At 58.3% G+C, this 57,671-nt stretch carries 49 protein-coding genes, 1 tRNA gene, 1 rRNA gene and 1 pseudogene (2 of these 52 only partly in view); 31 read left to right on the top strand and 21 right to left on the bottom strand.

Annotated elements, in window-relative coordinates:
• Both AB9N64_RS14825 and tyrS read right to left on the bottom strand, forming a co-directional pair.
• Nucleotides 1-749: ribosomal RNA gene (locus AB9N64_RS14825) — 16S ribosomal RNA — on the bottom strand (it extends 788 nt beyond the left edge of the window).
• A gap of 496 nt (nt 750-1,245) precedes the next feature.
• The gene (tyrS, locus tag AB9N64_RS14830) at nt 1,246-2,445 is read right to left on the bottom strand and encodes a tyrosine--tRNA ligase (protein WP_038451711.1); all 1,200 of its coding nucleotides are present in this window, start codon (nt 2,443-2,445) and stop codon (nt 1,246-1,248) included.
• A gap of 209 nt (nt 2,446-2,654) precedes the next feature.
• On the opposite strand from tyrS, the gene AB9N64_RS14835 reads away from it, so the two are divergent.
• Together AB9N64_RS14835 and AB9N64_RS14840 are read left to right on the top strand one after the other, a co-directional pair.
• Entirely contained in the window at nt 2,655-4,067 is a 1,413-nt protein-coding gene (locus AB9N64_RS14835; RefSeq protein ID WP_014720159.1) for a peptidoglycan DD-metalloendopeptidase family protein, read from the top strand.
• A gap of 3 nt (nt 4,068-4,070) precedes the next feature.
• Complete coding sequence (locus tag AB9N64_RS14840; protein ID WP_038451714.1) at nt 4,071-5,162, top strand: anhydro-N-acetylmuramic acid kinase; 1,092 nt, start codon at nt 4,071-4,073, stop codon at nt 5,160-5,162.
• Between the two features lie 65 nt (nt 5,163-5,227).
• Here the strand turns inward: AB9N64_RS14840 and erpA are convergent, their stop codons facing one another.
• Nucleotides 5,228-5,578, bottom strand: a complete 351-nt coding sequence (gene erpA, locus AB9N64_RS14845; protein ID WP_003176443.1) for an iron-sulfur cluster insertion protein ErpA — start codon at nt 5,576-5,578, stop codon at nt 5,228-5,230.
• Nucleotides 5,579-5,743: 165 nt separating this feature from the next.
• Nucleotides 5,744-6,778, bottom strand: a complete 1,035-nt coding sequence (gene argC / locus AB9N64_RS14850) for an N-acetyl-gamma-glutamyl-phosphate reductase (protein WP_014720162.1) — start codon at nt 6,776-6,778, stop codon at nt 5,744-5,746.
• Nucleotides 6,779-6,912: 134 nt separating this feature from the next.
• Between argC and hemJ the strand changes: the two genes are divergently transcribed.
• The 6 genes from hemJ (at nt 6,913) to coq7 (ending at nt 11,319) form a co-directional block, all read left to right on the top strand.
• A complete protein-coding gene (gene hemJ / locus AB9N64_RS14855; RefSeq protein WP_003194674.1) occupies nt 6,913-7,341 on the top strand; it encodes a protoporphyrinogen oxidase HemJ in 429 nt (142 codons plus the stop codon).
• A 24-nt stretch (nt 7,342-7,365) separates the two neighbouring features.
• The gene (locus tag AB9N64_RS14860; RefSeq protein WP_014720163.1) at nt 7,366-8,328 is read left to right on the top strand and encodes a nitronate monooxygenase family protein; all 963 of its coding nucleotides are present in this window, start codon (nt 7,366-7,368) and stop codon (nt 8,326-8,328) included.
• 67 nt (nt 8,329-8,395) lie between these two features.
• On the top strand, nt 8,396-9,352 hold the full coding sequence (locus AB9N64_RS14865) for a DUF805 domain-containing protein (RefSeq protein WP_032903899.1): 957 nt from the start codon (nt 8,396-8,398) through the stop codon (nt 9,350-9,352).
• A 61-nt stretch (nt 9,353-9,413) separates the two neighbouring features.
• Nucleotides 9,414-10,202 carry an SDR family oxidoreductase gene (locus AB9N64_RS14870; RefSeq protein ID WP_003194680.1) on the top strand — a complete coding sequence of 263 codons (789 nt, stop codon included), beginning with the start codon at nt 9,414-9,416 and terminating at the stop codon, nt 10,200-10,202.
• A gap of 45 nt (nt 10,203-10,247) precedes the next feature.
• Nucleotides 10,248-10,586 carry a histidine triad nucleotide-binding protein gene (locus AB9N64_RS14875; protein WP_003194682.1) on the top strand — a complete coding sequence of 113 codons (339 nt, stop codon included), beginning with the start codon at nt 10,248-10,250 and terminating at the stop codon, nt 10,584-10,586.
• Between the two features lie 85 nt (nt 10,587-10,671).
• Nucleotides 10,672-11,319 (top strand): 2-polyprenyl-3-methyl-6-methoxy-1,4-benzoquinone monooxygenase, encoded by a 648-nt coding sequence (coq7, locus tag AB9N64_RS14880; protein ID WP_014720165.1) that lies wholly within the window; start codon nt 10,672-10,674, stop codon nt 11,317-11,319.
• Between the two features lie 47 nt (nt 11,320-11,366).
• Here coq7 and AB9N64_RS14885 read toward each other — a convergent pair whose 3' ends face one another.
• Nucleotides 11,367-11,789, bottom strand: a complete 423-nt coding sequence (locus AB9N64_RS14885) for an OsmC family protein (protein WP_003194686.1) — start codon at nt 11,787-11,789, stop codon at nt 11,367-11,369.
• A 246-nt stretch (nt 11,790-12,035) separates the two neighbouring features.
• On the opposite strand from AB9N64_RS14885, the gene crp reads away from it, so the two are divergent.
• Nucleotides 12,036-12,680, top strand: a complete 645-nt coding sequence (crp, locus tag AB9N64_RS14890; protein ID WP_073525802.1) for a cAMP-activated global transcriptional regulator CRP — start codon at nt 12,036-12,038, stop codon at nt 12,678-12,680.
• Here crp and AB9N64_RS14895 read toward each other — a convergent pair.
• From AB9N64_RS14895 to AB9N64_RS14910, 4 genes are all read right to left on the bottom strand, one after another.
• Nucleotides 12,677-13,372, bottom strand: coding sequence for a biotin/lipoate A/B protein ligase family protein (locus tag AB9N64_RS14895; RefSeq protein ID WP_371359494.1), 696 nt, complete (start codon nt 13,370-13,372; stop codon nt 12,677-12,679). The genes crp and AB9N64_RS14895 overlap by 4 nt on opposite strands.
• 143 nt (nt 13,373-13,515) lie before the next feature.
• A complete protein-coding gene (trpC, locus tag AB9N64_RS14900; protein WP_371359495.1) occupies nt 13,516-14,352 on the bottom strand; it encodes an indole-3-glycerol phosphate synthase TrpC in 837 nt (278 codons plus the stop codon).
• On the bottom strand, nt 14,349-15,398 hold the full coding sequence (gene trpD / locus AB9N64_RS14905) for an anthranilate phosphoribosyltransferase (protein WP_003194694.1): 1,050 nt from the start codon (nt 15,396-15,398) through the stop codon (nt 14,349-14,351). Before trpD ends, trpC begins: the two co-directional genes overlap by 4 nt.
• A 9-nt stretch (nt 15,399-15,407) precedes the next feature.
• A complete protein-coding gene (locus tag AB9N64_RS14910; protein WP_014720169.1) occupies nt 15,408-16,001 on the bottom strand; it encodes an aminodeoxychorismate/anthranilate synthase component II in 594 nt (197 codons plus the stop codon).
• Between the two features lie 412 nt (nt 16,002-16,413).
• Here AB9N64_RS14910 and estP point away from each other — a divergent pair, with 412 nt between their 5' ends.
• Nucleotides 16,414-18,336 (top strand): esterase EstP, encoded by a 1,923-nt coding sequence (gene estP, locus AB9N64_RS14915; RefSeq protein WP_060766709.1) that lies wholly within the window; start codon nt 16,414-16,416, stop codon nt 18,334-18,336.
• A 132-nt stretch (nt 18,337-18,468) separates the two neighbouring features.
• Here the strand turns inward: estP and trpE are convergent, their stop codons facing one another.
• The 4 genes from trpE to AB9N64_RS14935 all read right to left on the bottom strand — a co-directional run bounded on the left by trpE (nt 18,469) and on the right by AB9N64_RS14935 (nt 22,739).
• Nucleotides 18,469-19,950: an anthranilate synthase component I gene (gene trpE, locus AB9N64_RS14920; protein WP_020302182.1), complete on the bottom strand. Its 1,482-nt coding sequence runs from the start codon at nt 19,948-19,950 to the stop codon at nt 18,469-18,471.
• 66 nt (nt 19,951-20,016) lie between these two features.
• Nucleotides 20,017-20,835 carry a phosphoglycolate phosphatase gene (locus AB9N64_RS14925; protein ID WP_014720172.1) on the bottom strand — a complete coding sequence of 273 codons (819 nt, stop codon included), beginning with the start codon at nt 20,833-20,835 and terminating at the stop codon, nt 20,017-20,019.
• Nucleotides 20,832-21,506, bottom strand: coding sequence for a ribulose-phosphate 3-epimerase (gene rpe, locus AB9N64_RS14930; protein WP_003194703.1), 675 nt, complete (start codon nt 21,504-21,506; stop codon nt 20,832-20,834). The genes AB9N64_RS14925 and rpe overlap by 4 nt, the downstream gene beginning before the upstream one ends.
• Nucleotides 21,507-21,590: 84 nt before the next feature.
• Nucleotides 21,591-22,739: an iron-containing alcohol dehydrogenase gene (locus AB9N64_RS14935; protein WP_014720173.1), complete on the bottom strand. Its 1,149-nt coding sequence runs from the start codon at nt 22,737-22,739 to the stop codon at nt 21,591-21,593.
• Nucleotides 22,740-22,952: 213 nt separating this feature from the next.
• Here AB9N64_RS14935 and AB9N64_RS14940 point away from each other — a divergent pair, with 213 nt between their 5' ends.
• On the top strand, nt 22,953-23,927 hold the full coding sequence (locus tag AB9N64_RS14940; protein ID WP_371359496.1) for an alpha/beta hydrolase family protein: 975 nt from the start codon (nt 22,953-22,955) through the stop codon (nt 23,925-23,927).
• A gap of 76 nt (nt 23,928-24,003) precedes the next feature.
• Here AB9N64_RS14940 and AB9N64_RS14945 read toward each other — a convergent pair whose 3' ends face one another.
• From AB9N64_RS14945 to AB9N64_RS14955, 3 genes are read right to left on the bottom strand one after another with little or no spacing between them, the layout of a single operon-like run.
• Complete coding sequence (locus tag AB9N64_RS14945) at nt 24,004-24,771, bottom strand: TerB family tellurite resistance protein (protein WP_014720175.1); 768 nt, start codon at nt 24,769-24,771, stop codon at nt 24,004-24,006.
• Nucleotide 24,772: 1 nt separating this feature from the next.
• Nucleotides 24,773-25,447: an N-acetylmuramate alpha-1-phosphate uridylyltransferase MurU gene (murU, locus tag AB9N64_RS14950; protein WP_371359497.1), complete on the bottom strand. Its 675-nt coding sequence runs from the start codon at nt 25,445-25,447 to the stop codon at nt 24,773-24,775.
• Complete coding sequence (locus AB9N64_RS14955; RefSeq protein WP_014720177.1) at nt 25,444-26,469, bottom strand: aminoglycoside phosphotransferase family protein; 1,026 nt, start codon at nt 26,467-26,469, stop codon at nt 25,444-25,446. The genes murU and AB9N64_RS14955 overlap by 4 nt, the downstream gene beginning before the upstream one ends.
• Nucleotides 26,470-26,599: 130 nt before the next feature.
• Here AB9N64_RS14955 and AB9N64_RS14960 point away from each other — a divergent pair, with 130 nt between their 5' ends.
• The 11 genes from AB9N64_RS14960 to AB9N64_RS15010 all read left to right on the top strand — a co-directional run bounded on the left by AB9N64_RS14960 (nt 26,600) and on the right by AB9N64_RS15010 (nt 40,773).
• Nucleotides 26,600-29,404 carry an LPS-assembly protein LptD gene (locus AB9N64_RS14960; protein WP_371359498.1) on the top strand — a complete coding sequence of 935 codons (2,805 nt, stop codon included), beginning with the start codon at nt 26,600-26,602 and terminating at the stop codon, nt 29,402-29,404.
• Nucleotides 29,385-30,719: a peptidylprolyl isomerase gene (locus AB9N64_RS14965; protein ID WP_137271085.1), complete on the top strand. Its 1,335-nt coding sequence runs from the start codon at nt 29,385-29,387 to the stop codon at nt 30,717-30,719. Before AB9N64_RS14960 ends, AB9N64_RS14965 begins: the two co-directional genes overlap by 20 nt.
• Complete coding sequence (gene pdxA, locus AB9N64_RS14970; RefSeq protein ID WP_003194722.1) at nt 30,716-31,705, top strand: 4-hydroxythreonine-4-phosphate dehydrogenase PdxA; 990 nt, start codon at nt 30,716-30,718, stop codon at nt 31,703-31,705. Before AB9N64_RS14965 ends, pdxA begins: the two co-directional genes overlap by 4 nt.
• Complete coding sequence (gene rsmA, locus AB9N64_RS14975) at nt 31,702-32,514, top strand: 16S rRNA (adenine(1518)-N(6)/adenine(1519)-N(6))-dimethyltransferase RsmA (protein WP_020302176.1); 813 nt, start codon at nt 31,702-31,704, stop codon at nt 32,512-32,514. Before pdxA ends, rsmA begins: the two co-directional genes overlap by 4 nt.
• Nucleotides 32,515-32,751: 237 nt before the next feature.
• The gene (gene apaG, locus AB9N64_RS14980; RefSeq protein ID WP_003194726.1) at nt 32,752-33,132 is read left to right on the top strand and encodes a Co2+/Mg2+ efflux protein ApaG; all 381 of its coding nucleotides are present in this window, start codon (nt 32,752-32,754) and stop codon (nt 33,130-33,132) included.
• On the top strand, nt 33,132-33,983 hold the full coding sequence (locus AB9N64_RS14985) for a symmetrical bis(5'-nucleosyl)-tetraphosphatase (protein ID WP_014720182.1): 852 nt from the start codon (nt 33,132-33,134) through the stop codon (nt 33,981-33,983). The genes apaG and AB9N64_RS14985 overlap by 1 nt, the downstream gene beginning before the upstream one ends.
• A gap of 9 nt (nt 33,984-33,992) precedes the next feature.
• Nucleotides 33,993-34,322 (top strand): thiosulfate sulfurtransferase GlpE, encoded by a 330-nt coding sequence (gene glpE, locus AB9N64_RS14990; protein ID WP_014720183.1) that lies wholly within the window; start codon nt 33,993-33,995, stop codon nt 34,320-34,322.
• Nucleotides 34,323-34,607: 285 nt separating this feature from the next.
• A complete protein-coding gene (locus AB9N64_RS14995; protein ID WP_003194732.1) occupies nt 34,608-36,530 on the top strand; it encodes a PrkA family serine protein kinase in 1,923 nt (640 codons plus the stop codon).
• 113 nt (nt 36,531-36,643) lie between these two features.
• On the top strand, nt 36,644-37,915 hold the full coding sequence (locus tag AB9N64_RS15000) for a YeaH/YhbH family protein (protein ID WP_003194735.1): 1,272 nt from the start codon (nt 36,644-36,646) through the stop codon (nt 37,913-37,915).
• A complete protein-coding gene (locus AB9N64_RS15005; protein WP_003194736.1) occupies nt 37,912-39,477 on the top strand; it encodes a SpoVR family protein in 1,566 nt (521 codons plus the stop codon). Before AB9N64_RS15000 ends, AB9N64_RS15005 begins: the two co-directional genes overlap by 4 nt.
• 63 nt (nt 39,478-39,540) lie before the next feature.
• Entirely contained in the window at nt 39,541-40,773 is a 1,233-nt protein-coding gene (locus tag AB9N64_RS15010) for a multifunctional CCA addition/repair protein (RefSeq protein ID WP_019817356.1), read from the top strand.
• A 72-nt stretch (nt 40,774-40,845) separates the two neighbouring features.
• Here AB9N64_RS15010 and folK read toward each other — a convergent pair whose 3' ends face one another.
• Together folK and folB are read right to left on the bottom strand one after the other, a co-directional pair.
• Nucleotides 40,846-41,364 carry a 2-amino-4-hydroxy-6-hydroxymethyldihydropteridine diphosphokinase gene (gene folK, locus AB9N64_RS15015; protein WP_014720185.1) on the bottom strand — a complete coding sequence of 173 codons (519 nt, stop codon included), beginning with the start codon at nt 41,362-41,364 and terminating at the stop codon, nt 40,846-40,848.
• Nucleotides 41,355-41,708 (bottom strand): dihydroneopterin aldolase, encoded by a 354-nt coding sequence (folB, locus tag AB9N64_RS15020; protein WP_014720186.1) that lies wholly within the window; start codon nt 41,706-41,708, stop codon nt 41,355-41,357. The genes folK and folB overlap by 10 nt, the downstream gene beginning before the upstream one ends.
• Before the next feature lie 74 nt (nt 41,709-41,782).
• Here folB and plsY point away from each other — a divergent pair, with 74 nt between their 5' ends.
• Nucleotides 41,783-42,352, top strand: coding sequence for a glycerol-3-phosphate 1-O-acyltransferase PlsY (gene plsY, locus AB9N64_RS15025; RefSeq protein ID WP_014720187.1), 570 nt, complete (start codon nt 41,783-41,785; stop codon nt 42,350-42,352).
• A 31-nt stretch (nt 42,353-42,383) separates the two neighbouring features.
• On the opposite strand, the gene tsaD is transcribed toward plsY, so the two are convergent.
• Nucleotides 42,384-43,409, bottom strand: coding sequence for a tRNA (adenosine(37)-N6)-threonylcarbamoyltransferase complex transferase subunit TsaD (gene tsaD, locus AB9N64_RS15030; protein ID WP_003194748.1), 1,026 nt, complete (start codon nt 43,407-43,409; stop codon nt 42,384-42,386).
• A 203-nt stretch (nt 43,410-43,612) separates the two neighbouring features.
• Between tsaD and rpsU the strand changes: the two genes are divergently transcribed.
• The 5 genes from rpsU (at nt 43,613) to AB9N64_RS15055 (ending at nt 52,126) form a co-directional block, all read left to right on the top strand.
• Nucleotides 43,613-43,828: a 30S ribosomal protein S21 gene (gene rpsU / locus AB9N64_RS15035; protein ID WP_002551877.1), complete on the top strand. Its 216-nt coding sequence runs from the start codon at nt 43,613-43,615 to the stop codon at nt 43,826-43,828.
• A gap of 442 nt (nt 43,829-44,270) precedes the next feature.
• On the top strand, nt 44,271-46,241 hold the full coding sequence (gene dnaG / locus AB9N64_RS15040; RefSeq protein ID WP_014720188.1) for a DNA primase: 1,971 nt from the start codon (nt 44,271-44,273) through the stop codon (nt 46,239-46,241).
• A 67-nt stretch (nt 46,242-46,308) separates the two neighbouring features.
• Nucleotides 46,309-48,156, top strand: a complete 1,848-nt coding sequence (gene rpoD / locus AB9N64_RS15045; RefSeq protein ID WP_020302171.1) for an RNA polymerase sigma factor RpoD — start codon at nt 46,309-46,311, stop codon at nt 48,154-48,156.
• A 134-nt stretch (nt 48,157-48,290) separates the two neighbouring features.
• Nucleotides 48,291-52,034 (top strand): EAL domain-containing protein, encoded by a 3,744-nt coding sequence (locus AB9N64_RS15050; RefSeq protein WP_371359499.1) that lies wholly within the window; start codon nt 48,291-48,293, stop codon nt 52,032-52,034.
• 15 nt (nt 52,035-52,049) lie between these two features.
• A tRNA-Ile gene (locus AB9N64_RS15055) sits at nt 52,050-52,126 on the top strand.
• A 161-nt stretch (nt 52,127-52,287) separates the two neighbouring features.
• Here the strand turns inward: AB9N64_RS15055 and AB9N64_RS15060 are convergent.
• Nucleotides 52,288-52,563 (bottom strand): annotated as a pseudogene (locus AB9N64_RS15060) (tyrosine-type recombinase/integrase); the annotation flags it as partial.
• Between the two features lie 90 nt (nt 52,564-52,653).
• On the opposite strand from AB9N64_RS15060, the gene AB9N64_RS15065 reads away from it, so the two are divergent.
• The 3 genes from AB9N64_RS15065 (at nt 52,654) to AB9N64_RS15075 (ending at nt 57,061) form a co-directional block, all read left to right on the top strand.
• A complete protein-coding gene (locus AB9N64_RS15065; RefSeq protein ID WP_060766703.1) occupies nt 52,654-53,508 on the top strand; it encodes a DNA cytosine methyltransferase in 855 nt (284 codons plus the stop codon).
• A gap of 307 nt (nt 53,509-53,815) precedes the next feature.
• Complete coding sequence (locus AB9N64_RS15070; RefSeq protein WP_060766702.1) at nt 53,816-54,556, top strand: HNH endonuclease; 741 nt, start codon at nt 53,816-53,818, stop codon at nt 54,554-54,556.
• Nucleotides 54,557-56,425: 1,869 nt separating this feature from the next.
• Nucleotides 56,426-57,061 (top strand): DnaB-like helicase C-terminal domain-containing protein, encoded by a 636-nt coding sequence (locus AB9N64_RS15075; RefSeq protein WP_060766700.1) that lies wholly within the window; start codon nt 56,426-56,428, stop codon nt 57,059-57,061.
• A gap of 32 nt (nt 57,062-57,093) precedes the next feature.
• Here AB9N64_RS15075 and AB9N64_RS15080 read toward each other — a convergent pair whose 3' ends face one another.
• A protein-coding gene (locus AB9N64_RS15080) for an RES family NAD+ phosphorylase (protein WP_060766699.1) crosses the window boundary here: on the bottom strand, nt 57,094-57,671 show its 3' portion. Its footprint extends 88 nt past the window's final position; 578 of the gene's 666 nt are visible here — the last part of the coding sequence; its start codon lies beyond the right edge, outside the window — the gene reads right to left on this strand; it ends in the stop codon at nt 57,094-57,096.

Genomic DNA, 57,671 nt, shown 5'->3' on the forward strand with positions numbered 1-57,671 from the left:
TGTCAGTATTAGTCCAGGTGGTCGCCTTCGCCACTGGTGTTCCTTCCTATATCTACGCATTTCACCGCTACACAGGAAATTCCACCACCCTCTACCATACTCTAGTCAGTCAGTTTTGAATGCAGTTCCCAGGTTGAGCCCGGGGATTTCACATCCAACTTAACAAACCACCTACGCGCGCTTTACGCCCAGTAATTCCGATTAACGCTTGCACCCTCTGTATTACCGCGGCTGCTGGCACAGAGTTAGCCGGTGCTTATTCTGTCGGTAACGTCAAAATTGCAGAGTATTAATCTACAACCCTTCCTCCCAACTTAAAGTGCTTTACAATCCGAAGACCTTCTTCACACACGCGGCATGGCTGGATCAGGCTTTCGCCCATTGTCCAATATTCCCCACTGCTGCCTCCCGTAGGAGTCTGGACCGTGTCTCAGTTCCAGTGTGACTGATCATCCTCTCAGACCAGTTACGGATCGTCGCCTTGGTGAGCCATTACCTCACCAACTAGCTAATCCGACCTAGGCTCATCTGATAGCGCAAGGCCCGAAGGTCCCCTGCTTTCTCCCGTAGGACGTATGCGGTATTAGCGTCCGTTTCCGAACGTTATCCCCCACTACCAGGCAGATTCCTAGGCATTACTCACCCGTCCGCCGCTCTCAAGAGAAGCAAGCTTCTCTCTACCGCTCGACTTGCATGTGTTAGGCCTGCCGCCAGCGTTCAATCTGAGCCATGATCAAACTCTTCAGTTCAAACATCTTTGGGTTTTTAAGAAACCCTAAACTTGGCTCAGCAATCGTTGGTTACATCTTTGATTTCTCGCGGAGTAACTTGTGATGCTGATAATCTTGTTGACTATCAGTCTGACTCCACAAGCACCCACACGAATTGCTTGATTCAGTTGTTAAAGAGCGGTTGGTTAAGATCTTTCGTCTCAACCGAGGCGCGCATTCTACAGCAGCCTCATTTGCTGTCAAGTGGTTATTTTCAGAAGTTTTCGAAGATTTCTTCAACAACTTCAACCACTTGCGCTTGCGATCTCTCGTAAGCGGGAGGCGAATTCTACAGCGTTACACGCTGCTGTCAACACCTCTTTTTTCAACTTCCTTTTGGCTTCGATGAACTGAAGCAACTTGCTGTCGAGAACTGCGTAACTCATTGTTTACCAAGGAGTTTTCCGTTTCGACTGCGCCGGAAGTGGGGCGAATTATAGACAGATATAATTCGCCGTCAACACCTATTTCAGACTTATTCGGATTTGAGCGTAATTCGCGCAAATGCCTTCTTGCCCGCCTGGCAAACGTGAGTGGCGCCCAGCTCGTATATAAAGGTGCGATCAACCACCTCACCATCTATACGCACACCGCCGGCCCCCAAAAGATCACGCGCGACCGCTGAATTCTTAACCAGGCCAGCTTTATTAAGCACAGCGGCAATCGGCATCGCCTCGGCAGCAGTCAGCTCAATCTCGGGCAGATCGTCAGGCAGCTCGCCATCTTTCATGCGATTACCTGCCGCACGGTGAGCGTTGGCCGCAGCCTCCTCACCATGGAAACGCGCAACGATTTCTTCAGCCAGCTTAATCTTCACATCGCGAGGATTAGCGCCCGCCTCGACATCCGCACGCAGCCCATTGATCTCGTCCATCGAGCGGAAGCTCAACAGCTCGAAGTAGCGCCACATCAGCGCATCCGGAATAGATACTAGCTTGCCGTACATCACACCCGGCGCTTCCTGGATACCGACATAGTTACCCAGGGACTTGGACATCTTCTTGACGCCATCCAAGCCCTCCAGCAATGGCATGGTCAGAATGCACTGAGCCTCCTGACCATAGGCGCGCTGCAATTCACGCCCCATCAGCAGGTTGAACTTCTGATCGGTGCCACCCAGCTCGACATCCGCACGCAGCGCCACCGAGTCGTACCCTTGAACCAGCGGGTAAAGGAACTCATGAATGGCGATTGGCTGATTGGTCGAGTAGCGCTTGTCGAAGTCATCGCGCTCGAGCATGCGCGCCACAGTGTACTGGGACGTCAGGCGAATGAAATCTGCCGGCCCCATTTTGTCCATCCAGGTGGAGTTGAACGCCACCTCGGTCTTGGCCGGGTCAAGAATCTTGAATACCTGGGTCTTATAGGTCTCGGCATTATCGAGCACCTGTTCGCGAGTCAGCGGCGGGCGCGTAGCGCTCTTGCCGCTTGGATCACCGATCATCCCGGTGAAGTCACCTATAAGGAAGATGACCTGATGGCCCAACTCCTGGAACTGACGCAGCTTATTAATAAGCACGGTATGACCCAGGTGCAGATCCGGCGCGGTCGGATCAAAGCCAGCCTTGATACGCAGGGGTTGGCCACGCTTGAGCTTTTCGATCAGCTCGGCCTCGACCAACAGTTCTTCCGCACCACGTTTTATCAGCGCTAGCTGCTCTTCAACCGACTTCATAACAGACCCGCAAGGCTCAGATTCAAAAGGGAACCAACCATACAAGATCAGGGACTAATTACAAGTTTTGCCCTGCGCACGGACACCGTTCAGCAAGCCCAGCGTTCGCGAGCTTGCGCCACAGATGATTTGGTTATATTTTATACAGTTATTTCATCTTCATCATGTCATTCATCTTTTCCATTTCATCTTCAAAGTCAAAATTACTTATGACCACTGAACCGTCTAAAGCGCCGCCGCTTTACCCGAAGACCCACCTGCTCGCCGCAAGTGGTATCGCCGCCCTTCTCAGCCTGGCACTGTTGGTATTCCCTTCCAGTGACGTTGAAGCCAAACGAACATCCCTGAGCCTCGATCTGGAAAGCCCAGTTGAACAACTGACACAAGATCAAGACGCTTCCGACGCTCAACAAGCCACAAACACTGCAACTGAGTCACCTTTCGCACAGATCGAAAGCACTCCCGAAGACACCCAGCAAGCCGCCCAGGAAGCACCTGCAGCAGCCGCAGCCAAGAATCCCCAGCATCGCGAAGTCATCGTGGGCAAAGGCGATACACTATCTACCCTGTTCGAAAAGGTTGGGTTGCCTGCCGCCGCTGTAAATGAAGTGCTCGCCAGCGATAAGCAAGCCAAGCAATTCACTCAGCTCAAACGTGGCCAGAAGCTTGAATTTGAGCTGACGCCAGACGGCCAGTTGAACAACCTGCATACCAGCATCAGTGACCTGGAAAGTATCAGCCTGAGCAAAGGCGCCAAAGGCTTCGCATTCAACCGAATCACCACCAAACCCGTCATGCGTTCCGCCTACGTACACGGCGTGATCAACAGCTCCCTGTCGCAATCGGCCGCGCGTGCGGGCCTCTCGCATAGCATGACCATGGACATGGCCAGCGTATTTGGCTACGACATCGACTTCGCTCAGGACATCCGTCAAGGCGACGAATTCGACGTGATCTACGAGCAGAAAGTAGCCAACGGAAAAGTGGTCGGCACTGGCAACATTCTGTCTGCACGCTTCACCAACCGTGGCAAAACCTACACCGCCGTGCGCTACACCAACAAACAGGGCAACAGCAGCTACTACACAGCTGATGGCAACAGCATGCGCAAGGCCTTCATCCGTACCCCCGTTGACTTTGCCCGTATTAGCTCGCGTTTCTCCATGGGCCGCAAGCATCCAATTCTGAACAAAATTCGCGCGCACAAGGGTGTCGACTATGCCGCGCCGCGTGGCACGCCAATCAAAGCGGCAGGCGACGGCAAGGTCTTGTTGGCGGGGCGTCGTGGTGGTTACGGCAATACGGTGATCATCCAGCACGGCAACACGTACCGCACGCTGTACGGCCACATGCAAGGTTTTGCCAAGGGCGTCAAGACTGGCGGCAACGTGAAACAGGGCCAAGTGATCGGTTACATCGGTACCACCGGCCTCTCCACCGGCCCGCACTTGCACTATGAGTTCCAGGTCAACGGCGTACACGTCGACCCACTGGGCCAGAAGCTCCCAATGGCTGACCCGATTGCCAAGGCCGAACGCGCGCGCTTCATGCAGCAGAGCCAGCCGCTGATGGCACGGATGGATCAAGAGCGCTCCACCTTGCTGGCTTCGGCGAAGCGTTAAGGTATGCCGCTCTATATCGGTGTGATGTCCGGGACCAGCCTCGACGGCCTGGATATCGCCCTTATCGAACAAAGCGCGGCGATCAATCTGATCGCCACTCGCTATATCCCAATGCCCGACGCCTTGCGCACAGAACTGCTGAGCCTATGCGCCAGCGGCCCGGATGAAATCGCCCGTTCGGCAATTGCCCAGCAGCAATGGGTGACGCTCGCTGCACAAGGGATCATCGCCTTGCTGGAGCAACATAACCTCAAGCCTCAGGACATTCGGGCGATTGGTAGTCATGGCCAGACGATTCGCCATGAACCCGCCCGAGGCTTCACCGTTCAGATCGGCAACCCTGCCCTACTCACCGAACTGACAGGCATCACTGTCGTCAGCGACTTCCGCAGCCGCGATGTCGCTGCCGGCGGCCAAGGCGCTCCTTTGGTTCCAGCCTTTCATGAAGCCTTGTTCGGCGAGCAGACGGGCAATCGCGCGGTATTGAATGTCGGCGGGTTCAGCAACCTCAGCCTGATCGAGACGGGCAAGCCTGTCGCCGGTTTCGACTGCGGCCCGGGGAACGTGCTGCTCGATGCCTGGATTCACCTGCAGCGCGGAGAACACTTTGATCGGGACGGGCAATGGGCGGCCAGCGGCAAGGTCCAGCCCCAGCTGCTCAATACGCTGCTCAGCGATCCGTTCTTCATGACCAAAGGCCCGAAAAGCACGGGCCGAGAGGTGTTCAACCTGGCCTGGCTGCAGCAGCACCTTGGCCGTTTGCCCACCTTTGAACCCCAAGACGTACAGGCCACCCTGCTGGAGCTGACGGCCCTGACCATCGTCGAGTCCCTGCAAAGCGCCCAGACTGACACAACAACCTTGCTGATCTGCGGCGGCGGCGCCCATAACGGGGCACTGATGGGCAGGCTGACAACGTTGCTGCCTTCTACCCATGTCAGCACTACAGCGGCCTATGGCGTAGACCCTGACTGGGTAGAGGCAATGGCCTTCGCCTGGCTGGCCCATTGCTGCCTTGAAGGCATTGCCGCCAATCGTCCCAGCGTCACTGGCGCACGTGGGCTTCGAGTGCTTGGCGCGATCTACCCCGCCTGAACCCCAGACAGCAAAACGCCGCTTGGCCCGTAAAAGCCAAGCGGCGTTTTTGTATCTGCTACCGATCAGATCGAGAACGAAGACCCGCAACCACACGTCGTGGTGGCATTAGGGTTCTTGATCACGAAACGCGAGCCTTCCAGACCTTCCTGATAATCCACCTCGGCACCTGCCAGGTATTGGAAGCTCATCGGATCCACGACCAGGCTTACACCCTCGCGCTCAACGATAGTGTCGTCATCGGCCACATCTTCATCGAAGGTAAAACCGTACTGAAACCCTGAACAACCGCCGCCCGTAACGAATACGCGCAGCTTCAAGCGATCATTACCCTCTTCATCGACCAGGCTCTTCACCTTGTGCGCAGCACCGTGGGTGAATTGCAAAGCCGTAGGGGTGAAGGACTCAACGCTCATGCTGATAATCTCCCGGCGTAGCGCCGCCATATGCGTAATGGCGGGTATTATCCGCTTCTCCTAGAAAAGCGGTCAACTATTGTTACGGTATATCAATCCGCCCAGCGACCATTAAAAATGCAAAAGGCCCGATCAAAGGGCCTTTTGCGCAACGGTGATCCCGCGTTAAGGCAACATCCCCGCGTGGGACAGGCCCAACTTCTCGTCCAGGCCGAACAGGATATTCATGTTCTGCACCGCCTGGCCCGAAGCGCCCTTGACCAAATTGTCGATCACCGACAACACCACCACCAGGTCGCCATCCTGCGGACGATGCACCGCAATACGGCACACATTGGCACCACGCACGCTGCGCGTTTCCGGATGGCTGCCGGCCGGCATCACATCGACGAACGGCTCATTGGCATAACGTTTTTCAAACAACGCCTGCAGGTCTACCGAGCGATCAGTGACAGTCGCATACAGCGTGGAGTGAATCCCGCGGATCATCGGCGTCAGGTGCGGCACGAAGGTCAGACCCACATCCTGGCCGGCAGCGCGGCGCAGGCCCTGGCGAATTTCCGGCAAGTGACGATGACCTTTTACCGCATAGGCTTTCATGCTTTCCGACGTTTCGGAGTATAGAGAACCGACCGCTGCGCCACGGCCCGCACCACTGACGCCCGACTTACAGTCGGCGATCAGCCGCGACGCATCCGCCAGGCCAGCTTCCAGCAGTGGCAGGAAGCCCAATTGCGTCGCCGTCGGATAGCAACCCGGCACCGCAATCAGGCGTGCTTGCTTGATCTGCTCGCGATTGACTTCCGGCAGGCCGTAAACCGCCTCTTCCAACAGCTGCGGCGCACCATGGGGCTGGCCGTACCACTTGGCCCACTCATCGGCGTCTTGCAGGCGGAAGTCTGCCGACAAGTCGATAACCTTGGTACCGGCCGCCAGCAACTCACCGGCCAGAGCATGGGCGACACCGTGAGGCGTGGCGAAGAACACCACGTCGCAGGCACCCAGGGTTTTGGTGTCCGGCACACTGAACGCCAGACCGTCATAGTGGCCTCGCAGGTTCGGGTACATATCGGCCACGGCCAGCCCGGCTTCGGATCGGGAAGTGATGACCACCACCTCAGCTTGCGGATGCTGAGCCAACAGACGCAGCAATTCGACACCGGTGTAACCCGTGCCGCCGACGATACCGACCTTGACCATAAACCTGCCCTCAACGAACCCACTGGAAAGCCGTCGATAATAGGGGCCGTATCGTCCTGCGACAACCGTCAACGTGACGTACGGGCGCATGAGCCACTACTATCTTCGCTACCGTGAACCTGGGAATAACTAAAATGCTCTATCTATGGGTCAAAGCCTTCCATATCGTCAGCATCGTTTGCTGGTTTGCCGGGCTGTTCTACCTGCCGCGCCTGTTTGTCTACCACGCCCAAAGCGAAGACACCGTCAGCAAGGAACGCTTCAGCATCATGGAGCGCAAGTTGTACCGGGGCATCATGGGCCCTGCGATGGTTGCCACACTGGTTTTCGGCATCTGGATGCTGGCCCTCAACCCCGGCATTTTCCAGTCGGGCGCCTGGATCCACGCTAAGTTGACCCTGGTCGTCCTGCTGATTGGCTACCATCACATGTGCGGCGCACAGGTAAAGCGCTTCGCCCGTGGCGAAAACACCCGCAGCCATGTCTTTTATCGCTGGTTCAATGAGGTCCCGGTTCTGATATTGCTGGCTATCGTAATTTTGGTCGTGGTCAAACCGTTCTAACGTCAATTACTCGGGGAACCTCCAATGTCGCTGCCCGCTCTGCTGGAACAACGTCTGCGCCTGCCCGTGGTGGCCGCGCCGATGTTTCTGATCTCTAATCCGCAACTGGTCCTGGCCTGCTGTCGCAACGGGGTAGTTGGGAGTTTCCCGGCGCTCAACCAACGCGAAAGCAGTGGCTTCAAGGCCTGGCTGGAAGAAATCGAAGCGGGCCTGGCTCAGTTGGACAACCCTGCGCCCTATGCCGTGAACCTGATCGTGCACAATAGCAACCCGCGACTGGAGGCAGACCTGGCGATCTGCGTCGAGCACAAGGTGCCCATCGTCATCACCAGTCTCGGTGCGGTAAAGGAGTTGGTGGACGCGGTTCATAGCTACGGCGGCCTGGTATTTCATGACGTCACTACCCGGCGCCATGCCGAGAAAGCCGCTGAAGCGGGTGTTGATGGCCTCATTGCCGTCGCCGCTGGTGCGGGTGGCCACGCTGGCACCTGGAGCCCCTTTTCACTGATTGCCGAAATTCGCCAGTTCTTCGACAAAACCCTACTGCTGGCGGGCTGCCTTAACCATGGGCACGAAATCCTCGCCGCCCAGGTGCTGGGGGCAGACCTGGCATATTTCGGCACGCGCTTTATCGGCACCACCGAAAGCCAGGCACCGGATGCGTATAAGGAGATGCTGCTCACATCGCGCGCCGCCGACATCGTGCACACTCCAGCAGTCTCCGGCGTACCTGCCAGCTTCATGCGCCAGAGCCTGGAAAATGCCGGGTTTGACCTCGCTGCGCTTCAAGGCAAAGGTGAAGTCAACTTCGGTTCCAAGCTCAAGCCATTGAGCGATGAGGCCAAAGCGTGGAAAACTGTATGGTCTGCTGGCCAAGGCGTCGGTGAAATCAATGATGTACCCAGTGTGGATGACCTCGTTGCCCGCCTGGATGCCGAATACCGCAAAGCACGCGAGCACGCCGCGCAACTGCGCTGGCCACGCTGACCCACTGGCAGGCCCGCCGATTGGAAGGCCTGCATACTCTCCCTGATTAAGTGACAAGGATGCCCGCATGAGCGACAGCCGTTTCAAGATTGTGTTTGACGGAGCCTTGCGCCCAGGTGTCGAAAGCACCACCGCCAAGCTGAACCTCGCCGAGTTATTCAAAAGTGATGTTGAAGCGATCGAAAAGCTCTTCACCGGCCGCCCCGTCGCGCTCAAGCGCGACCTGTCCCACCCCGACGCGCAAACTTACCTCACGGCACTGCACAACGCCGGGGTCGACGCTCGCATCGAGGCCGAACAACCTGTGGCATTCAGCCTGGCAGAAACCCACGAAACAAGCTCGTCAACCGCTGACCGCGCCGCCGCCTCACCTTATGCTCCCCCACGCGCTGCCGTTGGCGACGACCTGCCGGAGTTCGCAACCCTCAAGGTCTTCACCATCCACGGGCGCATCGGGCGCCTGCGCTACCTGGCCTGGACGCTGGCACTGACCGTCGCGATGTTGGTGGCAGCGGGCATCATCAGTACGGTGGGCTTCGCGGTGGCGACAGCCTCGCCAACCATCGCCATCATTATTGGCTCACTGCTGGGTTTCGCGCTGTTTGTGGCACTGGTAGTGGTGAGCGTGCAAATCGGCGTGCAGCGCCTGCATGACCTGGGCTGGTCTGGCTGGCTGTACCTGCTCAACCTGGTTCCGCTGGTTAACAGTGTTTTCCCGCTGCTGTTGCTGGTATTGCCAGGCAACACGGGCGCCAACCAATACGGCGCGCCACCACCACGCAACTCCACTGCGGTGAAAATCCTGGCCTCGCTGTGGCTGGCGTTCATTCCCTTGATGCTCATCATCGTCGTCACCCTGGGCATGAACGGCTACCTGGACCAGCTTGAAGCCAACATGGACAGCAGCTACGAAAGCAGCTCCATCACCTCCGATGCAGACGCCGATCAAAGCGCTATCGTTGACGAAGCCGCAGCGCAAAGTGCTGACGATGCAGCCGAACCTGTAGACTCTCCAGAACAGTGAAGAAACGCCCGCCGCCTGTGACGCACTGTCATGGGCCGGCGGCGTTGCGATGGAGAAAGGCATGACCCGTTACGCTCTGATCACCGGCGCCTCCAGTGGCATCGGCCTGGCATTGGCCGAAGCCTTGGCACGGCGTGGCCGTAGCTTGATTCTGGTGGCCCGCCAGCGTGATCAGTTGGAAAGCATTGCATTGGAATTGACCCAACGCTTCGGCGTCGAGGTACTGTTTCGCGCCTGTGATTTGGGCGAGCCGCTGCGCTTGTCCGGCTTTTTGCTGGAGCTCGAAGAGGGTGAGCGACAGATCGACCTGCTGGTCAACTGCGCCGGCATCGGCACCAGCGGGCCGTTCCTGGCCCAGGACTGGATGACCGAGCAGGACCTCATCGAAGTCAACATCCTGGCCTTGACCCGCATGTGCCACGCACTGGGCAATGCCATGGCCCTGCATGGCGGCGGGCAAATCCTCAATGTGGCTTCGGTCGCGGCCTTCCAGCCTGGGCCGTGGATGAGCAGCTACTACGCCAGCAAAGCCTACGTGCTGCACTTCTCCGAAGGGTTGCGCGAGGAATTGAAGACCTGCGGCATCAAGGTTTCAGTGCTGTGCCCTGGCCCTACGCGCACCGCATTCTTCGGCACCGCGCAGATGGATACGGCGAAACTCGACCGCAGCCAGCAACTGATGAGCCCGGAAGAAGTCGCGCTCTACACCGTGCGGGCGCTGGAAAAGAACAAGGCCATCATCATTCCCGGGCGCCGCAATCGTTGGCTGACGTTCAGCCCACGCCTGAGCCCCCGCTGGCTGACCCGCAAAATTGCCGGTGCCATCAACAAGGCCTATTGCCCGCGCTGACGGCCTACGTACACTTACCTCACTTTTCACGATGGAGATACAGCTGTGGATACTCTGTTCACCAAGATCATCAACAGGGAAATACCGGCGAAGATCATCTATGAAGATGACCAAGTCCTGGCTTTTCACGATATCGCCCCCCAGGCACCAGTGCATTTCCTGGTTATCCCGAAAAAACCCATTCGTACCCTCAACGACCTGACCGAGGACGATAAGGCGCTGGCCGGCCATATCCTGTTCACCGCCCAACGCCTGGCCGTGGAACAAGGCTGCGAAAAAGGCTTTCGTGTGGTGATGAATTGCAATGAAGACGGCGGGCAAACCGTTTACCACATCCATATGCACGTGCTGGGTCAGCGCCAGATGAACTGGCCACCGGGCTGAGTGCACAAGGGCAAATTGACTCAGCACAAACGCTGGACGCTCTCTTGCGGTAAACTGGCCGCCGAGATTCTTCCCGGAGGTCAGCATGACTACCCAACGTCACTACTCGCCGATTGACCGTCTGTTGCTGCAAGCCGACATGGCCATGCGCACTCTGCTGCCGTTCAGTGGCCAGCCCTACCGCCCATCGCCCGCCATCGTGCAGCCGGATGTACAGTTGAGCGAGACCGACACCCGTCACGTCGCAGGCCTGATGCGCATCAACCATACCGGTGAAGTCTGTGCCCAGGCGCTGTACCAGGGCCAGGCGCTGACCGCCAAGTTGCCGCAAGTGCGCGTGGCGATGGAGCATGCGGCCGAGGAAGAGATCGACCACCTGGCCTGGTGCGAACAACGCATCCGCCAGTTGGGCAGCCATCCCAGCGTGCTCAACCCACTGTTTTATGGCTTGTCGTTTGGTATCGGCGCGGCTGCCGGGCTGATCAGTGACAAAGTCAGCCTGGGGTTTGTGGCCGCGACAGAACATCAGGTGTGCAAGCACCTGGATGAACACCTGGAGCAACTGCCGGCCGAAGACGAAAAGTCACGGGCCATTCTTGAGCAGATGCGCATTGACGAAGAGCACCATGCAGAAAGCGCGCTGGACGCGGGCGGCTTCCGCTTTCCAGCCCCGGTACGGTTCGGCATGAGCCTGTTGGCCAAGGTCATGACCAAAAGCACTTATCGAATCTGAACCGAAAAAAAGGGCGCCCGAAGCGCCCTTTCTTTTGCCTGCTGCAATCAACCCAGCTCGATGATTTCGTAGTCGTGGGTAATGACCACGCCCGCAGCCCCCAGCATGATCGATGCTGAGCAGTACTTCTCTGCCGACAGCTCGATGGCACGCTTGACCTGGGCTTCTTTTAGCGCCCGGCCCTTGACCACGAAATGCATATGGATCTTGGTAAAAACCTTGGGGTCTTCAGTGGCGCGTTCAGCTTCCAGGAAGGCTTCGCAGCTTTCTACGGCCTGGCGGGACTTCTTCAAGATGCTGACCACGTCAAAATTGCTGCAACCGCCCACACCCAGCAGCAACATTTCCATGGGGCGTACACCCAGGTTACGACCGCCGGCTTCCGGCGGACCGTCCATGACCACCACATGGCCGCTGCCCGACTCACCGAGGAACATGGCTTCGCCCGCCCATTGGATGCGTGCCTTCATCGCCCAGACTCCACTGCTAAAAAAGGGTCGCCAGCTTAGCACAGGGCCTTGAAACAACAGCGCCCTGCATAAATTCGATAAATGACAGCGTTTGCCCGCTAAATTGGCTAATCGCGACAGAAAGTGTCTGGTAAGCTGGCGCCAAATGAATGGCGCATTGCCATGACTTGTACAGCATCTATCAATGAGATGCCGCTGGATAAAAACAACGCCAACTACACCGCGCAGTCTTTTCGGGATACAACCATGGTTGCTCTTACTCCCACACCCAAGATCAAGAACCTCGACAAGCTGTTGCTGCATTGCCAGCGCCGACGTCATCCGGCCAAGCACAACATCATCTGCGCCGGCGAGCGTTCAGAAACCCTGTTCTTCATCATCAAGGGCTCGGTCACCATCCTGATCGAGGATGAAGATGGCCGTGAGATGATCATTGCCTACCTCAACGCCGGAGATTTCTTCGGGGAGCTGGGTTTGTTTGAACAAGCAGGCAAAGAGCAGGAACGCAGCGCTTGGGTACGAGCCAAAGTTGAGTGCGAAGTGGCCGAGATCAGCTATACGAAATTTCGCGAATTGGCCCAGCATGATCCGGACATCTTGTACGCCCTGAGCGGGCAGATCGCCCAGCGCCTGCGCGACACCACCCGCAAAGTCGGCGACCTGGCGTTCTTTGATGTCACCGGTCGCGTCGCTCGCTGCCTGCTGGAGCTATGCAAGCAACCCGATGCCATGACCCATCCCGACGGCATGCAGATCAAAGTCACGCGCCAGGAGATCGGACGTATTGTCGGGTGTTCGCGGGAAATGGTCGGCCGCGTGCTCAAGGACTTGGAAGAACGCAACCTGGTGCACGTCAAAGGCAAGACGATGGTGGTGTTCGGTACTCGCTAGAGCGGCAGGAAGCCAGCCAGCATCTGCCGGTACAACGTGTCGAGCCGACTGATCGCATCCGGTGCGGGAAATGCTTCGTGCAGTGCGATATGGCTATCAGCGCGAACCCGCTGCTCCAAACCGCAGGCTTGATTGAAGCGGTTGACCGCCGCAATCAATTGCTCACGATCATTCTCCAGCAACATTGCGCCATGCACCAACCCGACCGGGCGGCCACCGCTTTGTCGCCAACGCTGGGCAGTGCCCACCATTTTGCGGCCATTGAGGTTGACGTTGTAACGGCCGTCGCAAAAGGCACCGTCAATTTCGCCGACGGACGCATCGCCACCCAACTCGATCAACAGATCACAAATCGGTTGGCACAAGCGCTGATAGCCGGTTTCGATGCGCCCCTGGTCGCTTTCACTGCGCGGTGGCGCATAGACCAGGGCGATATTGACCGTGGCGCCGGACTGCGGCACTGGCTCACCACCGGTTTCACGCAGCAATACCGGCCAACCCGCATCGGCCGAAACCTGGCTCGCCACCGCGAATGCCGGCAGCCGGCTCAAACGGCGCGGCATGACCAGCGCTTGGTCACTGGGCTGCCAGAACAGCAATCCGAATGCCTGCTCACCCGCGCAAACGGCTGCCAATAGGTCTTGCTCGGCGGCAAGGCCTGCTTCGACAGTCATGATCACGGGCTGGAGCATCGAACACCTACCTACCTGAATAAACACAAAACCAATGTGGGAGCTGGCTTGCCTGCGATAGCGGTGTGTCAGCTACACAGAGGTTGGCTGACCCGCCGCTATCGCAGGCAAGCCAGCTCCTACAGTTCCGAGCGTATTTCAAATCAGTCTAGTGTCGAACCGCTGATCGTCGTACCGCGCTCCGGGAAGAACAAGCGCTGCAGCTCCGCCCCCGGGTTCTCTGCGCGCATAAACGTCTCGCCCACCAGGAACGAGTACACACCACTGATTTCCATCAATTCCACATCGGCGCGATTGACGATGCCACTCTCGGTAATCACCAAGCGATCGCGCGGAATACGCGGCAGCAGGTCGAGGGTAGTTTCCAGGCTGACGTCGAAGGTATGCAGGTTACGGTTGTTGACGCCTACCAGCGGAGTATCGAGGGTCTTCAATGCGCGCTCCAGCTCGTCGCCGTCATGCACTTCGACCAGCACGTCCAGACCGACGCTCTTGGCCACGGCCGCCAGCTCGGCCATCTTCACGTCATCCAATGCCGAGACAATCAGCAACACGCAGTCGGCACCCAAGGCACGAGCTTCGACGATTTGGTACGGGTCGACCATGAAATCCTTGCGGATCACCGGCAGCTTGCACGCAGCGCGCGCCTGTTGCAGGAACGGGTCGGAACCCTGGAAGTAGTCAATATCCGTCAGCACAGACAAGCAGGTTGCCCCACCCTTCTCGTAACTGACGGCGATCTCAGCGGGTACGAAGTGTTCGCGAATCACGCCTTTGCTCGGCGAGGCCTTCTTGACCTCGGCGATCACGGCCGGCTGCTTGAGCTTGGCCTGGGCGATCAAGGCATTGGCAAAGCCGCGTGGCGCATCGGCGCTTTTCGCCTGGGCTTCCAACTCGGCCAGGCCCACGCGGGCGCGGCGCTCGGCCACTTCTTCAGCCTTACGGGCCAGGATCTTTTCCAGAACGGTTGGCACACTCATCCTTCATTCTCCATCTTGAATACGGCGGTGAATGCTCCCAGCTCTTCGAGCTTCTCACGAGCCAGGCCGGTGTGCAGCGCATCGTGGGCCAAGGCGACACCTTCCTTGAGACTATAGGCATGGTCGGCGGCGTAAAGTGCTGCGCCAGCGTTGAGCACAATCATTTCCGCAGCTTTCTGACCGTTTTCGGTCTTACGACGCCCCAGAGCATCACGAATCAACTCCAACGAAGCCGCCGGGCTTTCCACCGCCAGGCCGTGCAAGCTCTGGCTTTTCATACCCAGGTCTTCAGGTTCGACCCAATATTCGGTGACCTCGTCGTTCTTCAGCTCCGCCACGAAGGTCGGCGCCGCCAGGCTGAATTCGTCGAGGCCATCCTTGGAGTGCACCACCAGCACATGCTTGCTGCCCAAGCGTTGTAATACTTCGGCCAGCGGCCGGCACAGCGCCTGGCTGAACACGCCCACCACCTGATGCTTCACACCGGCCGGATTCGTAAGCGGGCCGAGCATGTTGAACAGGGTACGCAGGCCAAGGTCCTTGCGCGGGCCGGCAGCGTGCTTCATCGCGCCGTGATGGGACTGAGCAAACATGAAGCCAATGCCAACGCTGTCGATGCAGCGCGCTACTTGCACCGGCGTGAGGTTCAGGTAAATACCGGCAGCTTCCAGCAAGTCGGCACTGCCGCTCTTGCCAGACACCGCGCGGTTCCCGTGCTTGGCGACGGTGCAACCAGCGGCGGCCACCACGAAGGATGAGGCGGTCGACACGTTGAAAATATTCGCACCGTCACCGCCGGTGCCCACTACATCGACGACGCCGTCGAGGGTCTTGAGTTCGACCTTATCCGCCAGCTCACGCATCACCGACACCGCACCGACGATTTCGTCGATGCTTTCGCTCTTCATGCGCATCGCCATCATAAAAGCGCCGATCTGAGCATCGGTGCATTGACCGGTCATGATCTCGCGCATCACATCGCTCATTTCCGCGGTGCTCAGGTCCAGATGGCCGACGATACGGCTCAGGGCAGTCTTGATATCCATGAAAAGTCCTTAGCGCGTGCCGCCGCTCTGCTTGAGAAAGTTGGCGAACAGCTCGTAGCCCTGCTCGGTCAGGATTGATTCAGGGTGAAATTGCACCCCTTCGACGTTCAGTGTCTTGTGGCGCAGGCCCATGATCTCGTCGACCGAGCCGTCTTCCAATTGGGTCCAGGCGGTCAGTTCCAGGCATTCGGGCAAGGTTTCACGCTTGACCACCAGAGAGTGGTAACGGGTCACGGTCACCGGCAGGTTCAAGCCATGGAATACACCCAAATCCCGATGGAACACCGGGCTGGTCTTGCCGTGCATGACCTCGCGCGCGCGCACCACATCACCGCCAAACGCCTGGCCGATGGACTGATGGCCCAGGCAGACGCCCAGGATCGGCAGCTTGCCGGCGAAATACTGGATAGCTTCCAGAGAGATGCCCGCCTCGGTCGGCGTGCACGGGCCAGGCGAAACCACGATGCGCTCGGGGTTCAGCGCAGCGATTTCAGCAACGGTAAGTTCATCGTTGCGCACCACCTTGACCTCGGCACCCAGTTCGCCCAGGTACTGCACAACGTTGTAGGTAAAGGAGTCGTAGTTATCAATCATCAGCAACATGTGGGTTCAAACCTCTTGAATTCACTGATTTCAAATGACCGCCTTCCAAGCGTGTGACCCGCTGCCAGACGCACGTTCCGGTTGCCAGGGTGAGTTGGCAAGGGGCGTCAGACAACGGGTGAAGAAGGCAAATCGGTACAGGTCCGGCCAGGCCGGCAGAGAAAAATGTCAGGCGCGCCAACGCCAACGGGCGTGTGCCTTGACTACTCGCATCAAGAGTTTGCTGATGATCAACACGGGGAGGGTCTCATTCATACGTTCAGGCACAGTAACGTAGGCTCGCCAGCGGTGCAATATGGAGCCGCAAATACGGGGACGCAACGTAGGTGGATTCCGGATTTCCCTACAGAAAATGCCAGAAATTTTGCTAGTGTTTCACTTCCGACATAAAAACAACCCAATGGAATCTTGCATGCTCAGACCAGCGTTTTTCGCGCCCCTTGCCGGCTGCCTCCTATCATTGGCCTGCGCCCAGGCGTTCGCAGCCCCGTCACCTTATTCAACCATGGTGGTTTTCGGCGACAGCCTGGCGGATGCAGGCCAGTTTCCCGACGGTTCGGCCGGCGCCACATTGCGCTTTACCAACCGAACCGGGCCGACCTTCCAGGGTGAATACGGCCTGGTCTCATCGACCCTGCTGGGCACGAAACTGGGCGTCACTCCCAACGACCTGAATGCTTCCACCTCACCGGTCCGCGCAGCCCAGGGTTTGCCAGACGGCAACAACTGGGCAGTGGGTGGCTACCGTACCGACAATATCCTCGACTCCATTACCTCAGTCTCCAATGCTGCGATTCCCCCAGGCAACCCCGGGGGCGGCACTGTGTTGCGCAGTCGGCAGGGCTATCTGCCGGCTAATGGTGGGAGAGCCGACCCGAACGCACTTTACTTCCTTTCCGGTGGCGGCAATGACTTCCTGCAAGGCCGGGTACTCAGCCCCGCTCAAGCGGTCGCCGCCGGTGGCAGGCTGGCGGACAGCGCCCAGGCCCTGCAACAAGCCGGCGCGCGTTACATTATGGTGTGGATGCTACCCGACCTGGGCCTGACGCCGGCCATCAACGGCACCCCACAGCAAGCAGCGACTTCGGCCCTGAGCACTATTTTCAACCAGTCCCTGGTACAGCGTCTGTCACAAGTGGATGCACAGGTTATCCCGCTGAACATCCCGCTGCTGTTGAACGAGGCCTTCGCCGATCCAGCCCGCTTCGGCCTAGCCACCGGGCAGAACCTGACGGGCACCTGCTTCAGCGGTAACAGTTGCACCGCCAACCCAACCTATGGCATCGGCGGCACCAACCCGGACCCAACCAAGCTGATCTACAACGACTCGGTCCACCCTACCGTGGCCGGGCAACGCTTGATTGCCGACTACGCCTATTCGCTACTCGCCGCGCCGTGGGAACTGACCTTGCTGCCGGAAATGGCCCAAGGCACATTGCGCGCCCACCAGGACGAGTTGCGTAACCAATGGCAAGCAGACAACGGCAGCTGGCAAGCCGTCGGCCAATGGCGCGCCATAGTGGCCGGCGGAGGCCAACGCCTGGATTTCGATGATCAGAGCAGCTCGGCCAGTGGCGACGGCAGCGGCTATAACCTGAATATCGGTGGCAGCTACCGGCTCGATGAAAACTGGCGCGTAGGCGTTGCCGCCGGCCTGTATCGGCAGACTCTCGAAGCCGGCGCCAATGATTCGGACTACAAGCTCAACAGCTATATGGGCACGGCATTCGCTCAGTATCAGCAGAACCACTGGTGGGCCGATGCAGCATTGACCGGCGGCAAGCTGGACTTTGACAGCCTCAAACGCAAGTTTGCCCTGGGTGTCAGCGAAGGCTCGGAGAAAGGTGACACCGATGGCTGGCTCTGGGCCCTGAGCGGCCGCGTGGGGTATGACATCGCCGCGCCGGGCAGCGACTGGCACCTCTCGCCGTTCATCAGCGCCGATTACGCGCGGGTTGAAGTCAATGGTTACTCGGAGAAAAGCAGCCGCTCCACCGCCCTGACCTTTGACGATCAACAACGCGACTCCAAACGCCTGGGCGTCGGCCTGCAAGGCAGCTACCGCATCACGCCGCAAACCCAGGTTTTTGGCGAAGTGGCCCACGAGCATGAGTTTGAAAATGACACCCAGAAGGTGAACATTTCGCTCAACAGCGTGCAGGGGATCGACTTCAAGCTCGACGGGTATACGCCTCGCAGTAATTCTGACCGCTTGAGCCTGGGTGTCAGCCACAAGTTGACTCAGGACCTGGCGTTGCGGGCGGCGTATAACGTGAGAAAGGATGACAACTTGACCCAGCAAGGCATCAATGTCGGAGTCAGTCTGGATTTCTAAACAAATCCCAAGACCGGTGAAAAACTAATGTGGGAGCGGGCTTGCTCGCGAATACGGTGTATCAGTCACACATGTATCGACTGACACTCTGTATTCGCGAGCAAGCCCGCTCCCACATTTTTTATTCCAGCTTTAGTCTTGTGGAGTTTGCTCTGCCAATGCCACGGCACGGAACATCGCCCGACGCTTGTTGAGGGTTTCTTCCCATTCAAGGGCCGGCACCGAGTCTGCCACAATCCCGCCACCAGCTTGCACATGCAGCTCGCCGTTCTTGATCACCGCCGTGCGGATCGCAATGGCGGTATCCATATTGCCGTTCCAGGCGAAATACCCGACGGCGCCGCCATAGACACCGCGCTTGACCGGCTCCAGTTCGTCGATAATTTCCATCGCACGGATCTTCGGCGCCCCCGACAATGTGCCCGCCGGCAAAATCGCTCGCAGGGCGTCCATCGCCGTCAGCCCGGCCTTCAGCTCGCCGGTGACGTTGGACACGATATGCATCACATTGGAATACCGTTCGATGACCATCTTCTCGGTCAGTTTCACCGAGCCGATTTCCGAGACACGCCCGGTGTCATTGCGCCCCAGGTCGATCAGCATCAGGTGTTCGGCAATTTCCTTTTCGTCGCTGAGCAGGTCTTCTTCCAGCGCCACGTCGGCTTCTTCGGTCGCCCCTCGGGGGCGCGTGCCGGCAATCGGGCGCACGGTGATCAGGTTGTCTTCAACCCGCACCAGCACTTCCGGCGAACTGCCCACGACGTGGAAGTCGCCGAAGTTGAAGAAGTACATATACGGCGTCGGGTTGAAGCAACGCAGTGCGCGGTACAGGTCAATCGGTGCCGCCTTGAAGTCGATGGACATGCGTTGCGACGGCACCACTTGCATGCAGTCACCGGCAAGGATGTATTCCTTGATGGTATCGACGGCGCGCTCGTAGTCATCCTGGGTAAAGCTGGAGCGGAACACCGGGTCGGCCGCGGGGGGGCGGCTGAGGTCCAGGCCGCGACGCGGGGTGATCGGCTGGCGAAGTTTTTCCAGCAACGCTTCCAGGTTGGCCTGGCCTTGTTCGAAGGCATCAGCCTGGGCGGGGTCAGCGAGGACAATCGCATGCATCTTGCCGGCGAGGTTGTCGAACACCACCACCGCGTCGGACACCATCAGCAAAATGTCCGGCACCCCCAGCGGGTCCGGGTTCGGGCATTTGCCCAGGCGTTTTTCCACATAGCGCACGCAGTCATAGCCGAAGTACCCCACCAGACCGCCATTGAAGCGCGGCAGGCCAGCAATGGTCGGCACGTTGTAGCGCGCCTTGAAGGTTTCGACAAAGGCCAGCGGGTCTTCTACGTCATGGCTTTCGATCTCCACGCCGTCATGGGTGATGCTCACATGATGGTCGTGCACCCGCAGCACCGTGCGGCATGGCAGGCCAATGATCGAGTAACGGCCCCACTTCTCGCCGCCTTGTACCGACTCAAGCAGGTAAGAGTTGGGCTCATCGGCCAGCTTCAGGTAGATCGACAGCGGCGTATCGAAGTCGGCCAGGGTTTCGCAAGCCATGGGGATACGGTTGTAGCCGGCAGCGGCCAAACGCAGGAATTCTTCGCGGGTCATGAGGTGCCTCGTGGTGTGAGGGTCAAGTCAGGTAGGCAAACGTGCCGCACACGCGGCCTGGATCAGTCAGGCGCGCCAACGCCAGCGGGCCAGGGCCTTGATGACTTTCATCCAGAGTTTGCGAGTGACCACCACGATGGAATTTCCAGAAGGGGACGAATCAATGTCGGGCAACGTTATCTCAGCGCCCGCGCCCAAGCAACCGGGGATTAGCAGTCGCAGGTCATCAATGACCAGAGCGGGGGACTCCTCCGCAATCGGCCGGCCATGGTTGTAACCATAACTCAAGGCCACGCACTGCACGCCCGCCGCTTTAGCCGCCAACACATCACTGCGCGAATCGCCGACAAACAGCGACTGAGACGCCGGAATATTGGCCATTTTCATTACGAAAAACAGGGCCGCAGGGTCTGGTTTTTTCTGCGGCAAGGTATCGCCGCCGATAATCCAGCGGAAATAGCGCCCGATTTTCATCTGGTCCAACAACGGCGCAACGAAGCGCTCCGGCTTGTTGGTGATCAGGGCCATTTCCACGCCCTGCTTGCTCAACCACTTGAGGGTGTCACGCACGCCGGGGTAAACCACGGTCAGTTCGTGGCTGCTTTCGTAAGCGGCATTGAACAGCTCCAAGGCATGTTCTGCCTCGACCTCATCCACGCCCGTGGCATCGATGTCGTTGGCCAGGGCCCGGCGCACCAACATCGGCGCGCCATTGCCGACCCACTTGCGCACTGACTCGATGCCTGCCGGTTTGCGCCCCAGCTTGAGCAGCATCTGGTCCACCGCGGCCGCCAGGTCGGGCACCGAGTCGATCAAGGTACCGTCCAGATCGAACATCACCAGCCGTGGCAATTTGCCGGGGAACAACTGCTCAAAACCGCTCATGGACGCGCCAGCGCCAGTTCGGCACGCATCTTGTCAATGACGGCCTGGTAGTCCGGGGCATTGAAAATCGCCGAGCCGGCCACGAAGGTATCGGCACCCGCTGCGGCGATCTCACGGATATTGTTGACGTTAACGCCGCCGTCAATCTCCAGGCGAATGTCACGCCCCGACGCATCAATCAGCGCACGGGCCTCACGCAGCTTGTTCAAGGTGCCAGGGATGAACTTCTGCCCGCCGAAGCCTGGGTTGACGCTCATCAGCAAGACCATGTCGACCTTGTCCATCACGTACTCAAGCACGCTCAGCGGAGTGGCCGGGTTGAATACCAGGCCCGCCTTGCAGCCGCCTTCGCGGATCAGTTGCAAGGTGCGGTCAACGTGCAATGTAGCTTCCGGGTGGAAGGTGATGTAAGTCGCACCCGCCTCGATGAAGTCACCGACGATACGGTCTACCGGACTGACCATCAGGTGCGCATCAATCGGCGCGGTGATGCCGTACTTGCGCAACGCGGCGCACACCATCGGGCCGATGGTCAGGTTGGGTACGTAGTGGTTGTCCATGACATCGAAGTGCACGAAGTCGGCACCGGCGGCCAACACCTTGTCCACTTCCTCACCCAGGCGGGCGAAGTCGGCAGAGAGAATCGATGGAGCAATGACGAAGGGCTGCATGACGCACCTTTTTTGAGCTAAATCACGATGGCGCGCATTGTATACCTCATGCTTTGCTGCGCGCACCGTGACCTATCTCAACGGTTAGTAAGCTGCCCGGTAGATTTTTTCGATATCGGCGGCGCTGAGCTTGCGCGGGTTGTTACGCATCAAGCGTTCAATGCCTGCAGCTTCGCTGGCCATGGCCGGGATGGCGTCCTCGGGCACGCCGAAACTGCGCAGGCCGGACGGGATCTCCACTGCCGCACATAACCGCGTCATCGCCTCTACAGCCTGGTCGGCAGCGTCATTCACACTCAGCCCGGCGATATTGACGCCCATGGCCTGGGCGATGTCCTGCATACGCTCGACGCAGGCCAATTTGTTCCAGTGCATGACATACGGCAGCAACAGCGCATTACTGACGCCATGGGCAATATTGAAGCGCCCACCCAACGGGTACGCCAGCGCATGCACGGCACCGACGCCCGCGTTGCCAAAGGCCATGCCGGCCATCAGGCTGGCGGTGGCCATGTCGTCACGGGCCTGCAGGTTGGCCGGGTTGGCGTAAGCCTTGGGCAACGCGCTGGCAATCAATCTGATCGCACCGATGGCCAGGGCGTCGGTAATCGGCGAGGCATGCAGCGACAGGTAGGACTCGATGGCATGCACCAAGGCGTCCACGCCACTGGCGGCCGTGACACCTCGCGGGCAGGTCAAGGTCATTTGCGGGCTGATCAGCGCGACATCCGGCAGCAAGTAATCGCTGACGATGCCTTTTTTCAGCTGTGCAGCCTTGTCGGACAGTATCGCCACATTGGTCACCTCCGAGCCGGTACCGGCCGTGGTGGGGATGGCGATCAACGGCGGGCCTTTGCGCGGCACCTGATCGACGCCAAACAAGTCCGCCAGCGCGCCGTGATAACCGGCATAGGCCGCCACGCTCTTGGCGATGTCGATGGCACTGCCGCCGCCCACACCGATCAGGCCGTCATGCCCCCCTTCGCGGTACGCACGCATGCAGTCTTCGACGATGGCAATTTCCGGATCGGGCAGCACGCGGTCGAAGATTTCGTAGGCTCGATCACCCAGATGCTCCAAGGCCAGCGCCACGGTACCGGACTGGACCAGCGCGGCGTCAGTGACGATCAGTGGGTTATCCACATCCAGGCGCGTGAGTTCGGCAGCCAGTTGTTCGATGGCACCTGCACCGGTCAGCAGTTTGTGGGCGATCTTGAATGAGGAAGTACTCATGTGCGCGGCCTCTTATGAATGATGGGCTGGCACAAGAATAGCTGCCCCTGGCGTGTTGTCTGCCATTCATTGGTTGAATGGCCGCGCCGCGACCATCAAGACAGCTAACAAACCGCCGATAGCCTGTCGGTAGCGAGAACCGCGCCTCATACCCCTGACAAATACCGACCAACCCATTAGGCTGCTGGAATCACTTCTGGCCGGGAATCAACGATGCTTTTTCTTCACCGTTCGGCACTGCCAGCATTGTGCCTGTCACTGCTGTTTACCAGCGTCTTGCCTGTTCAGGCCGAGGATGCACCCTCGCCTGCCGTCGAAAAACCGGCTGAACGCCAGGCCTTGCCCGAGCGTAGCCAGCAAGAAGCCAGTGCGCTCGAACGGCAGGTGCCGCAGCAGGAGCAACAGCAATTGCAAGCTGGTAGCGATTCGTTCCTGGCGCTATGGAAACCCGCCAACAGCGCCGAAGCCGAGGGTGTGGTGATTCTCATACCAGGTGCCGGGGAGAACGCGGACTGGCCGCAGGCCATCGCGCCTCTGCGGCGCAAGTTACCGGACGCCGCCTGGGGTACCCTCAGCCTGTCATTGCCTGACGTCAGTGTGGACACCCTGCCGCCACGGCTCATCGAACCGCCGAAAGCGGCGGTCGATACCAGCAGCAAGGAAGGCAGCACCGCTGCCAAGCCGGTCGAACAGGCCGCCAGTGCCGAGGCCGAAGGCACTGACCCGGCGGTGGTGCCGGGGGCGGATGAGCAGGACAAGACCGACGCCAAGCGCATCTTCGACCGTATCGACGCCGCCGTCGCCTTCGCCCAGACCCAAAGCGCCCGCAGTGTGGTGTTGCTCGGCCATGGTACCGGGGCCTGGTGGGCGGCACGCTACCTCAGCGAGAAACAACCCTCCCAGGTGCAGAGGTTGGTGATGGTGGCCGGCAAGACGCCTGCGGCTCGCCAACCGGACCTGCAACAACTGGCGCCGGCCTTGAAGGTGCCCGCGGCGGATGTGTTCTATCAAGAGGGCGCCCAGGATCGCAAGAACGCCCTGGAGCGACTCCAGGCGGCCAAGCGCTCGAAGAATGACAGCTATAAGCAGGTGTCGCTCACGGCGTTACCCGGCAATAGCGCGGCGGAGCAAGAGCAGTTGTACCGCAGGGTTCGCGGGTGGCTGAGCCCGAAGGGCAGCGCAGACTGATCACATAGTCGACCATGTCGCACAACGATGTGGCAGGGGCAAGCCCCCTCCCACATGGCGTTGAGTGGCGATAGTCTCAACGAAAATCCCGCCGCTCGCGAATCAGCGCATAGGCGTTATGCAACTCTCGGGTTCGTTCGGTCGCCTCCCGCACTTGCGCGGGGCTGGCACCCGTGCCGGCGATCTTGTCCGGATGGTGACGGCTGAGCAGGCGGCGGTAGGCGCGCTTGATCACCGAAGGCTCAGTGGTTGCCGTCACCCCCAGGATACGCAACGCCTCCTGATAGGCACCGCCACGATTGGCCAATGGCTTGCGCTCCGGCGCGTAATCGGTCGCCAATGCCTGAAGCTGCTGTGGCGTCCAGCCCAACCACTTGCCCCACTGGTCGATCAGGTCGCGCTCGGCAGCATCCGCTCGACCGTCCGCCCACGCCATGCGCCAACAGGCGCGCAGCACGCCTTCCGCCGCATGGGGCTGCGTCTTGAGCACCCGCAGGTAACGGCGAACCCGGTCGCTGCCGGACTTGCCACGGTTGAAGGCGCTGATCGCGCGGCGCTGGGCCGGCTCACTCATGTCCAGTGCGCGCATCTCCTGGCGCGCTTGCTGGATATGTCCGTCGACAACCCGGCCATTACTCTTGGCCAGGCGTCCCAGCAGCACAAACAACAGTTCGTCGTTGCGCAAGGCCGGGCGCCCACCCAAGCGTTCACGCAACTGCGCCCAACTGTGCAGTTGCAGACGGCGATCCAGCGCCTGCCCCAGCAATGCCCCCAACAGAGCCCCCGGGATACTGGCAATGGCAAAGCCAGCCCCGGCGCCGATCAGCGTCCCTGGCCACAACATCCTACTGCCCCGCTGTCAGCAAGGTTTCGACCTGCGCCAATCGCTCCAGCGTCCCTACATCCACCCAGCGTCCTGCCATGTGCTCCCCCGTTACCAAACCTTTGGCCATGGCCTCGCGCAACAGCGGGGCCAGCTTGAAGGCACCGGCGCTGCAACCCGCGAACAATTTAGGGTCGAGCACTGAAATGCCACTGAAGGTCAGGTTATCGGCACCGGGCGCGGCATCATGAAGCACACCGTGATCCAGGTAGAAATCCCCGCCCGAGGGGTGGTGTGCTGGGTTGTCGACCATCACCAAGTGCGCCAGGCCCCGGATCGGCTGCTTGAGCTGGATGAAATCGTAGTCGGTCCATATATCGCCATTGACCACCAGAAACGGTTCGTCGCCCAGCAGCGGCAACGCCTGGAATATCCCACCCCCCGTTTCCAGCAGTTCACCCTCCGGCGAGTAGCGGATGCGCAGACCGAATTGGGCACCGTCGCCCAGGTAGCTTTCGATCTGCTCGCCGAGCCAGGCGTGGTTGATCACGATCTCGGTAAAGCCGGCCTTCGCCAAGGCTTCAAGGTGATACTCAATCAGCCGCTTGCCGCCGGCTTGCACCAGCGGCTTGGGCGTATGCAGGGTGAGCGGACGCATGCGCTCGCCCTTGCCCGCCGCCAGGATCATCGCCTTCATACGCTGGCCTCGGCAGGTTCGCGCAGGCTGGCGAGTAACTCGCCCAGGTCACTCAACTCGGGTCGGTCGGCCAGCACCGCTTCTATATAAGCAAAGAAACGCGGCACGTCGGCCAGGTAGCGTGGTTTGCCGTCGCGGTGGCAGATACGCGAAAAGATGCCGATAACCTTGAGGTGACGCTGCACGCCCATCAGGTCGCTGGCACGCAGGAACTCCTCAAAGTCGTCCTGTACTGGAATCCCCAACTGTCCGGCACGCTGCCAATAGCCACGCTGCCATTCGCGCACGCGGGCCTGGGGCCAACTGAGGAAGGCGTCCTTGAACAGGCAGGTGATGTCATAGGTCACCGGGCCGTAGACCGCGTCCTGGAAATCCAGCACGCCAGGGCTTGGCTCACTGATCATCAGGTTGCGCGGCATGTAGTCGCGGTGCACCAGCACCTTGGGCTGGGCCAGGGCGCTGTCGATCAACTGCTGGCTGGCACGTTGCCAGAGGGCTTGTTGCTCAGGGTCGAGGTCGATGCCCAAGTGACGGCGCACATACCATTCCGGGAACAGTTCCAGCTCGCGACGCAATAAAGCCACGTCATAGCTGGGCAACGGTGCATCCATCGGCAATTGCTGGAAAGCCAGCAGCGCGTCGATGGCATCGGCAAATAATTGGTCGGCATTTTCACCGTCAATCACGTCCAGATAGGTTTTTGTGCCTAGGTCATTGAGCAAAAGAAAGCCACGGGGCAAATCTTCTGCATAAATTTTTGGCACATTTATTCCCGATTTCGCGAGCAAATGCGCAATATCGACGAAAGGTTTGCAGTTTTCCTGGGGGGGTGGCGCGTCCATGACGACGAACGTATGGGCACCGCCCTCCCATCGGAAGTAACGCCTGAAACTCGCGTCGCTGCTGGCCGCGGTCAATGTGGCCGGGGGCACGGGGCCCCAGTCCTGAGCGTTGAAAAGAATCGGCAACTGCTCATCCAGCCAGACTTCCAGCTGTTGTAAACGTAGATCGTGCTCGGGCATTACAAGGGTCTCCGACGGCGCTAGCCGTCAAGCGGGGCATGCTTTATTATCACGCATCTTTTTCAGACCATCGAGAGGCGTGCGGCCCAAACCGCGGGCAGATGGCACGCAGGAAGCCCGGACTAATAAGATGGCATTGAAATCCCCCGCGTTTCGTAGAAAATTTCCGTTGCTGGTAACCGGCAGTCTGCTGGCCTTGCAACCTTTCGCCACCTCATTCGTGGTCGCCGCGGAACAGTATGACTGCTCAGTCTCTGCTTCGGGTGCCTGGGATTGTGCGTCGAAGACGGCCGCCGCCCCATTGCCACCGCGCCCGGTGCATGACGGTGCTGCCGTCAGCTCGGCCAACAGCACGCCGCAAGGCAAAGCTGGCGGCAGCGTCGACGCCGAGCCCAAGACCATGCTGGTCACCGAAGCCAAGGGCCGTGGCCTGCGCTCGCGCAGCGCCGACTACAGCCACCTGGACTGGGTACCTCGCGACAAGCTGACCGCAGCACAGTTGGCCGAAACCGGCCCTTACTGCGGCGGCGCGTACATCGAGCCGACTCGTCCTGGCATGAACGACAAGACGAACAAGAGCGATGCGCCGACCTTCATCGGCGCCAAGGTCTCGCGTTACGAGCAGGAGCAGCAAGTCGCTACCCTGGCCGGTGACGTGGTCATGCGCCAAGGCAGCATGCAACTGGAAGCGGACGAAGCCAGCCTGTACCAGGCTGAGAACCGTGGCGAACTAAATGGCAAGGTGCGCCTGCGCGACAACGGCGCCCTGATCGTGGGTGACCACGCTCAAGTCCAGCTCGACACCGGCGCCGCCCAGATCGATAACGCCGAATACGTGATGCACAAGTCACGCATCCGCGGTAACGCGCTGTACGCCAAGCGTGCAGAGAATGCGATCATCCGTCTCAAGGACGGTACGTACACCACCTGCGAGCCGGACAGCAACGCCTGGCAGCTCAAGGGCAACAACATCACGTTGAACCCGGCCACCGGTTTCGGTACGGCGACCAACGCGACGTTGCGCGTCAAGAACATCCCGATCCTGTACACCCCGTACATCTACTTCCCGATCGACGACCGTCGCCAATCCGGCTTCCTGCCGCCGAGCTTCAGCACCGGTGGGGAAACTGGCTTTACGCTGGTAACACCGTACTACTTCAACCTGGCGCCGAACTACGATGCCACGTTGTACCCGCAGTACATGACTAAACGTGGCTTGTTGATGGAAGGCGAGTTCCGCTATCTGACCAAGTCGAGTGAAGGGCAGTTTGGTGGGGCGTACCTCAACGACGATAATGACGAGCGCAAGAAGCAGACTGATTACGAAAAAACCCGCTATATGCTCAATTGGCAGCATAAGGGTGGGTTGGATTCGCGTCTGACGACCTTGGTTGATTACACCAAGATCAGTGATCCGTTCTATTTCCAGGATTTGAAGTCCTATCAGGAAGGCGTTCAGAGCCAGGACTTCCTGAACCAACAGGGTACCGTGAGCTACCGTGGCGACAGCTACCAGGCTGCCGTGAACTTGCAGTCGTACCAGTTGGCGACGATTTCCCAAATCACGCCATATGATCGACTACCGCAGATCACCTTTAACGGTACGCTCCCGTTTCAACCGGCGGGGCTGAACTTCTCTTATGAGACCGAAGCAGTCAGGTTTGATCGTGACCTGCGTAGCGGCAGAGTGCTCGACAAAGATGGCGGCCCGTTCGATCCTGTAACGGGCCTTCTCGGTGAAAAGCGTCTGGATGACAACGTAACAGGTTTGACCCGTGCAAACGGTACCCGTCTGAACGTTGCTCCAGCTGTCTCTTACCCGATGAACTGGAGCTACGGCTTTATCACGCCGAAGTTGAAGTACGTCTATACCAAGTATGATTTGGATCTTGATGGTAAAGGTAAAGATCAAATGGCCAAGGCTGGCCAGACATTTAACAGCTCACAAGATCGTTCTGTGCCTATTGCCAGCATCGACAGCGGCCTGTACTTCGACCGCACGACCAATTGGTTCGGCAAAGACTACAACCAGACCCTCGAACCTCGCGCGTTCTACCTCTACGTGCCGAACAAAGACCAAAGTGACATCCCGGTCTTCGACACCAGCGAAAACTCTTTCAGCTACTCCTCGCTGTTCCGGGATAACCGTTTCAGTGGTTCTGACCGTATCGGTGACGAGAACAAGCTGTCCTTTGGGCTTACCAGCCGTTGGATCGAAGAAAATGGCTTCGAACGTCAGCGTGCATCGATTGGTCAAGCGATGTACTTCAAGGATCGCGAAGTTCAATTGCCAGGGGTAGATGCCAAGACACGTGATGATGCGCACTCGAACGTATCTCCTGTTGCACTGGAGTACGAGTTCCGCTTCAACCGCGACTGGCGCGCCACAGCCGACTACAACTGGGATACCGAGACCCATAGTCCTCGCTCCGGCAGCGCAATGTTCCACTACCAGCCGGAAGACAATCCGAACAAGGTCGTCAACCTGGGCTACCGCTATCGCAACGACCAGGTTGTCTACAACCAGCTGACCGGCAAATGGCAGTTTGGCGGCGACTTTGGCCAGGAAGGTGACAAAGATTTCGTGAAGGATTACTACAAAATCCAACAACACGACTTCTCGATGATGTGGCCGATTGTTCCTCAGTGGAACCTGATCACCCGCTGGCAGTACGACTATGCCCGCAACCGTACCCTGGAAGCCTTCGGTGGTTTCGAGTACGACAACTGCTGCTGGAAACTGCGCGTCATCAACCGTTACTGGGTTTCCAACGACGAATACACGCAGCTCGCCCCTCAGAACGAAAAGGGTGACCACGGGCTCTTCTTCCAGATCGTCCTTAAAGGACTCGGCGGCCTGACCGGCGCCAAGGTAGAGAGCTTCCTCGACAAAGGCATTGAAGGTTATCGTGAACGTGAAGACAAAGCTTTCTGAGTGTTTGCGCCCGCTAGTGCTGGGCGCGCTGTTCCTGGGTACTGTTTCGGCACACGCCGCGGTTCAACAGCTGGATAAAGTAGCGGCCATCGTCGACAACGACGTGATCATGCAGAGCCAGCTGGACCAACGGGTCAAGGAAGTTCAGCAAACCATCGCCAAGCGTGGCGGTGGTGTGCCACCGAGCAGCGTCCTGGAACCCCAGGTGCTGGAGCGTCTGATCGTCGAGAACCTGCAATTGCAGATTGGCGACCGTTCTGGCATCCGTATTTCAGACGAAGAATTGAACCAGGCCGTTGGCACCATCGCCCAGCGTAACAACATGAGCATTGATCAGTTCCGCGCCGCCCTGGCTCGCGATGGTTTGTCCTACGAGGACGCCCGTGACCAGATCAAGCGCGAAATGATCATCAGCCGTGTGCGCCAGCGCCGTGTGGCCGAGCGGGTTCAGGTGTCCGAGCAGGAAGTGAAGAACTTCCTGGCCTCGGACCTGGGCAAGATGCAGCTCTCCGAAGAGTTGCACTTGGCCAATATCCTGATCCCAACCCCGGACGGAGCCAACTCTGAGCAGCTTAATGCCGCCGCCGCTAAAACCCAGGCGATCTATGAGCGCCTCAAAGCGGGTGCAGATTTTGCCCAGATGGCCATTGCTCAGTCCGGCAGCGACAACGCCCTCGAAGGCGGTGACATGGGCTGGCGTAAAGCCGCTCAATTGCCACCTCCGTTTGATCGCGAATTGAGCGCCATGGAAGTCGGTGGCATTACCCAGCCAGCCCGCACCCCGGGTGGCTTCATCATCCTGAAGCTGCTGGAACGTCGCGGTGGCGAGACTTCGCTGAAAGACGAAGTCCATGTTCGTCACATCCTGGTCAAACCGAGCGAAATCCGCACTGAGGCACAAACCAAGGAACTGGCCCAGAAGATCTACGACCGCATTGAAAGCGGTGAAGACTTCGCCACCCTGGCTAAAAGCTTCTCGGAAGACCCAGGTTCTGCCCTTAACGGCGGCGACCTGAACTGGATCGACCCGAAAGCTCTGGTGCCTGAGTTCCAGCAGGTTATGGCCGAGACACCGCAAGGCGTATTGTCCAAGCCGTTCAAGACTCAGTACGGCTGGCATGTGCTGGAAGTGCTTGGCCGTCGCGCCACGGACAACACCACCCAGGCCCGCGAGCAGCAAGCCCTGAGCGTACTGCGTAACCGCAAATACGACGAAGAGCTGCAAACCTGGCTGCGTCAGATCCGTGACGAAGCGTATGTAGAGAACAAGCTGCCAGGCGCCGAGCAAACAGGCACCGACCAGGCACCCCAGTGAAACCCCAGCGTTTCGCGGTGACACCCGGCGAGCCAGCCGGCATTGGTCCAGACCTGTGCCTGCTGCTCGCCTCGCAACCCCAGCCACACCCCCTGATTGCCATTACCAGCCGCGACCTGCTCCTTGAGCGGGCCGCGCAACTGGGTGTGGCCGTCAACCTGCTGGACGTGGCGCCGGGCAACTGGCCCGACCTGCCGGCCCCCGCCGGCAGCCTGTATGTGTGGGACACCCCGCTGCAAGCCAAAGTGGTTGCAGGGCAGTTGAATACGGCCAACGCGGCATTTGTGCTGGAGACGTTGACCCGTGCGGGCCAAGGCTGCATCGACGGCGACTTCGCCGGCATGATTACCGCGCCGGTGCACAAAGGTGTGATCAACGAATCCGGTATCGCCTTTTCCGGCCATACCGAATTCCTCGCGGAACTGACCCATACCGCTCAAGTGGTGATGATGCTCGCCACCCGCGGCCTGCGTGTGGCGCTGGTGACCACCCACTTGCCGCTGCGTGAAATCGCCGATGCCATCACTGCCGAGCGTGTGGAGCGTGTCACGCGCATCCTGCACAGCGACCTGCAACACAAATTCGGCATTGCCCAACCGCGTATCCTGGTCTGTGGGCTTAACCCCCACGCCGGTGAAGGCGGCCACTTGGGCCATGAAGAAATCGACATCATTGAACCGACATTAGAGCGCCTGCGCCAAGAAGGCATGGACCTACGCGGCCCATTGCCTGCAGACACTCTGTTCACCCCCAAATATCTGGAGCACTGCGACGCAGTGCTGGCGATGTACCACGACCAGGGGCTGCCCGTGCTGAAATACAAAGGCTTCGGCGCCGCAGTCAACGTGACACTGGGCCTGCCGATCATCCGCACTTCCGTCGACCATGGCACCGCCCTGGACCTCGCAGGCAGCGGCAAGATCGATACCGGCAGCCTGCACGTGGCCCTGGAAACCGCCTATCAGATGGCCGAGACCCGTATATGACTGAGCATTACCAACACCGGGCGCGCAAGCGCTTCGGGCAGAACTTCCTGCATGACGCTGGCGTAATCGATCGCATCCTGCGCTCCATCCATGCCAAGCCAGAAGACCGCCTGCTGGAAATCGGCCCAGGCCAGGGCGCGCTGACCCAGGGCCTGCTGGCCAGCGGCGGGCAACTGGACGTCGTGGAACTGGACAAGGACCTGATCCCGATCCTCAACCAGCAGTTCGCCGGCAAAACCAACTTCAACCTGCACCAGGGCGACGCGCTGAAGTTCGACTTCAACAGCCTTGGCGCTGCGCCCAACAGCCTGCGGGTGGTGGGTAACCTGCCGTACAACATCTCCACGCCGCTGATTTTTCACCTGCTGAACAACGCCGGGATCATCCGCGACATGCACTTCATGCTGCAAAAGGAAGTGGTGGAGCGCCTGGCCGCAGGCCCTGGCGGTGGTGACTGGGGCCGCTTGTCGATCATGGTCCAGTATCACTGCCGCGTAGAGCACCTGTTCAACGTCGGCCCGGGCGCGTTCAACCCGCCACCGAAGGTCGATTCAGCCATCGTGCGCCTGGTGCCGCATGCCGTACTGCCGCACCCGGCCAAGGATCACAAACTGCTGGAACGTGTGGTACGCGAAGCGTTCAACCAACGCCGCAAGACCTTGCGTAACACACTCAAAGCCCTGCTGAGCAATGCTGAAATCGAAGCCGCCGGCGTCGACGGCGGCCTGCGCCCCGAGCAACTGGACCTGGCCGCGTTCGTGCGCCTGGCTGACCAGCTTGCCATCCAGCCAGCGCCAACAGCGCAATAGGGTTCAACACCCTCCAATGTGGGAGCGGGCTTGCTCGCGAATGCGGTGGATCAGTTATAGATCAGTTGACTGACGCACCGCATTCGCGAGCAAGCCCGCTCCCACAGGTTCAACCGCGTTACGTTGATAGAGTCGTTTCATCAAGTTCAAGAGCCCAGACAGCATGTCTGGCCTAGTGCCCACCTCTTGGCCTAGACTGACCCGCATCTGCTGCCCTTCGCTTTTAAGGCCTCTTGCATGTCCGATCCTCGCTATCAGATAGACGTCAGCGTCGTCACCCGCTTCCTGGCGGACCAGTCGCAACCCGAACATAACCGCTTCGCCTTTGCCTACACCATTACAGTGAAGAACAACGGGCTGGTGCCGGCCAAGCTGCTGTCGCGCCACTGGGTCATCACCGATGGCGACGGCCAGGTCGAGGAAGTGCGCGGGGCAGGCGTTGTCGGCCAGCAACCGTTGATCGACAGCGGCGCCAGCCACACTTATAGCAGCGGCACGGTAATGACCTCCAAGGTCGGCACCATGCAAGGCTCGTATCAAATGAAGGCCACCGACGGCCAACTGTTCGATGCAATCATCAAGCCCTTCCGCCTGGCTGTGCCAGGAGCCCTGCACTGATGGCAACGTACGCGGTCGGCGACCTGCAAGGCTGCCTGGACCCTCTCAAGCGCCTGCTGGAGCGCGTAGCCTTCGACCCGGCAAATGATCGCTTGTGGTTGGTGGGAGACTTGGTTAACCGGGGCCCACAGTCCCTGGAAACCCTGCGCTACCTCTATGGCCTGCGTGATTCCTTGGTATGCGTGCTGGGCAACCATGACCTGCATCTGCTTGCGGCCGGCAACAATATCGAGCGCCTCAAAAAAGGCGACACCCTGCGGGAAATTCTCGAAGCCCCAGACCGCGCTCAACTGCTCGACTGGCTGCGCCGGCAAAAACTCATGCACTACGACGAGGATCGCAACATGGCCTTGGTGCATGCCGGTATCCCGCCGCAGTGGACGCTGAAAAAAGCCCTCAAGTGCGCCGCCGAAGTTGAAAGTGCATTGGCTGATGACAACCTGTACACCGCTTACCTCGACGGCATGTACGGCAACGACCCAGTGAAGTGGGACAACGACCTCACCGGCGTGGCCCGCCTGCGAGTCATCACCAACTACTTCACGCGGATGCGCTTCTGCACGGCCGAAGGCAAACTGGACCTCAAAAGCAAGGAAGGCGCCGACACCGCCCTGCCCGGCTACAAGCCCTGGTTCGCCTACAAGGAACGCAAGACCCGAGACACAAAGATCATCTTTGGCCACTGGGCCGCGCTGGAAGGCAAGTGCGATGAACCCGGCGTGTTCGCCCTCGACACCGGTTGCGTGTGGGGCGGTGCCATGACCCTGATGAACATCGACACGGGCAAGCGCCTCGACTGCCAGTGCGAATCGCCCCTTTCCATTACCCTGCCGGCCACCGCCAAGCAATAGGAGCCCGCCATGACCGAATTCAAACGTATCCCTCCCCAAGAAGCACAGACCCTGCGCGAGCAAGGTGCCGTAGTCGTCGACATCCGCGACCAGCCTACTTATGCCGCCGCTCACATCACCGGCGCCCAGCACTTGGACAACGTCAACATCGCCGACTTCATCCGCGCCGCCGACCTCGATGCACCGCTGATCGTCGCCTGCTACCACGGCAATTCCAGCCAGAGTGCAGCCGCGTATCTGATCAGCCAGGGTTTCTCTGACGTCTACAGCCTGGACGGCGGGTTTGAGCTGTGGCGTACGACCTATCCCGCGGAAATTTCCTCGGGCGATTCGCAATAATTTTTTTCACACCCCGCTACCCCGCGTGACGCTTGGGCTTGCGCCGTTTCTGACGAACGGCGCGGCTAAACTAATTGCGCATCGCGCCTTGACCTCCCGGATTCCGAACTATCCTTAAGCGCAGGCCATCCGAATCAGGGGAGAGCCGGTACACCGGCGTACGGGTCATCGGTAGCGTTTCAGGGTGTTCTGGGGGGAAAACAGCCATTGGCGTGCGTCAATGACTGCCAGCATCGACTGATTGATCCGGCGTCGGCTCCACGTATCGAGCGAGGTGACGACGTCATGAGTATCTTTAGCCACTTCCAACAACGCTTCGCGTCCACACAGCAGGAAGAACTCACGCTTCAGGAGTATCTCGAGCTGTGCAAACAGGACCGCAGCACCTACGCTTCTGCCGCCGAACGCTTGCTATTGGCGATTGGCGAGCCAGAACTGGTGGAAACCGCCAATAATTCGCGCCTGTCGCGGATATTTTCCAACAAGGTGATCCGCCGCTATCCGGCCTTTGAAGACTTCCATGGGATGGAAGAATGCATCGACCAGATCGTTTCCTACTTCCGCCATGCCGCCCAAGGCCTGGAAGAGAAGAAGCAGATCCTCTATTTGCTCGGCCCGGTCGGCGGCGGCAAATCGTCCCTGGCGGAAAAGCTCAAGCAATTGATCGAGAAGGTGCCCTTCTATGCGATCAAGGGCTCGCCCGTCTTCGAGTCGCCCCTGGGCCTGTTCAACGCCACGGAAGATGGCGCGATCCTCGAGGAAGACTTCGGTATCCCGCGGCGCTACCTCAACACCATCATGTCGCCCTGGGCCACCAAGCGCCTGGCCGAGTTCGGCGGTGATATCAGCCAGTTCCGGGTGGTGAAACTCTACCCGTCGATCCTCAACCAGATCGGCGTGGCCAAGACCGAACCCGGCGATGAAAACAATCAGGACATTTCGGCACTGGTGGGCAAGGTCGATATCCGCAAACTGGAAGAGTTTCCGCAGAACGATGCCGATGCCTACAGCTATTCGGGCGCATTGTGCCGGGCCAACCAGGGCCTGATGGAGTTCGTGGAGATGTTCAAGGCACCGATCAAGGTGCTGCACCCACTGCTCACCGCTACCCAGGAAGGTAACTACAACAGTACCGAAGGCCTGGGGGCGATTCCATTTACCGGGATCTTGCTGGCTCACTCCAACGAATCGGAATGGCATACCTTCCGCAATAACAAGAACAACGAAGCCTTCATCGACCGGATCTATATCGTCAAGGTGCCGTACTGCCTGCGGGTCAGTGACGAAATCAAGATTTACGACAAACTGCTGTTCAACAGCTCCCTGGCCAAGGCCCATTGCGCCCCCGACACCTTGAAAATGCTTGCCCAGTTCACCGTACTGTCGCGCCTCAAGGAGCCGGAGAACTCCAATATCTATTCGAAGATGCGCGTCTACGACGGCGAAAACCTCAAGGACACCGATCCCAAGGCTAAGTCGATCCAGGAATACCGTGATACAGCCGGTGTGGACGAGGGCATGAACGGTCTGTCGACGCGCTTTGCGTTCAAGATCTTGTCCAAGGTCTTCAACTTCGATCCCCACGAGATTGCCGCCAACCCGGTGCACTTGCTCTATGTGCTGGAACAACAGATTGAACAGGAGCAATTCCAGGCCGAAACTCGTGAGCGCTACCTGCGCTTCCTCAAGGAATACCTGGCGCCGCGCTACATCGAGTTCATCGGCAAGGAAATCCAGACCGCTTACCTGGAGTCCTACAGCGAATACGGCCAGAACATTTTCGACCGCTACGTCCTGTACGCCGATTTCTGGATCCAGGATCAGGAATACCGCGACCCGGAAACCGGCGAAATCCTCAATCGCGTGGCCCTCAACGAAGAATTGGAAAAAATCGAGAAACCCGCCGGCATCAGCAATCCGAAGGACTTCCGCAACGAAATCGTCAATTTCGTACTGCGCGCCCGTGCCAACAACAACGGCAAGAACCCCACTTGGCTCAGCTACGAGAAGCTGCGGGTGGTCATCGAGAAGAAAATGTTCTCCAACACCGAGGACCTGCTGCCCGTCATCAGCTTCAACGCCAAGGCCAGCAAGGAGGATCAGCAAAAACACAACGACTTCGTCACACGCATGGTCGAGCGAGGCTACACCGACAAACAGGTACGACTGCTCTCCGAGTGGTACCTGCGGGTTCGCAAATCGCAGTAAGGCAGCGGCAAGCGCGCACTGCCAGGCATCCGGCCTGGCAGTTGACCGCTTGTCTCTAAGCTTCCAGCCCGCGGCTTGAAGCTTGTAACGTGAAGCTGCCCGGAGGGCTCCCCATGAGCTATGTGATCGACCGACGCCTCAATGGCAAGAACAAGAGCACGGTAAACCGCCAGCGTTTCCTGCGGCGTTACCGTGACCACATCAAAAAGGCGGTAGAAGAGGCCGTCAGCCGCCGTTCCATCACCGACATGGAGCATGGCGAACAAATCAGCATTCCCGGACGGGACATCGACGAACCGGTACTTCACCATGGCCGCGGCGGCAAACAGACCGTGGTGCACCCGGGTAACAAGGAATTCACCACTGGCGAACATATCCAGCGCCCACAAGGCGGTGGCGGCGGCAAAGGCCCGGGCAAAGCCGGCAACTCTGGCGAAGGCATGGATGAATTCGTATTCCAGATCACTCAGGAAGAATTCCTCGAATTCATGTTCGAAGACCTCGAACTGCCCAACCTCGTCAAACGCAACCTGACCGGCACCGATACCTTCAAGACCGTACGTGCAGGGATCAGCAACGAGGGCAACCCGTCGCGCATCAACATCATCCGCACCCTGCGTTCAGCCCACGCACGGCGTATCGCCCTCTCCGGCAGCAGCCGCGCCAAACTCAAGCAGGCCAAGGAAGAGTTGGCACGCTTGAAGCGCGAAGAACCGGATAACTTCGGCGATATCCAGGAAATCGAGGCGGAAATCGAAAAACTCAGCGCGCGCATCCACCGCGTGCCGTTCCTCGATACCTTTGACTTGAAATACAACCTGCTGGTCAAGCAACCCAACCCCAGCTCCAAGGCGGTGATGTTCTGCCTGATGGACGTTTCCGGCTCCATGACCCAGGCCACCAAGGACATCGCCAAGCGCTTCTTTATCCTGCTGTACCTGTTCCTGAAACGGAACTACGACAAGATTGACGTAGTGTTCATCCGCCATCACACCAGCGCGCGAGAGGTGGACGAAGAGGAGTTTTTCTACTCGCGGGAAACTGGCGGCACCATTGTTTCCAGCGCACTGAAGCTGATGCAGGAGATCATGGCCGAGCGCTACCCCGCCAACGAGTGGAACATCTACGCCGCCCAAGCCTCTGACGGCGACAACTGGAACGACGACTCGCCGATCTGCCGGGACATTTTGATCAACCAGATCATGCCGTTCGTGCAGTACTACACTTACGTCGAAATCACCCCCCGTGAGCACCAGGCCCTGTGGTTCGAATACGAGCGCATCGGCGAAGCCTTTGCCGACACGTTCGCCCAGCAGCAACTGGTCTCGGCCGGCGATATCTACCCGGTCTTCCGTGAACTCTTCCAGCGCAGGTTAGTGACATGACCGCCAAAAAAGAGAACAAGCGCCAACCCATTTCCACCGGTTCCGAGTGGACCTTCGAACTGATCCAGGCCTATGACCGGGAAATCAGCCGTATCGCGGCGGGTTATGCCTTGGACACCTATCCCAATCAGATAGAAGTCATCACCGCTGAACAGATGATGGATGCCTATGCCTCGGTGGGCATGCCCCTGGGCTATCACCATTGGTCCTACGGGAAACACTTTCTCAGTACCGAGAAGTCCTACACACGCGGCCAGATGGGCCTGGCCTACGAGATCGTGATCAACTCCGACCCGTGCATCGCGTACCTGATGGAAGAAAACACCATCTGCATGCAGGCGCTGGTAGTGGCCCATGCCTGCTATGGGCATAACAGTTTCTTCAAGGGCAACTACCTGTTTCGCACCTGGACCGATGCCAGTTCGATCATTGATTACCTGGTGTTCGCCAAGCAATACATCATGCAGTGCGAGGAGCGCCACGGTATCGATGCGGTGGAAGACCTGTTGGACTCCTGCCACGCGCTGATGAATTATGGGGTCGATCGCTATAAGCGTCCCTATCCTATTTCCGCCGAAGAGGAACGCCTGCGCCAGAAGGAGCGCGAGGAGCACCTGCAGAAACAGATCAACGACCTGTGGCGCACCATCCCCAAGCGCGCCGACAAGAACAGCGACAAGGACAATGCCCGCTTCCCCGCCGAACCGCAGGAAAACATCCTGTATTTCCTCGAAAAGCACGCACCGCTGCTGGAGCCCTGGCAGCGCGAAATCGTGCGTATCGTGCGCAAGATCGCGCAATATTTTTATCCCCAGCGCCAAACCCAAGTAATGAACGAAGGCTGGGCAACCTTCTGGCATTACACCCTGATGAACGACCTGTACGACGAAGGCCTGGTCACTGACGGCTTCATGATGGAGTTCCTCACGTCCCATACGAGCGTGGTCTTCCAGCCAGGCTTCGACAGCCCGTACTACAACGGCATCAACCCCTATGCACTGGGTTTTGCCATGTACCGCGATATCCGCCGCATGTGCGAGCACCCCACGGAGGAAGACCGCCGCTGGTTCCCGGAAATCGCCGGCAGCGACTGGCTATCGACCATCAAGTTCGCCATGAGCAGCTTCAAGGATGAGAGTTTTATCCTGCAGTACCTGTCGCCTCAGGTGATCCGCGACCTCAAGTTGTTCAGCATCCTGGACGACGACCTCAAGGATGACCTGGTGGTGCCTGCCATCCACGACGAACCCGGCTACCGCATCATTCGCGAAACCCTGGCCGCGCAATACAACCTGGGTAACCGCGAGCCTAACGTTCAGATCTACAGCATTGATGTGCGTGGCGACCGTTCGCTGACCCTGCGTCACCAGCAACACGACCGCAAACCCTTGGGCGAATCCACTGAGGAAGTGCTCAAGCACCTGCATCGGCTCTGGGGTTTTGATATTCATTTGGAAACCCTGCAGGGCGACCAAGTGATGAAGACCCACCATGTACCACCGCGCAGCGATCATAACGACAACGACTATGGCCGCCTGGACATGGCCGTCGTGCATCTCTGAAACAGCAAAGCCTCCATTGGCCAGGCTCAGGCGTTATCCTGTGCCGCTAATGGAGGCTTTTTCATGAAAATCTACAAAGTCGGCGGCGCCGTGCGTGATCGCCTTCTGGGCATCGAGGTCACCGATATAGACCGCGTCGTCGTTGGCGCGACGGCTGAAGAGATGCTCGCCAAGGGTTATAAACCGGTGGGCGCCGATTTTCCGGTGTTTCTCGATCCGAAAAACGGTGACGAATACGCCCTCGCTCGCACCGAACGCAAGAATGGCCGGGGTTACGGTGGCTTTATATTCCATGCGAGCCCCGACGTTACGCTGGAAGAAGACCTGATCCGGCGTGACCTGACCATCAATGCCATGGCGGAGGATGACGAGGGTAACCTGACTGATCCTTATCAGGGACAACGTGATCTTGAAGCGCGTCTTTTACGGCATGTTTCTCCCGCGTTCGCCGAAGATCCCCTCCGCGTACTACGCGTTGCGCGTTTCGCCGCGCGCTATGCGCCTCTCGGCTTCACAGTCGCCCCTGAGACCCTCGAATTAATGCGCCAACTCAGTGAGTCCGGCGAGTTGGAGGCCCTTACCCCCGAGCGCAGTTGGAAGGAAATCTCACGGGCGCTGATGGAAGATCAACCCCAGGTATTTATCCAAGTACTGCGTGACTGCGACGCACTGAAAACCTTGATGCCGGAGGTGGATGCGCTGTTCGGCGTGCCGCAGCCCGCAGCTCACCACCCGGAAATAGACACCGGCTTGCATACCTTGAGCGTGCTGCAGCAAGCAGCCCTGCACAAGCAACCGCTGAGCGTGCGCTGGGCCTGCCTGCTGCACGACCTGGGCAAAGGCCTGACGCCTGTGGATAAGTTGCCGCAGCACATTGCCCACGAACATCGCGGCTTGAAGCTGATCAAAGCGGTGAACGAGCGTTTCAAGGTGCCGAGGGATTGCCAGGAGTTGGCCTTGCTGGTGGGGCAATATCATACTCACGGGCATCGCGCGCTTGAACTCAAGGCCTCGACATTGCTGGAGTTGCTGCAAAGCTTCGACGTGTACCGTCGGCCGCAACGCTTTGAAGAGTTCGTGGCGGCCTGCGAAATGGACGCTCGTGGCCGCGAGGGTTTTGAGCAACGCAGTTATCCACAGGCCGATTATTTGCGCGGAGCGGCAAAGGTGGCACGCGAAGTGCCGGTCGCGCCGCTGCTAGAAAAGGGTTTCAAAGGCCCCGAACTGGGCGAGGCGCTCAAGCGCGAACGGCTCAAGGCGCTTAAAGCCTACAAAGAACAGCAAAAGCCCTTGTAGGAGCGAGCTTGCTCGCGAAGAACCTCAACGATGACGCAGCGCCCTCAGGTTTTTCGCGAGCACGCTCGGCTCCTACAAAAGAGCTTGTGGCGTGAGTGGCTGACCCTGCCACTCGAACGCCACAGGCGCCAATACCTGATCAATTTGCGCGTCTCGCCACAACTCGGCCATTGTCTTGCCCGCCTCCGGGTGCAGACGCTCCGGCGCCATCATCGACAGCGGCCACAACACAAAGGCGTTTTTCAGAATTTCGGCTCGCGGCAAGATCAAGCCATCGAAATTGCCCACCCAATCGCCATACAACAACACATCGATATCCAGCGGCAGGCCTTTGCGGTCGGGCGCGTAGCGGCCGTTGTCGGCCTCGATGGATTTCAACCGGCGATCGAGTTCCATCAACGGCAGGTCGGTATAAGCCGACACCACCAGATTGAAAAACGGCCCACTTTTGATCCCCACCGGCTGGCTTTCGAACACCGCCGAACAGCGCATATCCGTCAAGAAGCCCGCCAACGCATCCAAGCCGGCGCATAGACGAGCCTCGCGGTCGATATTGCTGCCAAGCCCGAGGTAAACCTGAGTCAACGACATCCGCGCTCGATCTCCACGCCCACGCCCTTGGCAGCCGGTACCGCGCCGGGCTTGGTCAACTTGAGGTGCAGCCAGGGAATCTGGAACTCACTCATCAGCACTTCGGCCAGACGCTCGGCAAAGGTTTCCACCAGTTGGTACTGGGAATGCTCGGCAAAGGCCTGGATACGCGCAGACACCCTGGCGTAATCCAGTGCCAGGGTCAGGTCGTCACCTGCCGCAGCTGGGCGATTATCCCAGGCGAAGCTCAGGTCCAGGCGCAGGCATTGCCGGATTCCGCGCTCCCAGTCGTAAGCCCCGATCACGGTGTCGACTTCCAGGCCTTCGATAAACACTCTGTCCAAGCACTTTTCTCCGCAGCACGACAAGGGCGCGATGCCCCGTTAGAATCAGGGCGTCCTCGCCCGGAATAGTTAGCATGTTTTGGTCACTGGCGATTTTCGCCTACCTGCTCGGCTCGCTGTCCTTCGCCATTTTGCTCAGCCGCTTGACGGGAAATCCCGATCCGCGAATGAGTGGCTCAGGCAATGCCGGCGCCACCAATATGTTGCGCCTGGCCGGCAAGAAACTCGCCGTCCTGACCTTGCTGGGCGACGTCTGCAAGGGCCTGCTGCCCGTGCTCATCGCCAGCCTCGTCGGCCTTAGCTTGCAACAGCAAGCCTGGGTGGGCCTGTGTGCCGTCCTGGGCCACCTGTTCCCGTTGTACTTCCGCTTTCGCGGCGGCAAGGGCGTCGCCACGGCGGCCGGCATGCTGCTGGGCATTTACCCCCCTGCGGCGTTACTGGCCATGCTCGCCTGGCTGCTGACGTTCTACCTGACCCGCACCAGCTCGCTGGCCGCGCTGATTGCCACGCCGCTGACCCTGCCGCTGCTGGCCTGGCAGGAACCAGAAGCGCTGCTACCGATGAGCGTGCTGACACTGCTGATCGTCTGGCGCCACCGCGGCAATCTACGCGACCTGTTTGCCGGGCGCGAACGGCATTTTTAAATACCCCGCCTGGACCCGGTGCCCTTGAACCTTACAACGGCGGCAATTGCTCCATCGGCCAGCGCGCCTGCACGCTGATCGCCAGACTTTCGTGCTGCCCGGCCTGCAAGCGCTGGCAACCGGCGTAGGCAATCATCGCGCCGTTGTCAGTGCAGAACTCAGGGCGTGCGTAAAACACGTTGCCATTCATGTCGCCGAGCATTTTTTCCAGGGAACTGCGCAACGCCTTGTTGGCGCTGACGCCGCCTGCGATCACCAGCCGCTTCATGCCCGCCTGTTTCAGGGCGCGCTTGCACTTGATGGTCAAAGTCTCCACCACAGCCTGCTGGAACGCCAGCGCGATGTCGCAACGGGCTTGCTGGCCGTCGTCCCCGGCGCTGACGCTCTGCTGCCAGGTGTTCAAGGCAGAGGTTTTCAAACCGCTGAAACTGAACATCAAGCCAGGACGATCACACATCGGCCGCGGGAAGGTGTAGCGACCGGCAACGCCGTTCTCGGCAAGACGGGCGATTTCCGGCCCCCCCGGATAATTAAGCCCCATCATCTTCGCGGTTTTGTCGAACGCTTCACCGGCGGCATCGTCCAGCGACTCGCCCAACAGTGTGTATTGACCGATCCCATCCACCTGAACCAGCTGCGTATGCCCGCCCGAAACCAACAAAGCGACGAACGGGAACTCCGGCGGTGTTTTTTCCAGCATGGGCGCCAATAAGTGGCCTTCCATATGGTGCACACCAAGAGCAGGAATACCCCAGGCAAAGGCCAGCGCCTGGGCGCAAGAGGCCCCAACCAGCAGGGCTCCGACCAATCCGGGCCCTGCCGTATAGGCGATGGCATCGATCTCGGTTGCCACACAACCGGCCTCATCCAGCACCTGGCGGATCAATGGCAGCATGCGCTTGACGTGATCGCGGCTGGCAAGCTCCGGCACCACGCCGCCATAGGCGCGATGCAGGTCGATCTGACTGAACAGTGCATCGGCCAAAAGCCCGCGTTCACTGTCGTATAGTGCGACTCCGGTTTCGTCGCAGGAGGTTTCAAGTCCCAGTACTAGCATGGGTTTGCGCCTTGTAGAGGCTGAATTCGAAGGCGCGCATAATAGTCGCCACTCCCCCTCCCGACTAGCGGTTTTCGATCAGAGGCTTTGCATTCCGGGCAATGAGGGGTTAACATCCGCAACCCTTAAAAACCGACGACCTCAGCCGCGAATTTTTTGCGACGAGAACGTTGATTCCCGGTAATGAAAGAAGGTAGCTCTGGATGCCAGCCGTCAAAGTAAAAGAGAACGAACCCTTCGACGTAGCTCTGCGTCGTTTCAAGCGCTCCTGCGAAAAAGCCGGTGTTCTGGCTGAAGTTCGTAGCCGCGAATTTTATGAGAAGCCAACTTCTGAGCGTAAGCGCAAAGCAGCAGCCGCTGTTAAGCGTCACGCTAAGAAAGTTCAGCGCGAACAGCGCCGCGCCGTTCGTCTGTACTAATACACAGACGTTCGTAGCAAGCTTCTGCCAAGCCCGGCCCTCAGCCGGGCTGTTGGCATTTGCGGATATCGCTTGATGCTTCACCGTCGACGCCGCACACGCGACCGAGACACTGCTTCACACGTCAGGGCTGGCTCTTTTGCCAGCGGTGCACGTCTCTTCTGACGAGCCTAACAAGGCTACTGACGAGCACACCTATTCTTCAAACAGACGATCAACCGTGTCGGCTGTGCCCATCGATGCGTTTCCGAGGCTGCCATTGGCCAAGACCGGACGCCCGGGCAACATTTCCATGCCGAAGACTGATCAGAAACTACCCTCAGTGAATATTCGGCAGATACACTTCCTGATGACCCATGCAGACGATGATGATCGAGCCCCCTATACGTGCGCTTGAACACCTCACGGGTCCTCATTTACACGCAGTGATGACGAGAACGCCATGGCCGGGCTGATTCCCCAGAGCTTTATTGACGACCTTCTGAACCGCACCGACATCGTCGATGTTGTCAGCTCACGCGTACAGCTGAAAAAAGCCGGCAAAAACTACACCGCCTGCTGCCCGTTCCATAAAGAAAAAACCCCATCCTTCAGCGTCAGCCCCGACAAGCAGTTCTATTACTGCTTCGGTTGCGGGGCGGGCGGGAATGCCCTGGGTTTCCTGATGGACCACGACAACCTGGACTTCCCCCAGGCTGTCGAGGACTTGGCTAAAGCCGCAGGAATGGAAGTGCCCCGCGAAGAAAGTGGCCGCCCGCACAAACCCCGGCAACCCACCGATTCGCCGCTGTACCCGCTGCTTACCGCTGCCGCCGATTTTTACCGCCAGGCACTCAAGAGCCATCCGCAGCGCAAGGCCGCTGTCGACTACCTCAAAGGCCGCGGCCTCACCGGCGAAATCGCTCGGGACTTCGGTCTCGGCTTCGCTCCGCCGGGCTGGGACAATCTGTATAAACACCTGAGCAGCGACACCCTCCAGCAAAAGGCCATGATCGATGCCGGCCTGCTGGTGGAAAACGCCGAGACCGGCAAGCGCTATGACCGCTTCCGCGACCGGGTGATGTTCCCAATCCGCGACAGCCGTGGCCGCATCATCGCCTTCGGCGGCCGTGTACTCGGGGACGACAAGCCCAAGTACCTGAACTCTCCGGAGACCCCGGTGTTCCACAAGGGCCAGGAACTCTACGGCCTGTTCGAGGCGCGCAAGAACAACCGCAACCTCGACGAAATCATCGTGGTTGAGGGTTATATGGACGTGATCGCCCTGGCCCAACAAGGCCTGCGCAACGCGGTCGCGACCCTCGGCACCGCCACCAGCGAAGAACATCTGAAGCGCCTGTTCCGTGTCGTGCCCAGCGTGCTGTTTTGCTTCGACGGCGACCAGGCTGGCCGCAACGCCGCCTGGCGCGCGCTCGAAGCCACGCTGTCGAGCCTGCAGGATGGGCGTCGCGCACGCTTCCTGTTCCTGCCCGAAGGCGAAGACCCGGACACGCTGGTGCGCTCGGAAGGTACCGATGCGTTCCGTGCACGCATCAATCAACATGCACAGCCGCTGGCGGATTATTTTTTCCAGCAACTGACCGAAGAAGCCGACCCGCGCTCCCTGGAGGGCAAGGCCCATATGGCCACCCTTGCGGCGCCGCTGATCGACAAAGTCCCCGGCGCCAATTTGCGCACACTGATGCGCCAGCGCCTGCTGGAGATCACCGGTTTGAGCGGTGAAGCCGTCAGCCAGCTGGTGCACAGCGCCCCGCAAGAGGCGCCGCCAGCCTACGACCCCGGCATGGATTACGACGCCATGCCGGACTACGCTGACTTTCACCAACCTCAGGAGGCCTTCGCGCCCCAGCAGGAATGGACGCCAAAGAAGCCCGGCGCAGGTGGCAAGAAGTGGGATAAAAAGCCGTGGAGCAAAAACGGCAAGCGCGGTGATCGCGATGAAGCCTACGCGCCACGCACGCCCGTAGCGGTGGAAGCCCCCACACTGATTGCACTGCGCACACTGATTCACCACCCACAATTGGCCGGCAAGGTTGAAAGTGCCGACCACTTTGCCAACGAGAGCAATACCTATGCTCAGGTGCTTATTGCACTGATCGAAGCCGTGCAGAAAAACCCTAAGCTAAACTCAATCCAGTTGATGGCTCGCTGGCATGGCACGGAACAGGGCCGTTTATTGCGGGCACTGGCGGAAAAGGAGTGGCTAATTGACGGCGACAACCTTGAACAACAGTTTTTAGACACCATTAATAGGTTATCCGCGGGTCAACACACTCAGACCCTCGACGAACTTATCAAGAGAGCAAGGCAGCCGGGATTATCGGCTGAAGAGCAAATTCAGATAGCAAAACAGATGCGCGACCTCTTAAAACAGAATGTTTACGCATCAAACCCGACCTCAGCTGGCGTGTGAGGTCATAGCTCGGGTATAATCCTCGGCTTGTTTTTTGCCCGCCAAGACCTTCAGTGGATAGGGTGTTATGTCCGGAAAAGCGCAACAGCAGTCTCGTATCAAAGAGTTGATACTTCTTGGTCGTGAGCAGGGTTACCTGACTTACGCGGAGGTCAACGACCACCTGCCTGAGGATATTTCAGATCCTGAGCAGGTGGAAGACATCATCCGCATGATTAACGACATGGGGATCAACGTATTCGAAACTGCGCCAGATAAGGATTCCCTTATGCTGGCCGACGCCGATACCGACGAAGCCGCCGCTGAAGAAGCTGCCGCCGCGTTGGCTGCGGTGGAGACCGATATCGGCCGCACGACAGACCCTGTGCGCATGTATATGCGCGAAATGGGTACCGTCGAGCTGCTGACACGCGAAGGCGAGATCGAAATCGCCAAGCGTATCGAAGAGGGCATCCGTGAAGTGATGGGCGCCATTGCGCACTTCCCTGGCACGGTTGACCACATTCTCTCCGAGTACACTCGCGTCACCACCGAAGGTGGCCGCCTGTCTGACGTCCTGAGCGGTTATATCGACCCGGACGACGGCATTGCGCCGCCTGCCGCCGAAGTACCGCCGCCTGTTGATGCGAAAGCCGCAAAAGCGGACGACGACTCCGACGACGACGAAGCTGAAAGCAGCGACGACGAAGAAGAAGCCGAAAGCGGTCCAGACCCGGTCATCGCGGCCCAGCGCTTCGGTGCGGTTTCCGATCAAATGGAAATCACCCGCAAGGCCCTGAAGAAGCACGGTCGCGGCAACAAGCAGGCGATTGCCGAGCTGGTGGCCCTGGCTGAGCTGTTCATGCCGATCAAGCTGGTGCCCAAGCAATTCGAAGGCCTGGTTGAGCGTGTTCGCAGCGCCCTTGAGCGTCTGCGTGCCCAAGAGCGTGCGATCATGCAGCTCTGTGTGCGTGATGCGCGCATGCCGCGTACCGATTTCCTGCGCCAGTTCCCGGGCAACGAAGTTGACGAAAGCTGGAGCGACGCACTGGCCAAGGGCAAGGCGAAATACGCCGAAGCCATCGGTCGCCTGCAGCCCGATATCATCCGTTGCCAGCAGAAGCTGACCGCGCTTGAGACCGAAACCGGCCTGACGATTGCAGAAATCAAAGACATCAACCGTCGCATGTCGATCGGTGAGGCCAAGGCCCGCCGCGCGAAAAAAGAGATGGTTGAAGCGAACTTGCGTCTGGTGATCTCCATCGCCAAGAAGTACACCAACCGTGGCCTGCAATTCCTTGATCTGATCCAGGAAGGCAACATCGGTTTGATGAAGGCGGTGGACAAGTTCGAATACCGTCGCGGCTACAAGTTCTCGACTTATGCCACCTGGTGGATCCGTCAGGCGATCACTCGCTCGATCGCCGACCAGGCCCGCACCATCCGTATTCCGGTGCACATGATCGAGACCATCAACAAGCTCAACCGCATTTCCCGGCAGATGTTGCAGGAAATGGGTCGCGAACCGACCCCGGAAGAGCTGGGCGAACGCATGGAAATGCCTGAGGATAAAATCCGCAAGGTATTGAAGATCGCTAAAGAGCCGATCTCCATGGAAACGCCGATTGGTGATGACGAAGACTCCCATCTGGGTGACTTCATCGAAGACTCGACCATGCAGTCGCCAATCGATGTCGCCACTGTTGAGAGCTTGAAAGAAGCGACTCGCGACGTACTGTCCGGCCTCACTGCCCGTGAAGCCAAGGTACTGCGCATGCGTTTCGGCATCGACATGAATACCGACCACACCCTTGAGGAAGTCGGTAAGCAGTTTGACGTGACCCGTGAGCGGATCCGTCAGATCGAAGCCAAGGCGCTGCGCAAGTTGCGCCACCCGACGCGAAGCGAGCATCTGCGCTCCTTCCTCGACGAGTGATACCAGAACCCCCGGCCCAGGCCGGGGGTTTTGCTTTCTACCGATTGCTTTGCACAGATTAACTGCCTCGCACACCCCGCCCTCGCAATGCCCGTCTACACTCGAGACATTCCCCGTGCCATAACGAGACCGTTATGCCCAGATTGCCGACCGTGATACTGCTGTCGCTGCTGACCTGGACCGCAACGGCTGGCGCGTTGACTCTTACGGATGATGAGCGTAGCTGGTTGGCGGACCATCAGGAGCTGCGCCTAGGCGTGGATGCGTCTTGGCCACCTTTTGAATATCGCGATGAAAATGGCCGATATCAGGGCTTGGCAGCCGATTACGTACGCCTGCTCCAGGACCGCCTGGGTGTGCGTATCAAACTGATCGAACCGGTTAACTGGACTGCGGTGCTTGAACAAGCCCGCAATAATCAGCTCGACCTGCTGCCTGGCATCATGTCCACCCCCGAACGCCAAAACTTCCTGGCGTTCACACGCCCCTATCTCGACTTTCCCATCGTCATCCTGGCCCATGAAGGCGGCGCGAAACCACGCAGCCTCAAGGATCTGTACGGGCTTAAAATTGCCGTGGTGGAAAACTACGCGCCCCATGAATTGCTCCGCACCCACCATCCGGACCTGAATCTGGTCGCCCTGCCCAACGTCAGTTCGACGCTGCAAGCCCTGGCCACCGATGAAGTGGATGCCGTGGTCGGCGACCTCGCCTCCAGCGTCTGGAGCCTGCGCCAACTCAAGCTCGACGGTTTATACGTCAGCGGCGAAACGCCCTACCGCTACCAACTGGCGATGGGTGTCCCGCGGGATGAAAAAATCCTGGTGGGCATCCTGGACAAAGTCCTCGCCGACCTCAGCTCAGCCGAAACGGATGCAATCCAGCAACATTGGGTCGGCAGCTTCACCGATCACCGCACCTTCTGGGCTGACTTGCTCACGTACGGCCTGCCAGCGGTGCTGCTATTGAGTACGGTGCTGGCCATCGTTATTCGGATCAATCGCCGGCTCAGTTCGGAAATTTCTCGCCGGGTCGCCCTTGAACAAGAACTGCGAAGCAGCGAGTACCACTATCGCGGCTTGGTGGAGAGCTTGTCCGCCATCGCCTGGGAAGCAAGCATCAGCGATTTCACCTACAGCTACGTGTCGCCCCATGCCGAAGACCTGCTCGGCTATCCCCGCGCCCACTGGTTGATTCCAGGCTTCTGGCGCAACATCATCCACCCCGCCGACCTGACCCGCGCCGAGGCCTATTGCTATCGGGAAACTCGTGCTAACCGTGATCACAGCATTGATTACCGGGTCATCACCGCTGATGGCCGCTGCCTGTGGGTACGTGACATTGTCAGCCTGATCGAACACGGCCACGAGCCAGTGCTGCGCGGCCTGATGATCGACATCAGCGAAGCCAAGCGCACCGAAGAAGCCCTGCAACTGTCCGAGCAGAAATTTGCCTCGGTGTTTCAGCAGTGCCCGGACATCCTGGTGATTGCCCAGTTATCTGATGGCTGCCTGCTGGAGGTCAACAAGGCATTCGAGGACCAGATTGGGCTGCGCGCCGACGAGGTGGTAGGCAAAACCGCCTCAGATCTGAATATATGGGGCATTCAGGGCGTCGGTCCGGATTTGCTGCAGCGGGTACAGACCACCAGTATCCGTAACCTGGAAATGTCCTTTCTGCGCAGCAATGGTCAGGCATTTACCGGGCTGATCTCAGCTGAGCCGTTCCAACTCGATACCACTGAAGCCCTGGTGGTGGTGGTGCGCGATATCACCGAGCTCAAGGAAACCCAACAGCAGTTGCAAACCTCCGAAGAGAAATTCGCCAAGGCATTCCATGCTTCCCCTGACGGTTTACTACTGAGTCGCCAAAGCGATGGCCTGCTGATTGAAGTGAACGAAGGTTTCAGCCACCTGACCGGCTTCACCAGCGCCTCCTCACTTGACCAATCAACCCTGGACCTAGGCATCTGGGTCGACCTCAACGAACGCAAGCACATGCTGGAGTTGATGCAGCGCGACGGCTTTGTCCGCGATTTCATCTGTCATATCCGTCGTGCCGACGGCCAGATTCGCCTGTGCGAAGTGTCCAGCCGCCCACTGCCGATTGGCGACGAAGATTGCATGCTGACCATCGCCCGGGACATCACCGAACGCCAGTTGATGCAGGAAAAACTGCAGCAGGCCGCCACGGTGTTCGAAAGCACCGCCGAAGGCGTCTTGATCACCGACACACGGCAGAACATCAGCGCCGTCAACCGCGCCTTCACTGAGATAACCGGCTACAGCGAGGTTGAAGCCCTTGGTTATACCCCGCGCCTGCTCGCCTCCGGCCTGCATGACAGCGCGTTCTATGCGGCGATGTGGCACCAGTTGACGGCCCACGGTCATTGGCAAGGAGAGATCTCCAACCGCCGCAAGAACGGCGAGGTGTATCCGAGCTGGCTGACCATCAGCGCCGTGCGTAACCGCGAGCAATTGGTCACCCACTTCGTTGCCGTGTTCGCCGACATCTCCAGCCTCAAGCTGGCCCAGGCACGCCTGGATTATCAGGCCCACCACGACCCATTGACCGGCCTGCCCAACCGCACCCTGTTTGAAAACCGGCTGCAGGCCGCCCTCAACGGCCAGCAGGAAAGTGGTAAACAGGGCGCGGTGCTGTTTCTCGACCTTGATCGCTTCAAACACATCAACGACAGCCTCGGCCACCCGGTCGGCGACCTGCTGCTCAAAGACATCGCCGTACGCCTCAAGGAGCAGTTGCGGGACGTGGACACCGTTGCTCGCTTGGGCGGCGACGAATTCATTATCCTGTTGCCCGGCTTGCAACAGGCCAGCGACGCCCAGCACTTGGCGAACAAACTGCTCGACTGTTTTACCCCGCCATTCCAAGCCGGCGAGCATGAGTTCTTTATCAGCGCCAGTATCGGCACCAGCCTGTATCCGCAAGACGGTACCGACGTCGCCACCCTGGTCAAAAATGCCGACGCCGCAATGTATCGCTCCAAGGCCAAGGGGCGTAACCGGGTCGAGCGCTATACCCGCGACCTGACTGCCCAAGCCAATGAACGCGTAGCGCTGGAGCACGAACTGCGCCGCGCCATCGAACGTGAAGAATTGAGCCTGTATTACCAACCCAAGCGCAACCTGGTCACCCAACAACTGATCGGCGCCGAAGCCTTGATCCGCTGGCACCACCCGACTCTGGGCGACGTCCCGCCCGAACACTTTATCGCCTTGGCCGAAGAGAACGGCATGATCCTGCAAATCGGCGACTGGGTACTGGAACAGGCCTGCCGGCAGTTGCACGCCTGGCAAGCGGCTTTCGAGGATTTCGGCCCCCTGTCGGTCAACCTCGCAGGCGCGCAACTGCGTCACCCCAACCTGCTGTCACGCATCGAACAACTGCTGCACGATTACCGCCTCGAACCCGGCTGCCTGCAACTGGAAATCACCGAAAACTTCATCATGAGCCAAGCCGAAGAAGCGCTCGCGGTGTTGCACCAACTCAAGCGCCTGGGCGTCCAATTGGCGATCGATGATTTCGGCACCGGCTACTCGTCCCTCAGCTACCTCAAGCGCCTGCCCCTGGACTTCCTCAAAATCGACCAATCCTTCGTGCGCGGCTTGCCCGACGACCCTCACGATGCAGCCATCGTGCGCGCCATCATCGCCCTCGGCCACAGCATGCAATTCACCATCATCGCCGAAGGCGTGGAGACTCCGGCGCAACAAGCATTCCTCGCAAGCGAGGGGTGTGAACAGATGCAAGGCTACATCGTCAGCCTGCCCCTGCCGCCGGAGCTTTTTGCCGCCAGCTTCCTTCGTACACGGCACAAGGATTTTTCGGATGGCACAGTGAACAAACCATCGCTATAATCCGCGACCTACTGAGGGCCTATAGCTCAGTTGGTTAGAGCAGGGGACTCATAATCCCTTGGTCGTAGGTTCGAGTCCTACTGGGCCCACCATACTCAAAGCCGCGCACTGCGCGGCTTTCGTCGTTTTTGGACCCTGGTTTTTCAGTCTGAGTTTTTGCCGAAAACGCCAAAGTGTCCAAAAAGTGTCCATTTCGATTTGCCATCGGATTGAGATTCTCGACGTCTTTCATGTGTCCGGGACTGAAATGGGCGTACTTTTGCGTCATTGCCAACGTCGCGTGACCCAATACTTTTTGCAGCGTGAGGATATCCCCGCCTTTCATCATGTAATGGCTAGCGAAGGTATGGCGCAGCACATGCGTTAACTGTCCAGGCGGCAGATCAAGCCCGACCGCATCAACGGCACGCCTGAAAGCATCGTAGGAAGGCTTGAACGGTAGAGCCTTCTTCAAGCGGCTGTAGATGGCGTCAGAGATTGGGACTGTTCGATTCTTGCTGGATCGCCGCTCACAAGCATGGGCCGACACCGCCGCCGGAAAACGCCGCCGAATTCACCACACACGCGACCTCTGCCACCGCGCTTTCTGCGCAACTTAAACCCATCACCGAGTGAATGAATGCACCAACCCACCATTGGAAGCCTGTTTGCAGGCATCGGAGGCTTTGATGTCGGATTTGAAAACGCCGGATACCGCACCGCCTGGCAAGTCGAACTCAACCCCATCAACCGGGCTGTGCTTGCCGATCGATTTCCCCATGCACGCCAGTTTGAAGACGTGCGCGAATGCGGCGCTCACAACCTATCCGCCGTTGATGTCATCACTGCCGGGTTCCCCTGCCAGGACATCAGCATCGCGGGGAGCCATGCACCTCGAGGCTTACAAGGCGAACGCAGCGGATTGTTTTGGGAAGTCATACGAATCCTCAAAGAAACACAACCTCGCTGGGTGGTCCTTGAGAACGTCGTTAACCTGCTCGCTGTCAACGATAGCCGCGACTTTGAGACAGTCATCCGGGCCCTTGCGGACTGCGGGTATGTGGGATTTTGGCGAGTGCTTAATGCTCAATATTTCGGAGTCCCCCAGCAACGTCGACGCGTATTCCTGGTCGCCGGTTATCGAAAAATGCCCCCCATCCAGCTCCTGGCTGACGCCGCGCCAGTGGACGCAATATCTCCAGCGTCTCAATCGCAGCCCTGGCCACGGCCCGCGGATGCCTGGGCTGCCAATACTTTACTGGCAAACAAAGCCGGATCGCAGATCTCTATGGGCTGTACCACTTTCGTCGCTGAGCCGAACGGATGGGATCAGATGGTTGAGCGGCAGCGAGCGGCTGAGGATGATGGGTTTTGCCTCGGATTGGATGCGGCCAACCTTGCGGAGGCTTTTGGTGCCGGAAATGCCGTTGTTACGCAGGTGGCGGAGTGGGTTGGGCGGGGTTTGATAACTGCACAGGAACCACCCCACACATAAAAAGTTGGGCGGTAAAATTGGTCGTCGCTGAAACAAATATGTTGACGCCATCCACAGCTGATCTATATATAGCGTGTCCTCTACATTCTTTGGGGACACCCTCCATGTTGCGTCTTCTCTCTGATCTCTTCCTAGATATTCTTGTTCAAACCCTGAGCACTCTGCTCCTGCGCCTGTTCGACGCCCTAGAACCCTGCACGTGGCTAACCTTTACTTTGTCTGTGTGCGCAACCTGAAATGGCGCTAATGCGTACCTGCACCATAATTGTTGATCCTTGTCGCGTATAAGAATCATAGGAGTTCACCTATGTCACTCGTTACTACAGACATGATGCAAAACCTTGAGCGGATGCGTGCCGCAGTGACCGAGTGGTTGATCAAGGAGGAAATGCTCGGCGACGCTTTTTTCATTGGTATCGACGAATGGCGTTCGAGAGGCGAATGCTATGGAACCGATTCTTTGCTCGTGTTGGCATTTGACGGCAGCAGCTTGCACACATTGTTGAGTTTTGGTGGCGACACTCAAGAGTTTGACGATCTGGTCGAGTCGTTTGGATTCTGGTATGAGCTCGGGCACTCCTGGAACATGGGTTTTTATCCAGTCGAGGGCTATGACTATTCTAGACTCACAGGTACGTACGCTTCCAAACTAAAGGATCCACGCTGGACGGAAAAAGCTGCACTGGTAAAAAAGAGAGCTGGAGAGATTTGTCAAGACTGCGGCGCCAATCAGCGCTTAGATGCCCACCACTGTTATTACACCACCATTCGCCAAGCATACGAGCCTTGGGAATATCCACTCAGTGCATTGCGCGCCTTATGCCGCCCGTGCCATTTACGTCGCGAGCAAACGGAAATCCGATTACGTGCATTCGCTGCGTCGCTTACGAGTGACGAATTGGATGCCCTACGCCCTGCTTTTGACCATGCGACATACTGGTACAAAACCGAAGCTGTACTTTCATTTCTATCACAACTGGGGCCAGAAGAGCGGCATCGTCAAGCAGCAATGCAAATTCTTAGAGAAGGTAAAAATGAGAATGACTGACTCCTCTCTTCTCCCCTAGCCACATGCCTGCACGCAGATAGTTGAGTGGCAGCGAACGGCTGAGAAATAATGGTCGCCGCCTCTGACGGAATGCCGCTACCCCTCAGAAGCCTTTGGTACCTAAACTGCTGCAACGTAAATGTAAGTAGGTTGGACGAGGGCTAATCAGTGCTAAATAAGTCTGGAGACAAAAAAACGCCCCAGCAAAAGCCGGGGCGTGGATTGCAGCACTAGCTAGGAAAACTCATCCCAACAATCTCGGATGAAACGGTACACGCTGTGAGCGCGAAACACATTCAGCACCAGACCCCACATGAGCTGCCAAAATCGAGACATAAAGCCTCCAACATTGGACTTGCCTCAATGCACTTACCGGAACACGTGCATTTGTAGGGGAATTGTTAGAGATTCCCTGTGAGGCAAGGTATTTTTAGGCCCTTAGCATGATGCGTTTCCGGCACGGTTCCTACACCGTGTGCGAGGGGCCTCTCATAGGACGAATCCTGATGATGGCCCGGATGTTAACCGCCGAAGCACAGTGTAAAAAGAGTTAAAACCAAAACTTGTAGTTTATTTTTCAATTTGCGCTTTGGGCATTGACAAACCACAAAAAGTAATATTTCAAAATTCACGGTATACCGTAAAATTAGAAACTTTTCGGCGTAGATGCGCTGATTTCACAGCATTTCCATACAAAGCCACGTTACTATTCAACACTCTAGAACTGACGGATTCGCTTGCAGATTTCCTTCAACGATTTTCGCAGCGCTTTCATAAAGCTGCTTTCGTTCATCGTTTAGGTTCGATTTTGCGGAAATCGTAGTGGCGCCGTTATTTACTCTCTTATAGACTCAGCCCCGTTAGAGATTCCCTGTGAGAAAGCGTATTCGGACCTACCGAATACGCGACGAAAAAACCGCCCTCCTAAGGCGGTTTTTTTTTGCCAAAATTTAGCTGCTAAATTTGCGCAGCTTGTTCGATCAGCACTCGAACCCAAATAGGAACAGTCGAAGACAGGCGCCGAAGGTTTCGCATGCAGAATCTTTTCGGAAGCTTTGCTTTAAAGCAGCTTTAAGATCCGGGTGGCATAGCAACCGTTGAGCCCTACTCTCGCCATTTTCGCGGGCGCGAAAATAGCGAGTTTGAAGATGGATTTTTAACAAACCACGAGAGCTCAAACCAACAAAAAATAGATGTTAAATTCTTTAAAATCTTGAATTTTAGACGAATTTTGACGATTTTCCACGCCGACAAGTTGGAAATTATTGTATTCCACAGTTTGTCGCTGTCGCTTACGGGCATCCTGTCAACAGCCCCCAGCCCTTCAATATAGAGAATCAGTCTAACGAGCCAGGTTTCTCAGGATTCCCCGTCAGCATGCCGGATGCTCCGCCCAAGGTAGCCGCTTCGTTGACAAAGATAGCGACGTCCCGGTGCTCTAGGACCTTCACTTCATCCCTGGCCAAGAGGTTGAGCCAAACGCTAAGGCGTATGGTGCAAGATGGGATCTGATAGGCGATAGCATTTGCGTGATCAAATAGCACTCGCTCCAGGTCCTCGGACTCAAGTGATTGACACTCAGGCTTTATGGCCGCAGCAATCCTGGCAGTTAGTTTTGCGACACGCGGAGATTTGTGCCGAAGCTCGCCAAGGCGCGCTATATAGGTAGGGGTTGAAGGCATGGGCATACGAAAACTCCAAAACTCAGTGAGAACGACGGTAACGAGCTGCATTACCCACTTATGCCTGCACGGGAGAGTGGAAGCAACATTTTGTTGACGAGTGGACAGGTTGACAGGTTGACAAGAAAGCCAACCGAGGCGTACGCTTTGGTTACTTGCTCAAATACGAGCAACGAAAGGAGACCCTATGAACACCGCAGCGATTGAGAGACCCCAAAGCGCCGTCAAGTCACTTGACGAAGCTAAAGCCTCGCTCGTGCAAAAATTCATAGCCCGGATGAACAAAGTGTCCGAATCCGAGGTTATCAATGCTGCGAATCTCGATGACGACAAGGCTTTGGCCGTCATTATTAAAAAGACGGGAAAAAGTAATGAGAAGCCGTTAAGCATTAAAGCTCGCAACGAAATTGCCTTCGCTCAGATGAAGTCGAAAGCGTTTGAGGCGGTTAAATCGTCTTACGATCTTCTAGATGCGGGCGATGCATGCCAGATACTTGGAATCTCAAAGCAGGCTTTGAGTAAGAAAACCAAATCGGGGCAAGTCATTGCTTACACCCATAACCGACGCAAGTACTACCCTGACTTTCAGTTCGAGAACAATAAAGCCGCAACGTCAATAATAAAGCTGTTTAAGGCAGTGGAAATTGATCCAGAAGATGAGCCTAAGGTAAATCTTTTGATTGGGCTTCTCGCCAACACTATGGATTATTCCAATCCTGGCGACCCCGAAAATGTGCAGCCTCGCTATAAGCTTCTGGACGTCGATCCTGCATTCCAGATAATTGTGCGAGACTTCAAGAACCGCTTGAAAATGGGCAAGTAAAGCTGAGCTTCCCGTAAGGGAAGCTCAGCCTTTCACTCTACGGTCACGTCTAAATCCGCTAAGAATTCAATCGCTGTCTGACCGTTCTCAAGCTCGACCTCTGTCAAAGGTTTAGAGCTCACTGGTACTAACTGTTTTTTTCTTCCCTCAAACAACACGACGTTGCAACCGTCGTTTGAGGCCGCAGGGAATACCGTGGAGGTATAGAGGAAACCGTCGATTTCCTTGCTATGCCTCATGCATGCGGCACTTACAGTCTGGGTAAGTGAATACCCCTCACTACCTTGACCCTTCGCCTCGACAAGATGCCTGAGCTTGTGGCCCCCTACGTAAGCGCTCATCCTCGCCACGTCTACCAAGCGGAGATCCCTATCCGCAGCTAACTCGTGCACCGACATCCCCTGAATCTCTGACATCAAGACAGGCGAGCCTGGCCCCTCACCGCCATGCTGAAGCGTCTCAGCAATAGCAACCGCAGTGTTGGCAGCCACATAACAAACCCCGATCTCCTTATTCAAATCCCCATATCTACTATCAGAGTTTTTGTTGTAGAAGACAGGATCCTTATGCCGGGTTGGTTGAACGCGAAAAAACGGCGTTCCCTTCTTAA

This window comes from Pseudomonas sp. KT_2_4, from assembly GCF_041410225.1.
GTDB lineage: Bacteria > Pseudomonadota > Gammaproteobacteria > Pseudomonadales > Pseudomonadaceae > Aquipseudomonas > Aquipseudomonas paracarnis.

Coding starts and splice junctions, on each gene's coding strand:
- AB9N64_RS14870 (WP_003194680.1), top strand. CDS start 9,414: ATGACCCGTTACGCTCTGATCACCGGCGCCTCCAGTGGCATCGGCCTG.
- AB9N64_RS15000 (WP_003194735.1), top strand. CDS start 36,644: ATGAGCTATGTGATCGACCGACGCCTCAATGGCAAGAACAAGAGCACG.
- rpoD (WP_020302171.1), top strand. CDS start 46,309: ATGTCCGGAAAAGCGCAACAGCAGTCTCGTATCAAAGAGTTGATACTT.
- rpe (WP_003194703.1), bottom strand. CDS start 21,506: ATGCAGCCCTTCGTCATTGCTCCATCGATTCTCTCTGCCGACTTCGCC.
- tsaD (WP_003194748.1), bottom strand. CDS start 43,409: ATGCTAGTACTGGGACTTGAAACCTCCTGCGACGAAACCGGAGTCGCA.
- AB9N64_RS15070 (WP_060766702.1), top strand. CDS start 53,816: ATGTCACTCGTTACTACAGACATGATGCAAAACCTTGAGCGGATGCGT.
- apaG (WP_003194726.1), top strand. CDS start 32,752: ATGTCCGATCCTCGCTATCAGATAGACGTCAGCGTCGTCACCCGCTTC.
- AB9N64_RS14945 (WP_014720175.1), bottom strand. CDS start 24,771: ATGTTGTGGCCAGGGACGCTGATCGGCGCCGGGGCTGGCTTTGCCATT.
- AB9N64_RS14960 (WP_371359498.1), top strand. CDS start 26,600: ATGGCATTGAAATCCCCCGCGTTTCGTAGAAAATTTCCGTTGCTGGTA.
- argC (WP_014720162.1), bottom strand. CDS start 6,778: ATGGTCAAGGTCGGTATCGTCGGCGGCACGGGTTACACCGGTGTCGAA.
- rpsU (WP_002551877.1), top strand. CDS start 43,613: ATGCCAGCCGTCAAAGTAAAAGAGAACGAACCCTTCGACGTAGCTCTG.
- AB9N64_RS14935 (WP_014720173.1), bottom strand. CDS start 22,739: ATGAGTACTTCCTCATTCAAGATCGCCCACAAACTGCTGACCGGTGCA.
- trpE (WP_020302182.1), bottom strand. CDS start 19,950: ATGACCCGCGAAGAATTCCTGCGTTTGGCCGCTGCCGGCTACAACCGT.
- AB9N64_RS15050 (WP_371359499.1), top strand. CDS start 48,291: ATGCCCAGATTGCCGACCGTGATACTGCTGTCGCTGCTGACCTGGACC.
- coq7 (WP_014720165.1), top strand. CDS start 10,672: ATGACTACCCAACGTCACTACTCGCCGATTGACCGTCTGTTGCTGCAA.
- tyrS (WP_038451711.1), bottom strand. CDS start 2,445: ATGAAGTCGGTTGAAGAGCAGCTAGCGCTGATAAAACGTGGTGCGGAA.
- rsmA (WP_020302176.1), top strand. CDS start 31,702: ATGACTGAGCATTACCAACACCGGGCGCGCAAGCGCTTCGGGCAGAAC.
- crp (WP_073525802.1), top strand. CDS start 12,036: ATGGTTGCTCTTACTCCCACACCCAAGATCAAGAACCTCGACAAGCTG.
- AB9N64_RS14955 (WP_014720177.1), bottom strand. CDS start 26,469: ATGCCCGAGCACGATCTACGTTTACAACAGCTGGAAGTCTGGCTGGAT.
- plsY (WP_014720187.1), top strand. CDS start 41,783: ATGTTTTGGTCACTGGCGATTTTCGCCTACCTGCTCGGCTCGCTGTCC.
- AB9N64_RS14835 (WP_014720159.1), top strand. CDS start 2,655: ATGACCACTGAACCGTCTAAAGCGCCGCCGCTTTACCCGAAGACCCAC.
- AB9N64_RS14985 (WP_014720182.1), top strand. CDS start 33,132: ATGGCAACGTACGCGGTCGGCGACCTGCAAGGCTGCCTGGACCCTCTC.
- folK (WP_014720185.1), bottom strand. CDS start 41,364: ATGTCGTTGACTCAGGTTTACCTCGGGCTTGGCAGCAATATCGACCGC.
- hemJ (WP_003194674.1), top strand. CDS start 6,913: ATGCTCTATCTATGGGTCAAAGCCTTCCATATCGTCAGCATCGTTTGC.
- murU (WP_371359497.1), bottom strand. CDS start 25,447: ATGAAGGCGATGATCCTGGCGGCGGGCAAGGGCGAGCGCATGCGTCCG.
- AB9N64_RS14895 (WP_371359494.1), bottom strand. CDS start 13,372: ATGCTCCAGCCCGTGATCATGACTGTCGAAGCAGGCCTTGCCGCCGAG.
- erpA (WP_003176443.1), bottom strand. CDS start 5,578: ATGAGCGTTGAGTCCTTCACCCCTACGGCTTTGCAATTCACCCACGGT.
- AB9N64_RS14860 (WP_014720163.1), top strand. CDS start 7,366: ATGTCGCTGCCCGCTCTGCTGGAACAACGTCTGCGCCTGCCCGTGGTG.
- dnaG (WP_014720188.1), top strand. CDS start 44,271: ATGGCCGGGCTGATTCCCCAGAGCTTTATTGACGACCTTCTGAACCGC.
- AB9N64_RS14840 (WP_038451714.1), top strand. CDS start 4,071: ATGCCGCTCTATATCGGTGTGATGTCCGGGACCAGCCTCGACGGCCTG.
- glpE (WP_014720183.1), top strand. CDS start 33,993: ATGACCGAATTCAAACGTATCCCTCCCCAAGAAGCACAGACCCTGCGC.
- AB9N64_RS15005 (WP_003194736.1), top strand. CDS start 37,912: ATGACCGCCAAAAAAGAGAACAAGCGCCAACCCATTTCCACCGGTTCC.
- AB9N64_RS15010 (WP_019817356.1), top strand. CDS start 39,541: ATGAAAATCTACAAAGTCGGCGGCGCCGTGCGTGATCGCCTTCTGGGC.
- trpC (WP_371359495.1), bottom strand. CDS start 14,352: ATGAGTGTGCCAACCGTTCTGGAAAAGATCCTGGCCCGTAAGGCTGAA.
- AB9N64_RS15075 (WP_060766700.1), top strand. CDS start 56,426: ATGAACACCGCAGCGATTGAGAGACCCCAAAGCGCCGTCAAGTCACTT.
- AB9N64_RS14925 (WP_014720172.1), bottom strand. CDS start 20,835: ATGAGCGGTTTTGAGCAGTTGTTCCCCGGCAAATTGCCACGGCTGGTG.
- AB9N64_RS14885 (WP_003194686.1), bottom strand. CDS start 11,789: ATGAAGGCACGCATCCAATGGGCGGGCGAAGCCATGTTCCTCGGTGAG.
- AB9N64_RS14910 (WP_014720169.1), bottom strand. CDS start 16,001: ATGTTGCTGATGATTGATAACTACGACTCCTTTACCTACAACGTTGTG.
- AB9N64_RS14995 (WP_003194732.1), top strand. CDS start 34,608: ATGAGTATCTTTAGCCACTTCCAACAACGCTTCGCGTCCACACAGCAG.
- AB9N64_RS15065 (WP_060766703.1), top strand. CDS start 52,654: ATGCACCAACCCACCATTGGAAGCCTGTTTGCAGGCATCGGAGGCTTT.
- AB9N64_RS14865 (WP_032903899.1), top strand. CDS start 8,396: ATGAGCGACAGCCGTTTCAAGATTGTGTTTGACGGAGCCTTGCGCCCA.
- estP (WP_060766709.1), top strand. CDS start 16,414: ATGCTCAGACCAGCGTTTTTCGCGCCCCTTGCCGGCTGCCTCCTATCA.
- trpD (WP_003194694.1), bottom strand. CDS start 15,398: ATGGATATCAAGACTGCCCTGAGCCGTATCGTCGGCCATCTGGACCTG.
- AB9N64_RS14940 (WP_371359496.1), top strand. CDS start 22,953: ATGCTTTTTCTTCACCGTTCGGCACTGCCAGCATTGTGCCTGTCACTG.